The organism is Blastococcus sp. SYSU DS1024 (genome assembly GCF_054050795.1).
Window position 1 is genome coordinate 1 of the sequence record NZ_JBJHAA010000026.1, and the last position, 52464, is coordinate 52464.

The 52464-nt window shown below is 73.7% G+C and carries 48 protein-coding genes; 27 read left to right on the forward strand and 21 right to left on the reverse strand.

Annotation, left to right across the window (positions count from 1 at the left end):
- Positions 1-242: 242 nt before the first annotated feature.
- The gene (locus ACI79S_RS18305; protein WP_456594871.1) at positions 243-1169 is read right to left on the reverse strand and encodes a COX15/CtaA family protein; all 927 of its coding nucleotides are present in this window, start codon (positions 1167-1169) and stop codon (positions 243-245) included.
- Between the two features lie 173 nt (positions 1170-1342).
- On the opposite strand from ACI79S_RS18305, the gene ACI79S_RS18310 reads away from it, so the two are divergent.
- From ACI79S_RS18310 to ACI79S_RS18345, 8 genes are read left to right on the forward strand one after another with little or no spacing between them, the layout of a single operon-like run.
- Positions 1343-2167, forward strand: a complete 825-nt coding sequence (locus tag ACI79S_RS18310) for a helix-turn-helix transcriptional regulator (protein WP_456594872.1) — start codon at positions 1343-1345, stop codon at positions 2165-2167.
- A complete protein-coding gene (gene sufB / locus ACI79S_RS18315; protein WP_456594873.1) occupies positions 2164-3606 on the forward strand; it encodes a Fe-S cluster assembly protein SufB in 1443 nt (480 codons plus the stop codon). The genes ACI79S_RS18310 and sufB overlap by 4 nt, the downstream gene beginning before the upstream one ends.
- On the forward strand, positions 3606-4922 hold the full coding sequence (gene sufD, locus ACI79S_RS18320) for a Fe-S cluster assembly protein SufD (RefSeq protein WP_456594874.1): 1317 nt from the start codon (positions 3606-3608) through the stop codon (positions 4920-4922). Before sufB ends, sufD begins: the two co-directional genes overlap by 1 nt.
- Position 4923: 1 nt before the next feature.
- Positions 4924-5289, forward strand: coding sequence for a Rieske (2Fe-2S) protein (locus ACI79S_RS18325; RefSeq protein ID WP_456594875.1), 366 nt, complete (start codon positions 4924-4926; stop codon positions 5287-5289).
- 16 nt (positions 5290-5305) lie between these two features.
- The gene (gene sufC, locus ACI79S_RS18330) at positions 5306-6079 is read left to right on the forward strand and encodes a Fe-S cluster assembly ATPase SufC (RefSeq protein ID WP_456594876.1); all 774 of its coding nucleotides are present in this window, start codon (positions 5306-5308) and stop codon (positions 6077-6079) included.
- Complete coding sequence (locus ACI79S_RS18335) at positions 6076-7404, forward strand: cysteine desulfurase (RefSeq protein ID WP_456594877.1); 1329 nt, start codon at positions 6076-6078, stop codon at positions 7402-7404. Before sufC ends, ACI79S_RS18335 begins: the two co-directional genes overlap by 4 nt.
- Positions 7405-7878: a Fe-S cluster assembly sulfur transfer protein SufU gene (gene sufU / locus ACI79S_RS18340; protein ID WP_456590346.1), complete on the forward strand. Its 474-nt coding sequence runs from the start codon at positions 7405-7407 to the stop codon at positions 7876-7878.
- Positions 7875-8279, forward strand: a complete 405-nt coding sequence (locus ACI79S_RS18345; RefSeq protein ID WP_456594878.1) for a metal-sulfur cluster assembly factor — start codon at positions 7875-7877, stop codon at positions 8277-8279. The genes sufU and ACI79S_RS18345 overlap by 4 nt, the downstream gene beginning before the upstream one ends.
- A 55-nt stretch (positions 8280-8334) precedes the next feature.
- Here the strand turns inward: ACI79S_RS18345 and ACI79S_RS18350 are convergent, their stop codons facing one another.
- Together ACI79S_RS18350 and ACI79S_RS18355 are read right to left on the reverse strand one after the other, a co-directional pair.
- Positions 8335-10224 (reverse strand): SCO7613 C-terminal domain-containing membrane protein, encoded by a 1890-nt coding sequence (locus ACI79S_RS18350; RefSeq protein ID WP_456594879.1) that lies wholly within the window; start codon positions 10222-10224, stop codon positions 8335-8337.
- Positions 10225-10286: 62 nt separating this feature from the next.
- On the reverse strand, positions 10287-11342 hold the full coding sequence (locus ACI79S_RS18355) for a S1C family serine protease (protein WP_456594880.1): 1056 nt from the start codon (positions 11340-11342) through the stop codon (positions 10287-10289).
- A 157-nt stretch (positions 11343-11499) separates the two neighbouring features.
- Between ACI79S_RS18355 and ACI79S_RS18360 the strand changes: the two genes are divergently transcribed.
- From ACI79S_RS18360 to ACI79S_RS18380, 5 genes are all read left to right on the forward strand, one after another.
- Positions 11500-13101, forward strand: coding sequence for an ABC-F family ATP-binding cassette domain-containing protein (locus ACI79S_RS18360; protein ID WP_456594881.1), 1602 nt, complete (start codon positions 11500-11502; stop codon positions 13099-13101).
- Positions 13102-13337: 236 nt separating this feature from the next.
- On the forward strand, positions 13338-13568 hold the full coding sequence (locus tag ACI79S_RS18365) for a helix-turn-helix domain-containing protein (protein ID WP_269193646.1): 231 nt from the start codon (positions 13338-13340) through the stop codon (positions 13566-13568).
- 69 nt (positions 13569-13637) lie between these two features.
- Entirely contained in the window at positions 13638-14429 is a 792-nt protein-coding gene (locus tag ACI79S_RS18370) for an enoyl-CoA hydratase/isomerase family protein (RefSeq protein ID WP_456594882.1), read from the forward strand.
- A gap of 85 nt (positions 14430-14514) precedes the next feature.
- Positions 14515-16407: an ABC transporter ATP-binding protein gene (locus tag ACI79S_RS18375; protein ID WP_456594883.1), complete on the forward strand. Its 1893-nt coding sequence runs from the start codon at positions 14515-14517 to the stop codon at positions 16405-16407.
- Between the two features lie 255 nt (positions 16408-16662).
- Positions 16663-17127, forward strand: a complete 465-nt coding sequence (locus tag ACI79S_RS18380) for an SgcJ/EcaC family oxidoreductase (protein WP_456594884.1) — start codon at positions 16663-16665, stop codon at positions 17125-17127.
- A gap of 7 nt (positions 17128-17134) precedes the next feature.
- Here ACI79S_RS18380 and ACI79S_RS18385 read toward each other — a convergent pair whose 3' ends face one another.
- Positions 17135-17761: a DUF881 domain-containing protein gene (locus ACI79S_RS18385; RefSeq protein WP_456594885.1), complete on the reverse strand. Its 627-nt coding sequence runs from the start codon at positions 17759-17761 to the stop codon at positions 17135-17137.
- Positions 17762-18094: 333 nt separating this feature from the next.
- Positions 18095-18616, reverse strand: a complete 522-nt coding sequence (locus ACI79S_RS18390) for an Lrp/AsnC family transcriptional regulator (RefSeq protein WP_456594886.1) — start codon at positions 18614-18616, stop codon at positions 18095-18097.
- A gap of 166 nt (positions 18617-18782) precedes the next feature.
- Here ACI79S_RS18390 and hppD point away from each other — a divergent pair, with 166 nt between their 5' ends.
- Complete coding sequence (gene hppD, locus ACI79S_RS18395) at positions 18783-19988, forward strand: 4-hydroxyphenylpyruvate dioxygenase (RefSeq protein ID WP_456594887.1); 1206 nt, start codon at positions 18783-18785, stop codon at positions 19986-19988.
- A gap of 48 nt (positions 19989-20036) precedes the next feature.
- On the opposite strand, the gene ACI79S_RS18400 is transcribed toward hppD, so the two are convergent.
- Entirely contained in the window at positions 20037-20423 is a 387-nt protein-coding gene (locus ACI79S_RS18400) for a DUF2267 domain-containing protein (RefSeq protein WP_456594888.1), read from the reverse strand.
- 122 nt (positions 20424-20545) lie between these two features.
- Here ACI79S_RS18400 and ACI79S_RS18405 point away from each other — a divergent pair, with 122 nt between their 5' ends.
- Complete coding sequence (locus ACI79S_RS18405) at positions 20546-21685, forward strand: FUSC family protein (RefSeq protein WP_456594889.1); 1140 nt, start codon at positions 20546-20548, stop codon at positions 21683-21685.
- Positions 21686-21698: 13 nt separating this feature from the next.
- On the opposite strand, the gene ACI79S_RS18410 is transcribed toward ACI79S_RS18405, so the two are convergent.
- From ACI79S_RS18410 to ACI79S_RS18420, 3 genes are read right to left on the reverse strand one after another with little or no spacing between them, the layout of a single operon-like run.
- Positions 21699-22424 carry a sirohydrochlorin chelatase gene (locus tag ACI79S_RS18410; RefSeq protein ID WP_456594890.1) on the reverse strand — a complete coding sequence of 242 codons (726 nt, stop codon included), beginning with the start codon at positions 22422-22424 and terminating at the stop codon, positions 21699-21701.
- 58 nt (positions 22425-22482) lie between these two features.
- Complete coding sequence (locus ACI79S_RS18415; RefSeq protein ID WP_456594891.1) at positions 22483-23244, reverse strand: SDR family oxidoreductase; 762 nt, start codon at positions 23242-23244, stop codon at positions 22483-22485.
- Positions 23244-26102 (reverse strand): aconitate hydratase, encoded by a 2859-nt coding sequence (locus ACI79S_RS18420; protein WP_456594892.1) that lies wholly within the window; start codon positions 26100-26102, stop codon positions 23244-23246. The genes ACI79S_RS18415 and ACI79S_RS18420 overlap by 1 nt, the downstream gene beginning before the upstream one ends.
- 273 nt (positions 26103-26375) lie before the next feature.
- Here ACI79S_RS18420 and ACI79S_RS18425 point away from each other — a divergent pair, with 273 nt between their 5' ends.
- The 7 genes from ACI79S_RS18425 (at position 26376) to ACI79S_RS18455 (ending at position 34847) form a co-directional block, all read left to right on the forward strand.
- Positions 26376-27380 carry a phosphatase PAP2 family protein gene (locus ACI79S_RS18425; RefSeq protein ID WP_456594893.1) on the forward strand — a complete coding sequence of 335 codons (1005 nt, stop codon included), beginning with the start codon at positions 26376-26378 and terminating at the stop codon, positions 27378-27380.
- Complete coding sequence (locus ACI79S_RS18430; RefSeq protein ID WP_456594894.1) at positions 27377-28135, forward strand: SIR2 family NAD-dependent protein deacylase; 759 nt, start codon at positions 27377-27379, stop codon at positions 28133-28135. The genes ACI79S_RS18425 and ACI79S_RS18430 overlap by 4 nt, the downstream gene beginning before the upstream one ends.
- A gap of 180 nt (positions 28136-28315) precedes the next feature.
- Entirely contained in the window at positions 28316-29851 is a 1536-nt protein-coding gene (locus tag ACI79S_RS18435) for a long-chain-fatty-acid--CoA ligase (protein WP_456594895.1), read from the forward strand.
- Between the two features lie 145 nt (positions 29852-29996).
- Positions 29997-31313 (forward strand): NlpC/P60 family protein, encoded by a 1317-nt coding sequence (locus ACI79S_RS18440; RefSeq protein WP_456594896.1) that lies wholly within the window; start codon positions 29997-29999, stop codon positions 31311-31313.
- A gap of 302 nt (positions 31314-31615) precedes the next feature.
- Positions 31616-32878 carry an AAA family ATPase gene (locus tag ACI79S_RS18445; RefSeq protein ID WP_456594897.1) on the forward strand — a complete coding sequence of 421 codons (1263 nt, stop codon included), beginning with the start codon at positions 31616-31618 and terminating at the stop codon, positions 32876-32878.
- Positions 32875-33894, forward strand: coding sequence for a DUF58 domain-containing protein (locus ACI79S_RS18450; protein WP_456594898.1), 1020 nt, complete (start codon positions 32875-32877; stop codon positions 33892-33894). Before ACI79S_RS18445 ends, ACI79S_RS18450 begins: the two co-directional genes overlap by 4 nt.
- The gene (locus tag ACI79S_RS18455; protein ID WP_456594899.1) at positions 33891-34847 is read left to right on the forward strand and encodes a VWA domain-containing protein; all 957 of its coding nucleotides are present in this window, start codon (positions 33891-33893) and stop codon (positions 34845-34847) included. The genes ACI79S_RS18450 and ACI79S_RS18455 overlap by 4 nt, the downstream gene beginning before the upstream one ends.
- Positions 34848-34937: 90 nt before the next feature.
- On the opposite strand, the gene ACI79S_RS18460 is transcribed toward ACI79S_RS18455, so the two are convergent.
- Positions 34938-35909, reverse strand: a complete 972-nt coding sequence (locus ACI79S_RS18460) for a quinone oxidoreductase family protein (RefSeq protein WP_456594900.1) — start codon at positions 35907-35909, stop codon at positions 34938-34940.
- Positions 35910-36196: 287 nt separating this feature from the next.
- Here ACI79S_RS18460 and ACI79S_RS18465 point away from each other — a divergent pair, with 287 nt between their 5' ends.
- On the forward strand, positions 36197-37648 hold the full coding sequence (locus ACI79S_RS18465; protein ID WP_456594901.1) for a family 14 glycosylhydrolase: 1452 nt from the start codon (positions 36197-36199) through the stop codon (positions 37646-37648).
- 661 nt (positions 37649-38309) lie between these two features.
- Here the strand turns inward: ACI79S_RS18465 and ACI79S_RS18470 are convergent.
- Positions 38310-38741 (reverse strand): VOC family protein, encoded by a 432-nt coding sequence (locus ACI79S_RS18470; protein ID WP_456594902.1) that lies wholly within the window; start codon positions 38739-38741, stop codon positions 38310-38312.
- Between the two features lie 103 nt (positions 38742-38844).
- Here ACI79S_RS18470 and ACI79S_RS18475 point away from each other — a divergent pair, with 103 nt between their 5' ends.
- A complete protein-coding gene (locus ACI79S_RS18475) occupies positions 38845-39840 on the forward strand; it encodes a helix-turn-helix transcriptional regulator (RefSeq protein WP_456594903.1) in 996 nt (331 codons plus the stop codon).
- A 154-nt stretch (positions 39841-39994) separates the two neighbouring features.
- On the opposite strand, the gene ACI79S_RS18480 is transcribed toward ACI79S_RS18475, so the two are convergent.
- A complete protein-coding gene (locus ACI79S_RS18480; RefSeq protein ID WP_456594904.1) occupies positions 39995-40195 on the reverse strand; it encodes a type II toxin-antitoxin system RelE family toxin in 201 nt (66 codons plus the stop codon).
- Positions 40192-40467 (reverse strand): type II toxin-antitoxin system Phd/YefM family antitoxin, encoded by a 276-nt coding sequence (locus tag ACI79S_RS18485; RefSeq protein ID WP_456594905.1) that lies wholly within the window; start codon positions 40465-40467, stop codon positions 40192-40194. The genes ACI79S_RS18480 and ACI79S_RS18485 overlap by 4 nt, the downstream gene beginning before the upstream one ends.
- Positions 40468-41022: 555 nt before the next feature.
- Between ACI79S_RS18485 and ACI79S_RS18490 the strand changes: the two genes are divergently transcribed.
- The 3 genes from ACI79S_RS18490 to ACI79S_RS18500 all read left to right on the forward strand — a co-directional run bounded on the left by ACI79S_RS18490 (position 41023) and on the right by ACI79S_RS18500 (position 45130).
- Complete coding sequence (locus ACI79S_RS18490; RefSeq protein WP_456594906.1) at positions 41023-41850, forward strand: PaaX family transcriptional regulator; 828 nt, start codon at positions 41023-41025, stop codon at positions 41848-41850.
- Between the two features lie 105 nt (positions 41851-41955).
- Positions 41956-43353, forward strand: coding sequence for a hypothetical protein (locus tag ACI79S_RS18495; RefSeq protein WP_456594907.1), 1398 nt, complete (start codon positions 41956-41958; stop codon positions 43351-43353).
- 100 nt (positions 43354-43453) lie between these two features.
- The gene (locus ACI79S_RS18500; protein ID WP_456594908.1) at positions 43454-45130 is read left to right on the forward strand and encodes a CocE/NonD family hydrolase; all 1677 of its coding nucleotides are present in this window, start codon (positions 43454-43456) and stop codon (positions 45128-45130) included.
- 240 nt (positions 45131-45370) lie between these two features.
- On the opposite strand, the gene ACI79S_RS18505 is transcribed toward ACI79S_RS18500, so the two are convergent.
- From ACI79S_RS18505 to ACI79S_RS18540, 8 genes are all read right to left on the reverse strand, one after another.
- Positions 45371-46717, reverse strand: a complete 1347-nt coding sequence (locus ACI79S_RS18505; RefSeq protein WP_456594909.1) for a cytochrome P450 — start codon at positions 46715-46717, stop codon at positions 45371-45373.
- Positions 46714-47475: an alpha/beta fold hydrolase gene (locus ACI79S_RS18510; protein ID WP_456594910.1), complete on the reverse strand. Its 762-nt coding sequence runs from the start codon at positions 47473-47475 to the stop codon at positions 46714-46716. The genes ACI79S_RS18505 and ACI79S_RS18510 overlap by 4 nt, the downstream gene beginning before the upstream one ends.
- A gap of 173 nt (positions 47476-47648) precedes the next feature.
- The gene (locus ACI79S_RS18515) at positions 47649-48638 is read right to left on the reverse strand and encodes a heme-dependent oxidative N-demethylase family protein (RefSeq protein WP_456594911.1); all 990 of its coding nucleotides are present in this window, start codon (positions 48636-48638) and stop codon (positions 47649-47651) included.
- Positions 48635-49579, reverse strand: a complete 945-nt coding sequence (locus ACI79S_RS18520; protein ID WP_456594912.1) for a PDR/VanB family oxidoreductase — start codon at positions 49577-49579, stop codon at positions 48635-48637. Before ACI79S_RS18520 ends, ACI79S_RS18515 begins: the two co-directional genes overlap by 4 nt.
- Positions 49576-50121, reverse strand: coding sequence for a dimethylamine monooxygenase subunit DmmA family protein (locus ACI79S_RS18525; protein WP_456594913.1), 546 nt, complete (start codon positions 50119-50121; stop codon positions 49576-49578). The genes ACI79S_RS18520 and ACI79S_RS18525 overlap by 4 nt, the downstream gene beginning before the upstream one ends.
- The gene (locus ACI79S_RS18530) at positions 50118-51110 is read right to left on the reverse strand and encodes a heme-dependent oxidative N-demethylase family protein (protein WP_456594914.1); all 993 of its coding nucleotides are present in this window, start codon (positions 51108-51110) and stop codon (positions 50118-50120) included. Before ACI79S_RS18530 ends, ACI79S_RS18525 begins: the two co-directional genes overlap by 4 nt.
- Positions 51107-52093, reverse strand: a complete 987-nt coding sequence (locus ACI79S_RS18535) for a PDR/VanB family oxidoreductase (protein WP_456594915.1) — start codon at positions 52091-52093, stop codon at positions 51107-51109. Before ACI79S_RS18535 ends, ACI79S_RS18530 begins: the two co-directional genes overlap by 4 nt.
- Positions 52090-52464: dimethylamine monooxygenase subunit DmmA family protein (locus ACI79S_RS18540; RefSeq protein ID WP_456594916.1), on the reverse strand; the 375-nt coding region annotated here is incomplete at its 5' end. The genes ACI79S_RS18535 and ACI79S_RS18540, both read right to left, overlap by 4 nt.

Sequence of the window (52464 nt, forward strand, 5' to 3'; positions counted from 1 at the left end):
CCCCCCCCCCCCCCCCCCCCCGCCCCCCCCCCCCCCCCCCCCCCCCCCCCCCCCCCCCCCCCCCCCCCCCCCCCCCCCCCCCCCCCCCCCCCCCCCCCCGCCCCCCCCCCGCCCCCGGCGGGAGATCCGCGCCGCCCACGCCGCCCACGCCGCCCACGCCGCCGCCTCGGGCTCGACGATGTGCGCTGACGCCCCGTTCCGGGGGCCGTGGGACTCCGTGCCCGCGCACACGCTCCGGCGGGTCAGCGGGTGGCGACCGCCGGCTCGACGGGGGCGGTCAGCGGAGCCTCCGAGGCAGGGCCGCGGACGGACCACACCAGCCGGGCCGTGTAGGCGGTGATCAGCACCGCGCCCAGCATGTGCAGCAGCACCAGCACGATCGGCAGGTCGGTGAAGTACTGGACGTAGCCGATCACGCCCTGCGCGAGCTGGACGACCAGCAGGTCGCGGGCGGCCCGGCGCACCCGGCCGGGGGAGTCGGTCGTGTGCAGCGCGACGAGCAGCGCGACGGTGAGCCCGATGAGCAGGAACACGGCGTCGGCGTGCAGGTGGCTGACCAGCTCCGCGTCGAGCCCGGTGCGACCGGCCTCGGCATCGCCGCTGTGCGGCCCGCTGCCGGTGACCACCGTGCCCATGACCAGGACCAGCGCGGTGACCGCGGCGACGGCGCCGACGAGCAGCCGGAACGGGCGCCCGACCACCGGCTGCCCGACTCCCGGCTCGCGGGACCGCAGCCAGAGCACCGTGGTGAGCGCGACCAGCCCCATGGAGACGAGGAAGTGCGCGGCGACCGTCCACGGGTTCAGCCCGGTCAGCACGGTGATGCCGCCGACGACGCCCTGCGCCGGGATCCCCAGGAACGCGGCCACGGCCAGGGGGCGCAGGTCGCGGCGGGCCGACCGGAACACCACGACGACGAGCGCCACGGCCAGCACCGTCAGGACGAAGGTGAGCAGGCGGTTGCCGAACTCGACCACCCCGTGGATGCCCATCTCGGGCGTGGTGACGAAGCTGTCGTCGGTGCAGCGCGGCCAGGTCGGGCAACCGAGCCCGGATCCGGTGAGGCGGACGACCCCGCCCGTGAGGACGATCCCGCCGTTGGCCACGACGTTGGCGAACGCGACCCGCGAGATGGTCGTGGGCGAGAAGGAGGCGGGCAGCACCGGCACGCCCCGATACTAGTTGAAGGACCCCGCTGCCCCCCGCGCCTCGCGAGCTCGACGCGGGGCCCTGCAGCGGGGCCGCCCCAAGGGGCGTGAGGCTGGTCACGACCGCCGTCCCGGGGGCTGTTTCTTAGGTGGACCTTGCTTGCGGGCCCCCTGAAATAGGACACACTCGTGTTGTGGAATCCATCGCGGCGCACCCCCGGCCGTCGGCGCCCGCCGACGACGGGCGCACCCGCGACCGCGTGAGCCGGTTGCTGCTCGAGCACGGGCCGCAGACGGCGACCGAGCTCGCCGGCCGGCTCGGCGTCTCGCCGGCGGCCGTGCGCCGGCACCTCGATGCCCTGGTCGCCACCGGCCGGGTCGAGGAGCGCCAGGTGCGCGACGCCCACCGCGGCCGCGGGCGCCCGGCCCGCCGCTTCCACCTCACCGACGCCGGCCGCTCGGCCTACCCGCACGCCTACGACGACCTGGCGCTGACCGCGCTCCGGTACGTGGCCGGCATCGGCGGGGCGGACGCCGTCCGGGCGGTCGCCGAGCAGCAGCTCGCCGGCCTGGAGTCGCGGGCGTCGAGCGCGGTGGAGGCGGCCACGGACGGGAGCTCCGGCGCCCCGGCCGACCGCGCCCAGGCGCTCGCCGCCGCGCTGACGGCCGAGGGCTACGCTGCCACCGCCTCGGCGCTGTCCGGAGGTGGGCAGCTCTGCCAGCACCACTGCCCGGTGGCGCACGTCGCGGCGGAGTTCCCGCAGCTCTGCGAGGCCGAGACGGCGGTGATCGGCCGGCTGGTCGGCACGCACGTCCAGCGGCTGGCCACGATCGCCCACGGCGACGGGGTCTGCACCACCCACATCCCCGGGCCGATACGGCCGGGGTCCCAGCGTCCGGGGAACAGAACGGCCCCCGAACGCCCTGTACCAGGTGAGCGTGCAGCCGCGCGTCGCGCGCGCACCGCACCGTCCACCAGCTTGACCCCCACGAACGACCGGGAGAGGACGCCCGCATGACCAGCACCCAGCAGCCGGCGACGGCCACGCAGCTGACGCAGGACGAGCAGATCGAGCAGCTCGGCCGCTACGAGTACGGCTGGGCCGACGCCGACGTCGCCGGTGCGTCCGCGCGCCGGGGCATCGACGAGGACGTCGTCCGGGACATCTCGCGGCGCAAGAGCGAGCCCGAATGGATGCTCGAGCGGCGCCTGAAGGCCCTGAAGCTCTTCGAGCGCAAGCCCATGCCCGACTGGGGCTCGGACCTCTCCGGCATCGACTTCCAGAACATCAAGTACTTCGTGCGCTCCACCGAGGCGCAGGCCGCCACGTGGGAGGACCTGCCCGAGGACATCAAGAACACCTACGACAAGCTCGGCATCCCCGAGGCGGAGAAGCAGCGCCTCGTGTCCGGTGTCGCGGCGCAGTACGAGTCCGAGGTCGTCTACCACCAGATCCAGAAGGAGCTGGAGGACCAGGGCGTCCTCTTCCTCGACACCGACACGGCGCTGAAGGAGCACCCGGACCTCTTCCGGGAGTACTTCGGCTCGGTCATCCCGTCGGGCGACAACAAGTTCGCCGCGCTGAACACCGCCACGTGGTCGGGCGGCTCCTTCATCTACGTGCCGCCGGGCGTGCACGTCGAGATCCCGCTGCAGGCCTACTTCCGGATCAACACCGAGAACATGGGCCAGTTCGAGCGGACGTTGATCATCGTCGACGAGGGCGCCTACGTGCACTACGTCGAGGGCTGCACCGCGCCGATCTACAAGAGCGACTCGCTGCACTCCGCGGTCGTCGAGATCATCGTCAAGAAGAACGCGCGCTGCCGGTACACGACCATCCAGAACTGGTCGAACAACGTCTACAACCTGGTCACCAAGCGGGCCGTGGCCCACGAGGGCGCGACCATGGAGTGGGTCGACGGCAACCTCGGCTCCAAGGTGACGATGAAGTACCCGGCGGTCTGGATGACCGGCGAGCACGCCAAGGGCGAGGTCCTCTCGATCGCCTTCGCGGGCGAGGGCCAGCACCAGGACGCCGGCGCCAAGATGGTGCACGCCGCCCCGCACACCTCCTCGACCATCGTGTCGAAGTCGGTGGCCCGCGGCGGTGGCCGCACCTCCTACCGCGGCCTGGTCCAGGTCGACGAGGGCGCCTACGGCTCGAAGTCCACGGTGAAGTGCGACGCGCTGCTGGTCGACACCATCAGCCGGTCGGACACCTACCCCTACGTCGACGTCCGCGAGGACGACGTCGCCATGGGCCACGAGGCGACCGTCTCCCGGGTCAGCGAGGACCAGCTCTTCTACCTGATGAGCCGCGGCCTGTCCGAGGACGAGGCCATGGCGATGGTGGTGCGCGGCTTCGTCGAGCCGATCGCCCGCGAGCTGCCCATGGAGTACGCCCTCGAGCTCAACCGGCTCATCGAACTGCAGATGGAAGGTGCCGTCGGCTGATGACCAGCGACTCCACCAGCACGACCGATCTCACCACCCAGCCGGCGACCCTCGCCTCGGAGCTGTTCGCTCCGGGCGTGGGTGCGCAGGCGGGCCCGCCGACCACCCCGGCCGCCGACACCGGCAGCGCGGGGGAGGCGGCCCCGGGTGCGCACTCGCACGGTGGGCCCACCCCGACCGGCTCGCCGGCCGAGCGGTTCACCTCCACGGATCCGGACGCCTTCGGCGTGCCCACGGGCCGCGAGGAGACCTGGCGCTTCACCCCCATGAAGCGGATCAAGCCGCTGCTGGACGGCGCCGAGTCCGACGCGCACCTCACCTGGACCACCGACCTCCCCGAGGGTGTCGAGCTGACCAGCGTCGAGGCCGGCGACCCGCTGCTCAAGGGCCTGCCCGACCCGGTCGACCGGCTCGCCGCCCTGGCCCGCCAGCGCAGCGGCGGCGCCGCGGTCGTCCGCGTGGCCAAGGAGGCGCAGCTCGACCGCCCGGTCACCCTCGGCCTGGCCGGCACCGGATCCGACGACGTCGTGTGGGGCCAGCTGGTCGTCGAGGTCGGCGCGTTCGCCAAGGCGACGATCGTCCTCGACCACACCGGCCTGGGCCGCTACGCCGGGGGCGTCACCGTGCTGGTCGGCGACGGCGCGCAGGTCACCCTCGTGTCCGTGCAGGACTGGGCCCCGGGTGCGATCCACGGCGGTCAGTACGACGCCGTCGTCGGTCGGGACGCCACGTTCAAGCAGATCGTGGTGACCCTCGGCGGCGACCTCGTCCGCCTGGTCAGCAACGTGCAGTACGCGGGCCCCGGCGGCTCCGCGGAGCTGTTCGGCGTCTACTTCTCCGACGAGACGCAGCACCAGGAGCACCGCCTGTGGGTCGACCACGCGGTGCCCAACTGCACCAGCAACGTGCTCTACAAGGGCGCGCTGCAGGGTGAGGGTGCGCGCACGGTCTGGATCGGCGACGTCCGCATCCGCCCGTCGGCCACCGGCACCGAGACCTACGAGCTCAACCGGAACCTGGTGCTCACCGACGGCGCCCGCGCCGACTCGGTGCCCAACCTGGAGATCGAGACCGGCGAGATCGTCGGCGCCGGCCACGCCAGCGCCACCGGCCGGTTCGACGACGAGCAGCTGTTCTACCTCTGCTCGCGTGGCATCGACGCCGAGACCGCCCGCCGCCTGGTCGTGCGCGGCTTCTTCGCCGATGTCGTCCAGCACATCGGCGTGAACGAGCTGCAGGACCGGCTGATGGCCACCATCGACGCCCGTCTGGGTGCTCTGCCCGGCCTGGACGAGCAGCCGGTCGAGGTGGCCTGACATGGCCTTCGAGCGGATCTGCGCGTTGTCCGACGTCCCCGAGAACGGCTCCCTGCGGGTCGAGCTCTCCGACATCGACGTCGCCGTCGTCCGGTTCGAGGGTCAGGTCTACGCCCTGGAGGACCGGTGCTCGCACGCCGACGTCCCCCTGACCGACGGCGACGTCGAGACCTTCGACGGCGCCCCCACCATCGAGTGCTTCCTGCACGGGTCGTGCTTCGACCTGCGCACCGGTGAACCCACCAACCTGCCGGCCACCGAGCCGGTCGACGTCTACCCGGTCCGCGTGGAGGGAGAGGACGTGCTCGTCGACACGGAAAGTGACGCAGCGAGCGACGTCCGGAACCTCAGCGCGGCCGGTGAATGAAGGAGCGAGAAGACACGTGTCCGTTCTTGAGATCCGCGACCTGCACGTCAGCGTCGGTGAGGGTGACGACACCAAGGAGATCCTCCGCGGCGTCGACCTGACCGTCCGCTCCGGCGAGACCCACGCGATCATGGGCCCCAACGGGTCGGGCAAGTCCACCCTGGCCTACTCGATCGCCGGCCACCCCAAGTACACGATCACCGGGGGCACCGTCACCCTCGACGGCGAGGACGTCCTCGCCATGAGCGTCGACGAGCGCGCCCGCGCCGGCCTGTTCCTCGCCATGCAGTACCCGGTCGAGGTCCCCGGCGTCTCGGTGTCGAACTTCCTGCGCACCGCCGCCACCGCCATCAAGGGCGAGGCCCCCAAGCTGCGCACCTGGGTCAAGGACGTCAAGACCGAGATGTCCGGCCTGGAGATGGACCCGGCGTTCGCCGAGCGCAACGTCAACGAGGGGTTCTCCGGCGGTGAGAAGAAGCGCCACGAGATCCTGCAGATGCGGCTGCTCAAGCCGGCCATCGCGATCCTCGACGAGACCGACTCCGGGCTCGACGTCGACGCGCTGCGCGTGGTCTCCGAGGGCGTCAACCGCAGCCGCGAGGACGGCGACATCGGCGTCCTGCTGATCACGCACTACACGCGGATCCTGAAGTACATCAAGCCCGACTTCGTGCACGTGTTCGTCGCCGGCAAGGTCGTCGACGAGGGCGGCCCGGAGCTGGCGGCCAAGCTCGAGGACGAGGGTTACGCGTCCTACATCAAGGCGTCCGCGGAGGTCGTCCCGTCATGACCCAGACCGTCTCGCGTCCCGGAGCCGGGGCGCAGCAGGTGCCCCTGCCCCTGGACGTCGAGGCGATCCGGGCGGACTTCCCGATCCTGACGCGCACCGTGCGGGACGGGAAGCGACTGGTCTACCTCGACTCGGGGGCCACCTCGCAGAAGCCGCGCCAGGTGCTCGACGCCGAGCGCTGGTTCTACGAGAACGTCAACGCCGCGCCGCACCGGGGTGCCCACCAGCTCGCCGAGGAGGCCACCGGCGCCTACGAGGAGGCGCGGGCGAAGATCGGCGCGTTCATCGGTGCTCCGGAGAACGAGATCGTCTTCACCCGGAACACCACCGAGGCGATCAACCTGGTGGCCTACGCGCTCTCCAACGCCGCGACGGCCAAGGAGCCGGAGTTCCGCACCTACGCGGTCGGCCAGGGTGACGAGATCGTGGTCACCGAGATGGAGCACCACGCCAACCTCATCCCGTGGCAGCAGCTGTGCGAGCGCACCGGGGCGACCCTGCGCTGGCTCGGGCTGACCGACGACGGCCGGCTGGACCTCGCCGGCCTGGCGACCGTGGTCAACGAGCGCACCAAGCTCGTCGCGGTCACCCAGCAGTCGAACATCCTCGGCACGATCAACCCGATCGAGCAGATCGTCGCGCGGGCGCGCGAGGTCGGCGCGCTCGTGCTGGTCGACGGCGCCCAGTCGGTGCCGCACCAGCCGGTCGACGTCACCGCGATGGGCGCGGACTTCCTGGTGTTCTCCGGCCACAAGATGCTCGGGCCCACCGGCGTCGGCGTGCTGTGGGGCCGCTACGACGTGCTCGACAAGCTCCCGCCGTTCCTCACCGGCGGCTCGATGATCGAGGTCGTGCGGATGGAGGGCAGCACCTTCATGCCGCCGCCGCAGCGCTTCGAGGCCGGCGTGCCCATGACCGCCCAGGTGGTCGGGCTCGGTGCCGCCGTCGAGTACCTGCAGGCGCTCGGTATGGAGAAGGTCGAGGCGCACGAGAAGGCGCTCACCGGGTACGCGCTGGAGAAGCTCGCCGAGATCCCCGGGGTGACCGTGATCGGCCCGCCCGACACCGTCGCCCGCGGCGGGGCGATCTCCTTCACCGTCGAGGGCGTCCACCCCCACGACGTCGGCCAGGTGCTCGACGACCTCGGCATCGCCGTGCGCGTGGGGCACCACTGCGCCTGGCCCGTGGTGCGCCGCTACGGCGTCCCGGCCACCACCCGCGCCACCTTCTACGTGCACACGGGCTACGACGACGTCGACGCGCTGGCCGACGGCATCCGGGAAGCACAGCGCTTCTTCGGTGTTGTACCGGGCGAGGTGAGCTAGTTGCAGCTGGAGTCGATGTACCAGGAGATCATCCTGGACCACTACAAGAACCCCCATGGACGCGGTCTGCGCGACCCGTTCGACGCCGAGGTGCACCACGTCAACCCCACCTGCGGTGACGAGGTGACCCTGCGCGTGCGGCTCGACGGCGACACGGTGGCCGACGTGTCCTACGAGGGCATGGGCTGCTCGATCAGCCAGGCGTCGGTCTCGGCCATGTACGACCTCGTGGTCGGCAAGCGCGTGACGGAGGCGCTGGAGACCGGCGAGCACTTTATGACCCTGATGCAGGCCAAGGGCGACCCGGCCGTCGCCGAGAAGCTCGAGGACGAGCTGGAGGACGCCGTCGCGTTCGCCGGCGTCTCCAAGTACCCGGCGCGGATCAAGTGCGCGCTGATGAGCTGGATGGCACTGAAGGACGCCTCGGCGCGGGCGATGTCCGCGACCACGACCCCGGCTGGAGGCCAGGCATGAGCGAGAGCACCGAGAACGCCACACCCGCGACCGACGGGGCGCCCGGCGACCTGCCGGCCTACAAGTCGGCGCTGCTCGAGGACCTCGAGGAGGCGATGCGTGACGTCGTCGACCCCGAGCTCGGCGTCAACGTCGTCGACCTCGGCCTCGTCTACGGGCTCGACGTCGACGACAGCAACGGTGACTCCAGTGTCGCGATCATCGACATGACGCTGACCAGCGCGGCCTGCCCGCTGACCGACGTCATCGAGGACCAGGCGCGTCAGGCGCTCACCGGTGGCCCCGGCCCCGGGCTGGTCGACGACATCCGGATCAACTGGGTCTGGATGCCGCCGTGGGGCCCGGACAAGATCACCGACGACGGCCGCGAGCAGCTCCGCGCCCTCGGCTTCCGGGTGTAGCACGAGGCGCCCCCTCCCGCTGCGGCCGCGGCCCGGGGGAGGGGGCCTCCGCTCGTCATCTCAGGTCGGCGAGACGGGTCGCGAAGAACGGCACGGGGTGCCGTTCGCGCAGGGAACCCACCGCCAGCAGGAAGCTGCCCACGGCCAGGGCCACCCCCAGGGGCCAGGGCAGCGCCGGCACCGTGAGGCCGACCGCGACGGCGAGGGCGCTGCCGGCGCCGACGGTCAGCGGCGTGCGCACCCCGCGGCGGGCGCCGAGCACCATGAGCGCTGCCGCGGCGACGAGCACCCCGACCGCGCGCGACCCGTCCGGCGCGACCACGGCGATCGCCGTCGAGGGCACCGCGGCGACCAGGAGACCCGGGCCCCATGCCGGCCACGACCGGCCGTGGGCCAGCTGCGGTCCGGCCGCCAGCAGCAACCCGGCGGCCGCCGAGAGCGAGTACCACTCCACCGCGGACAGGTCCGCGGCCGCCGCGGCCACCCAGACCGCGGCGACCAGCTGCCCGGCCCCGACCCGCCAGGCGACCGGCGCGCGCCCCGGCGGCTCGTCCTCGGTCGGCGGGGCGTCCCCGGTCCCGGCCTGCAGGGTGCCCGCGGTGGCGGCGGCCGATCCGTCGGTGTGCATCCTGGCGTGCGGGCGCACCGGTTCCGGGCGCCGCCCGGTCCGCCAGGCCCACCACAGGGTGAACAGCCCCTGGGCGGCCAGGTGGGCGCCCAGGACCGGCCGGTCGCCGGCCGCCAGCGGCACGAGCACCGCCGCCAGCGCGCACACCGCGGCCACCCGGACCGTGGGCCGCCGGCTCTCGGCCGCCAGCCCCGCGCCGACCGTCATCGCCACCCCGTAGAGGGCGGTGAGCAGCACGGCGGCCACCGGCGCGGTCAGCGCATCGGCCGGCAGGGCCAGCAGCACCGAGCCGGCCGGGCACCCGACCGCGGTGGGCAGCGCGACCGGGCGGTCGTCCCGGCGGCGGGCGGCGACGAACGCGGTCGGCAGCGCGGTCAGCAGGAGCAGGACCGACAGTGCCGGCCACGCCTCCGCGGCCAGGAGGCGCAGCACGCACAGCGCCGCGGTGACGACGCCACCGGCGACCCCCGCGGGCAGCAGCAGGCCTCGCCGCCAGCCGTGCAGCGTGGCGGCGGCGAGGTTCGCGGTCACCACCCCGCCGTAGGCGGTGAGCGTGGTGGCGACGACACCCCACGAGGAGAACGCGCCGGCGACCGCCGCCCCGGCCACTGCACCGGCGACGACGGGAACCGCCCGGGGCGGCCCGAGGAGGCGCTCCAGCGGAGCGCGCAGCCGGGCGAGGAGCAGGCCGGCCGCGGCCCCGACGACCAGCGCCGCGGTCAGCCACTGCCGCGTCCCGGCGGCGGCCCAGACGTCGGTGGTCCCGGCGACCACGCCGACCAGCCACCAAGGGGCGGTGGTGACCAGCGCGATGCGCGCCACGGCGGGGCGGGCGGCGACCGTGGTCCACAGACCCACCAGCGCCACGGCGAGACAGGCGTCGGTGCGCGGGCCGTCGGCGAGGCCGTCGAGGGCCCCGAGCACGGCCAGTTGCAGCGTGGCCCAGGCCGCCACCGGCCAGGCCGCGGTGGACGGGGCGAGGAAGCGGAGCGCCAGGAACGCCGCCGTCAGCCCCCCGCCGACCGCGGTGGACGGCGCGAGGACGGCGCCGGCGGGTGCGAGAGCGGCCACCGACAGTCCCGCGGCAGCGGCCGCAAGGCTCTCCTCGGAGCTGCGCAGCCGCTCGCGGGCGGCGCGGACGGAGCCGGCGGCAGCAGCCGCGGCCAGCGCCAGCAGCAGCCCGCGCACCGCCCAGCCGCCGGAGGCCGAGGCCACCGCGGCACCGGCGGTCACCAGGACCACCGCCCCGACGCCCAGCAGCACCTGCGGGGGACGGGCGCGGTAGGGGAGCGGGGCCGTGCCGACCGGCCGCGTCATGCCCGCCTCCCTCCGCCCGGGTTCCGTTCCACCGTGGGGCTGTGCCCGTGCCGGGCACCCCGTCAACCCGCGGGTTGCCGCTCCGCCAGGGTCAGGGACACCGTCCCGGTCGAGCCGTCACCGCGCACCACGGACAGCTCGAGGGTGTCACCGGGGTCGTGGGTCCGGACGACGGAGACGAACTCCTCGGCGCCGCGCAGGGGTTCGCCGTCCACCTCGGTGAGCACGTCCCCGGGGCTCAGGCCGGCCGCGGCCGCCGGCCCGTCGGGAACGACCTCCGCGACGACCACGCCGCTGGTCCGCGGGGTGCCGAGCTGCTCGGCGATCCGCTCGGTGAGCGTGACCGGGACCAGGCCGGCGAAGGCGTGGCTCACGGTCCCGTCCTCGAGCAGCTGCTCCACCACGTCCACCACGGTCGCGGCAGGGATGGCGAACCCGAGCGCCACCGCGCCGGTGGAGGGCGGGAGGTAGGCCTCGTTGATGCCGACGACCTCGCCGTCGGCGTTGGCCAGAGCCCCACCGCTGCTCCCCGGGCTGATCGCCGCGTCGGTCTGGATCAGGTCGACCAGCGGCAGCTGGCCGCCGCTGGTCCCGGCGGGGATGTCGCGGTGGAGGCCGGAGATCACCCCGGTGGTGATCGTGTTCTCGAAGCCCAACGGGCTGCCGATCGCCACGGCCGGTTCGCCGGGCTCGGGCAGCTCCTCCTGGAACGTGGCGGCCGGCAGGTCGTCACGGTCGGCGCGGAGCACCGCCAGGTCGGAGACCGGGTCGGCGGCCAGCACGGTGGCCCGGCCGCGCCGGCCGTCGGCGAAGGCGATCTCCACCTCCTGCTGGTCGGCCACCACGTGGGCGTTGGTGACGATCAGCCCCTCGTCGCTGTAGACGACGCCGCTCCCCAGCCCGGGGCCGGAGAGGATCGTGACCACGCTGGCCTCGAGGGCCTCGACGACCCCGGTGGCGTCGGTGAGGGTGGTCTCCGGCCCGGAGCCGCCCCCCGTCCCCGGGTCGGCGCCGGTCGACGCGTCCTCCCCGCCACCGGTGCAGGCCGCCAGCGCGAGCAGCGTCGCCAGCAGGAACGCCGGCAGGGAGCGCGGGCGGGGTGGACGAGTAGCAGTCATGGAGGTCCCTGCGGGAGGGGCTGTCGTGTGCCCTGTCTCGGAACGGGGTGCGGGCGGGGTGCAGCAGCCCTTTCCCCGAACCTAGGCGCAACGCCCGGTCCCGACCACCGCAGCCGACGGGGGTGGGCCGCTGCACGGGGGTCCTACACTGGGAGCAGTGATCACGACGACGGGCCTGGAGCTGCGCGCCGGCGCCCGCATCCTCATCAGCGAGGCGAACCTGCGCGTGCAGCCCGGTGACCGCATCGGCCTGGTCGGGCGCAACGGTGCCGGCAAGACCACCACCCTCACCACCCTGGCCGGAGAGCGGCTGCCGCACGCCGGGAAGGTCGAGGTCAGCGGGGAGATCGGCTACCTGCCGCAGGACCCGCGCAGCGGTGATCTCGACATCACCGCCAGCGACCGCGTGCTCTCCGGCCGCGGGCTCGACGTCCTGCGCAACCAGATGGTGAAGGCGCAGGTCGCGATGGCGGAGCCGGCCGACGACGCCGAGCAGGACAAGGCCGTCCGGCGGTACGGGCGCCTCGAGGACCAGTTCGCCGCCCTGGGGGGCTACGCCGCGGAGAGCGATGCGGCGCGCATCTGCACCAACCTGGGCCTGCCCGACCGGGTGCTGGCCCAGCCGCTGCGGACCCTCTCCGGCGGTCAGCGCCGGCGCGTGGAGCTCGCCCGGATCCTCTTCTCCGACGCCGAGACGCTGCTGCTCGACGAGCCCACCAACCACCTCGACGGCGACTCGATCACCTGGCTCAAGGGCTTCCTCTCCAGCCACCGGGGTGGACTCATCGTCATCAGCCACGACGTCGAGCTGCTGGACGCCGTCGTCAACAAGGTGTGGCACCTCGACGCCAACCGGGCGACCGTCGACGTCTACAACCTCGGCTGGAAGCCCTACCTGGCCCAGCGGGAGACCGACGAGCGCCGGCGCAAGCAGGAGCGGGCCAACACCGAGCGGAAGATCGACACCCTCACCGCGCAGGCCGACAAGATGCGCGCCAAGGCGACGAAGGCGAAGGCCGCCAAGAGCATGGACAAGCGCGCCGAGCGGCTGGCCGCCGGCCTCGCGGACGTGCGGGTGCAGGACAAGGTCGCGAAGCTGCGCTTCCCGACCCCGGCGGCGTGCGGGAAGACGCCGCTCACCGCGGAGGGGCTGTCCAAGAGCTACGGCTCGCTGGAGATCTTCACCGACGTCGACCTCGCGGTGGACCGCGGAGCGCGCGTCGTCGTCCTGGGGCTCAACGGGGCGGGCAAGACCACGCTGCTGCGCATGCTGGCCGGTACCGAGGCGCCCGACACCGGCGAGGTCAAGGCCGGGCACGGGCTGCGCGTCGGGTACTACGCGCAGGAGCACGAGACCCTCGACATGGACCGGACGCTGCTGGAGAACATGCGCTCCTCGGCGCCGGACAGCACGGACACGGAGCTGCGCCGCATCCTCGGCGCGTTCCTGTTCTCGGGAGAGACGGTCGACCAGCGCACCGGCACGCTGTCCGGCGGCGAGCGGACCCGGCTGGCCATGGCGACGCTCGTCGTCTCCGGCGCGAACGTGCTGCTGCTCGACGAGCCGACCAACAACCTCGACCCGGCCAGCCGCGAGCAGGTGCTCGACGCGCTGCGCACGTACGCCGGCGCGATCGTGCTGGTCACCCACGACGAGGGCGCGGTCCGCGCGCTGGACCCCGACAAGGTGATCCTGCTGCCCGACGGTACCGAGGACAGCTGGAGCGAGGACTTCGCCGACCTGGTCGAGCTCGCCTAGCCGACCACGGCCGAGCCATGCGAACTCGTGGCCATCCGACGCTGATGACCACGACGTCGCATGATTCGTCCCGGGTTCCCGTTCACCTGGCCGACACCTGGGGTGTGGGTGATCATGGGGTGGCGGGAGCCGTGGTCGACGGGACGGCGGCACCACGGCGACAGCCAACACACGGGCCGCCGCGCGAGCCGGCACTGCCGGCGCCGGGAGACCGGTGGCCGACACGGAGGGGAGCCATGGCCGACACCAGCACGTCCGACCTCGGCAAGGGCAAGCGCATCACCGGCGGGGACCGGTCGACGCTCGCCGACGAGCTGCGCAAGCGGTACGACGAGGGCGAGAGCATCCGGTCGCTGGCCACCTCGACGAACCGGTCCTACGGGTTCGTGCACCGCCTGCTGTCGGAGTCCGGGGCCTCCTTGCGCAGCCGCGGTGGGGCCAACCGGAATAGTAAGAAGAGTGAGTGAGCTCGCGAACGAACCAGTAGGCACAGCACCGCGCGGTCCGCGCCCGACGAGCGTCGGCGGGGCGGGGGCGTGACCGCAGACGCCACCAGTCCTCCCGCCACGCCCGGCTGGGTGCGGACGAGCCGCGACGGTGTCGTCCTCACCGTCACCCTGGACCGCCCGGACCAGCTGAACGCGCAGACGCCGGCCACCTGGTCGGCGCTCGCCGACGTCGGTGCCGCGCTCGACGACGACGTGCGCGTCGTCGTCGTGCGCGGCTCGGGACGGGCCTTCTCGGCGGGCCTGGACCGCAGCATGTTCGACCCCGGCTCCACCACCGGCGGCGGGCTCGGTGAGCTCGTCCGGCTGCCGGTGGAGGAGGCGCAGGAGCGGATCCGGGCCTACCAGGCCGGATTCCGCTGGCTCCGCTCGCCGGGGATCGTCTCGGTCGCCGCGGTGCAGGGCCACGCCATCGGCGCCGGCGCCCAGCTCGCGCTCGCCTGCGACCTGCGGGTGTTCACCGACGACGCGCAGCTCCGGTTGCCCGAGGTGACCCTCGGCCTGGTCCCGGACCTGACCGGTACGAGCACGCTGGTGGAGCTCGTCGGCTACTCGCGCGCGCTGGAGCTGTGCCTGACCGGCCGGGCCGTGGCCGCCGCCGAGGCGCAGGCGATCGGCCTGGCCACGCTGGTGGTGCCACGGGCGGAGCTGGACGCCGCCGTCGCCGACCTGACCGCGGCCCTGGTGGCCCCGCCGGTGGGCGCCAGCCGGGCGACGGCCGCGCTGGTGCGGTCCGCCGTCCGCAACGACTTCGCCAGCCAGGACGCCGCCGAACGCGCCGCGCAGGTACAGCGGCTGCACGATCTGGCCGGCGGTCGCTGACGGTCTCCCAGGAACAAGCGCGGTCGCGCCCCGGTTGCAGGAGCCGCCGGGGCGCGACCGGCGGGCAGGGGGAGGTGCGGTGGACATGAGCAGCCCCATGACGTCGATGGCCGCCATGCGATCGTTCAAGCGCGACCCCTCGGTCACCGCCCGGCAGCTGCCGAAGGGCACTGTCCGGCGCATCATCGGCATCGCCCGGCCCTACCGGCGCGAGCTGACCCTCTTCCTGCTGCTGGTGGTCGGCTCGTCGGTCATCGGCGTCGTCACCCCGCTGCTGGCCGGCGACATCGTCAACCGGATCGCCGGGCTCGAGGGCACCGCCGGGGACATCGTCCGGATCGCGCTGGTCATCGCCGGCCTGGCGGTCGTCGACGCCGCCATCTCCCTGGGCACGCGCTGGTACTCCGCGCGCATCGGCGAGGGCGTCATCTACGACCTGCGCAGCCAGGTCTTCGAGCACGTCCAGCGGATGCCGGTCGCCTTCTTCACGCGCACCCAGACCGGCGCGCTGGTCAGCCGGCTGAACAACGACGTCGTCGGCGCGCAGCAGGCGTTCACCTCCACCTTGTCGGGCGTGGTCTCCAACGTCATCGGGCTGGTGCTCACCGCGGGCGTCATGCTGACGCTCTCGTGGCAGATCACGCTGCTGTCGCTGGTGCTCGTGCCGCTGTTCGTCCTGCCCGCGCGCCGCATCGGCCGCCGGCTGCAGGAGATCACCCGGGAGTCCTACGCGCTCAACGCCTCGATGAACGCCACCATGACCGAGCGCTTCAACGTCGCCGGCGCGCTGCTGGTGAAGCTGTTCGGCCGGCCGGCCGCCGAGGCCGAGTCGTTCCGCGGGCGGGCCGCCCGGGTCCGCGACATCGGCGTCCTGTCGGCGATGTACGGGCGCACCTTCTTCACCGCGCTGACGCTGGTGGCGGCGCTGGCGACCGCGCTGGTGTACGGCCTCGGCGGCTGGCTGGCGTTCACCGGCTCGCTGAGCGCGGGCGCGGTCGTCGCGCTGGCGCTGCTGCTGTCCCGGCTGTACGGGCCACTCACCGCGCTGGCCAACGTCCGGGTCGACGTGATGAGCGCGATGGTGAGCTTCGACCGGGTCTTCGAGGTGCTCGACCTCCCGCCGATGATCCGCGAGGCGCCGGACGCCGTCCCCGTGCCGGCCGAGGACCGCTCCATCGAGTTCGACCACGTCTCCTTCAGCTACCCGGCCGGCGCCGACGTCTCGCTGCCGTCGCTGGAGGAGGTGTCGCTGCCCGAGCACGGGGGGCCGGTCGACGTGCTCCACGACGTCTCCTTCCGCGTCGCCCCCGGCCAGCTGGTCGCCCTGGTCGGCCACTCGGGGGCCGGGAAGTCGACGATCGCCCACCTCGTCCCGCGGCTGTACGACGCGACGGGTGGCACCGTCCGCGTCGGCGGCGTGGACGTGCGGCGGGCGACGCTCTCCTCCCTGCGCGACGCGATCGGCGTCGTCAGCCAGGACGCGCACCTGTTCCACGACACCATCGGCGCCAACCTGCGCTACGCGCGGCCGGAGGCCACCGACGAGCAGCTGTGGGAGGCGCTCACCGGTGCCCGCATCGCTGACCTCGTGCGCTCGCTGCCCCAGGGGCTGGAGACGGTGGTCGGTGACCGCGGCTACCGGCTCTCGGGTGGGGAGAAGCAGCGGCTGGCCATCGCCCGCGTGCTGCTGAAGGCGCCCGGCATCGTGATCCTCGACGAGGCAACCGCACACCTGGACAGCGAGTCCGAGGCGGCGGTGCAGCACGCCCTCGACACCGCGTTGGCCGGCCGGACGTCGCTCGTCATCGCGCACCGGCTGTCGACGATCCGCAGCGCCGACCAGATCCTCGTCGTCGACGAGGGGCGGATCGTGGAATCGGGCACGCACCAGGAGCTGCTGGCCCGCGACGGCCGGTACGCCGACCTGCACCGCACCCAGTTCGCGCAGCAGGAGCCGCGGTCCGTCGTCGTCGGGTGACCCGATCCGGGCACCAGCGATCGCTCTGCGCGCATGGTTGCGCACACGTTGTGGTAGACGCTCGGGCGCGCGCCGATGGTGGCCGATCTGACGGCGTGCAACTGCGGCGAGCGTCGAACGGGAGTGGCTCCTGGACCACTAGCGTCACTCCTGTCCCAGGCGGCCGCAGCCCGGGACACGTGGCCGGGCTGGCGCGGCTACGCGGAACCACAGCAGGCGTCGGGACGTGCCGACGAACGCCAGCGAGGAGGAGACGTGACCGCAGCGCACCCGCAGGACGCCCAGATCCAGGCGCTCTACGCGGAGTTCATCGACGGCTGGAACCGGCGCAGCGGCGCGGCGGTGGCCGCCGGGTTCGCCGACGACGGCGACATCATCGGGTTCGACGGCAGCCACCACCGTGGCCGGCTGTCGATCGCGGCGGACCTGCGGCAGGTGTTCACCTCCCAGCAGACCCCCGCCTACGTGGCCGTCGTCCGCTCGGTCCGCCCGGTGGGCCAGGGGGTGGCGATGCTGACCGCCCACGCGGGCATGATCCCCGCCGGAGCCAGCGACCTCGATCCGGAGCTCAACGCCGTCCACACCATGATCGCCGTCGACGACGGGCGCGGCCGCTGGCGCATCTCGCTGTTCCAGGTCACCCCGGCGGCGTGGCCCCAGCACCCCGAGGCGCGGGAGGCGCTGACCGACGAGTTGCGGGGCCTGCTCATCCCGCAATGACCGCGGCTCACTCGACGGTGGCGTCCACGGAGACGAGATCGACCTGGTCGACCCGCGCCTTCCCGCCCGCGCGGGCGACGTCGGCGATCACCCCGCCGGACACCGAGAGGGCGACGTCCATCGCGGCCGGCGGTCCGATCGCGCGGAAGTCGTAGGGGGCGCTCAGCGGTTGCCCGTCGATGCGCAGGGCGCCGGGGGAGCCGGTCACCGCGCTGGACGCGACGACCCGCACGCCGTCGACCTGCAGCACCTCCGCCCCGGCGCCGCGGAGCTCCTGGATGGCTCCGAGGACCACCGAGGCCGGGACCGCGCCGCCAGGGTCCTGGATGGTCAGCCGCACCCCGGGACCGCGCGCCGGCAGGGTGCCCGCCAGCAGCCCGATGGCCTCCGCCCGCGACCGCGCCTCCTCGAGTGCGCTGCCGGACTCCTCCTGCCCGCTGCCCAGCTCCTCGAGGGTCTGCCGGGTCTCACCGATCTGCTGACGCAGCGTCGCCTCGCGGGCGCCGAGCTCGTCCAGGATGACCACGAGGTCGGCCTCCCGGCGCACGTCCTGCTCGCCGGGCTCCGCGGTGCTGCGGATCTGGACGGTGAGCGCGAAGCCGAGCGCGACGGCGAGGGCCGCGGTGGTCGCCACGGCGACCGGTCGGCTCCACGAGCGCGACGGGGCTGAACCTCGAGTAGAGGTCGAGGTGGCTGCGGCCCGGGCCCCGTCGTCCGTGGCCGCTGGCGGCGCTGCGTCGGCGGACTCGCTCTCCGGCGCCGGGCTCACCTCGGTGGACTCGCTCTCCGGCGCCGGGCTCATCGCGGCCCCGGCCTCGGACTCCGCCCCGGCCTCGGACTCCGCCCCGGCCTCGGCCTCCGCCCCGTTCTCCGCTCCGTGCTCGGCCGGGACGGGAGGTGTGCGGAGGGGGTCCGCGCCGGGCGGTGCGTCTCCCCGTTCGTCGCCGTCCATCGACCCCACAGTAGGTCAGCGGCGGGCCGGCTCGCGGTAGCTGGGCGAGCGCCCCGATCCCGGCGCCGCCTCGGAGCGCAGCAGCGGCAGGGTGCGCCAGGGCACCAGGCAGGTCAGCGCCACCACGCTCGTCGACCGGACGACCGAGGCCGAGCGGTTCAGCTGCACCAGGATCTCCTGCAGGGCCTCGTGGGAGGAGGCGGCCACGCGGCAGATCACGTCACCGCTGCCGGTGGTGGCGTGGGCCTCGAGGATCCCGGGGATCGCCTCGAGGTCCCGGTGCACCGCGTCGAGCGCCCCCTGCGCGATCTCGAGGGTCACGAAGGCCTGCACGCCGAACCCGGCGGCGGCCACGTCTACGTCGGGGCCGAAACCGGTGACCACGCCTGCTGCTTCCAGTCGCTGCAACCGGGCTGTGGCGGTGGCGCGCGCGACGCCCACGAGCCGGGCGATCTCCATCAGCCCGGCACGCGGGTGGTCGCGCAGCGCCTCCAGCAGCGCCACGTCGAGGGCGTCCAGGCTGCGGGGCGGGCTCATCGCACCTCCAGATGCTCGATTGCTGAGCAGTCTGCCCAGTTGGGGCAGTGAGATGCCAGCTGGAACGAGCAGGTGGATCAGCAGGAGGCGTCGATGTTGCGCACCCTGGCCCTGCGGGTGTCCTGTGACGGGGGACACGTCAGGCGAGGATGGAGTGGAGGTCGCGGTGACGCTCGAGCAGGCGCTCAACGACGAGGAACGGCTGGCGGGGCTGGATCTGCGCCAGCTGGAGCAGCTGGTGGGGCTGGTCCGGTACGACCCCTCGGGAGACCCCTTCCCGGTCAGCGGCTGGGACGGGTTGGTCTGGGTCGTGGGCAACGCGGTGCAGACGGCGCACTTCTTCCAGTCGGCGTTCGGCATGCGGCTGGTCGCCTACTCCGGCCCCGAGACCGGGAACCGGGACCACCACGCCTTCGTGCTGACCTCCGGGGCGGCGCGGTTCGTCGTCCAGGGGGCCTACGACCCGGCGAGCCCGCTGGCCGACCACCACCGCCTGCACGGCGACGGCATCGTGGACATCGCCCTCGCCGTCCCCGACGTCGACCGCTGCATCGCGCACGCCCGCGGGCAGGGGGCCACCGTGCTCGAGGAGCCGCACGACGTCAGCGACGAGCACGGCACGGTGCGGCTGGCGTCCATCGCCGCCTACGGCGACACCCGGCACACGCTGGTCGACCGGTCGCGCTACACCGGTCCCTACCTCCCCGGCTATGTCGCGCGGACATCGTCCTTCATCCCGCGCCCCGGCGCACCGAAGCGGCTGTTCCAGGCGGTCGACCACGTCGTCGGCAACGTGGAGCTCGGGGCGATGGACCGGTGGGTCGACTTCTACAACCGGGTCATGGGGTTCACGAACATGGCCGAGTTCATCGGCGAGGACATCGCCACCGACTACTCCGCGTTGATGAGCAAGGTGGTCGCCAACGGCAACCACCGGGTGAAGTTCCCGCTCAACGAGCCGGCGCTGGGCAAGAAGAAGTCGCAGATCGACGAGTACCTGGAGTTCTACCGCGGCCCCGGCGCCCAGCACGTCGCCCTGGCGACCAACGACATCCTGGCCACGGTCGACGCGATGACCGCCGAGGGCGTGGAGTTCCTGGCCACGCCGGACTCCTACTACGAGGACCCGGAGCTCCGCTCGCGTATCGGGACGGTGCGGGTGCCGATCGAGGAGCTGCAGCGCCGCGGCATCCTGGTCGACCGCGACGAGGACGGCTACCTGCTGCAGATCTTCACCAAGCCGACCGGTGACCGGCCCACGGTCTTCTTCGAGCTCATCGAGCGGCACGGCTCCCTGGGGTTCGGCAAGGGGAACTTCAAGGCGCTCTTCGAGGCGATCGAGCGGGAGCAGGAGCGGCGGGGCAACTTCTGAGACCGGCGGCCTGGCGACCCCGCGGCGGCGGGGTCGCCAGGCTCACGGTCAGGCGAGGTCCGGCTTGCCGAAGAGCTCGGCGTATCCCGGCTGGAGCTGGGTGAGGACCTGGTTGAGCTGGCCACCGGTGACGGCCTCGCCCACCGTCGTGAGGACGGCGCTCACGTCCCAGGTCGCGGTCTCCTCGGAGGCGCCGAGCGCCTGGGCGGCCCGGGAGAGGAACTGCTCGACGCCGATACCGGCGGCGGTCTCTCCCGCCTCGAGCAGCGCGGGCTGGAGCTCGAGCGGCAGCTGCGCGGCGAGGTCCTTGCTCTCGCCACCGACCAGCCGCTCGCCCAGCAGCCCGAGGACGATCGCGGTGATCCGCTGCGCCTCGTCGGCGCTCTCGTAGCCACCCCGTTCGCGGACCTTGGCGTAGAACTCGTGCGCCTTCATCACGGCCTCCTTCCGTTCGCGATCCTGCGTTCGAGGCCTACCCGCCCGCGGCGGGTGAACCACGTGGCCACGCAGTCGGGGTGGGGCGCCGTCGGCGCGGACCGGCGCGGGACCATGGCGGGATGACCGACTCGCGACGTGGCGGCGACGATGCCCGGGCCGGCCGCGGAGGACGGGTGCTCGCAGCCCTCGAGGAACGGCCGCGCACCGTGCTCGCGCTCAAGACCGGCGTGGCGGCCTCGCTGGCATGGGCCGTCGCCCAGCTCCTCCCCGGACCGGCCGCGGACTACCCGTTCTACGCGCCGCTGGGTGCCGTCGTCACCTCGTCGGTCACCCTGGTCGGTTCCGCCCGGGAATCGGCGCAGGTCCTGCTGGCCATCGTCGCCGGCGCGGTGCTGGGGGTGGCGGTGGGCCAGCTCGGCGTCCCGAACCTGGTGGCGATCGGACTGGTCGTGTGCCTCGGGACGATCCTCGGCGGCTGGCGGGTGCTCGGTGGGGCCAGCAGCTGGGTTCCGACGTCCGCGCTGTTCGTGCTCATCTTCGGCGGTGGGGACCCGCTGGGCTACGTCGTCGCCTACGCCGGCCTGGTCCTCCTGGGCGCGGTCATCGGGCTGGGCGTCACGGTCGCGGTTCCGCCGCTGACCCTGGCGCCCGCGCAGCGCGCTGTGGCGCAGCTGCGGGAGACGCTGATCGAGCAGCTGGAGGACCTGGCGGACGGTCTGCAGCAGGACCACCCGCCCTCGCGGCACGAGTGGCGGGACCGCATCCGCCGGATCGACCCGGTCCTGGACGGCATGCGTTCCGCGCTGCGCCAGGCCCACGAGGCCCGGTACGGCAACCCACGCCTGCGTCGCCGGCAGCAGGACGCCGACCGGCTCTACGCGCAGGCGCGCGCACTGGAGAGCCTGGCCTTCCTGGTGGAGGACCTGACCCAGCTCATCGCGGACACCGAGGTGGCCGAGCACCGGCGGGTGGCGCTCGGGCCGCACCTGCGCCCACCCGCCGCCGCGGCACTGGACCAGCTAGCGGCAGTGCTGCGCACCATCGACGGGCAGAGCGCGGACCCGGGGGCGACCCGACGGGGCTACGAGGAGCTGCACCGCCTCGCCGAACAGCTGCGCGAGGCGCGGACCAGGACCGACGACGACCTGTTCACCGCGAGCAGCGTGGTGGAGGGGATCCGCCGCTGCCTGGCCGCGGTCGTCCCCCAGGAGCTCGCCGAGGAGGAGGACCGGGGGCGGCCGGTCGAGGATCCCCGCTAGCCGAGCTGAGCAGTCAGGTCGGGGAAGCGACCGGCGGGTGCGTCGCCGAGTCGTAGCGGTCCAGCAGGACGGCGGCGATCCGCTCGTCGGGCAGCAGGGGAGCGGTGACGACGTCGGCCCCGGCGCCGCCCAGCTTGTCGTGGAAGTGCCCGGGAGCCAGCAGGTAGGAGGCGACGACGACGCGTCCGGCCCCGCCCTCGCGCGCAGCCGCCACCGCGACCGGGACCGGCGGCTGCGCGGCGGAGCCGTAGCCGGTCGTCACGGGCCCGGCCCAGGACGCCTGGAGCAGGGCGGCCGTGCGCTCGACGTCGGCCACCGACCGGGGATCGCTGGAGCCGGCGGCGGCCAGGACGACGGCGGTCGACGGGTCGGCCGGGTCGGCGCCCGACTCGACCAGCCGGGCGAACAGCACCTCGGCCAGCCGGGGGTCGGGCCCCAGCGGCCGGGCGGCGATCGCGGCGTCGTGGGCGGCGACCGCCCCGGCGATGTCGACGTGCACGTGGTACCCGCCGGACAGCAGCAGCGGGACGACGACGGCGGGGCGGCCGGTGGCCGAGAGCTCGGCGACCACGTCCACGACCGTCGGGGGCTGCACGTCGACGAACGCCGCCGTGGTGACCAGGCCGGGCCGCAGCCGGCGCGCGGCCAGGGCCAGCTCGGCGATCAGCCGCCGGCCGGTGGGATTGCGGGTGCCGTGGGCGCAGGCGACGAGGACGGGCTGCTGCGACTGTGCGCTCATCGGGGTGTCCTGACCGGGGATACCCCGATAGGCGCACAGTCGCGGTGGTCGGGTGCGATCACAGCGCGCGGGTGATGCCGCCGTCGACGGCGATCATCGTGCCGGTCAGGTAGGAGGCGGCGGGGGAGAGGGCGAACGCCGCCACCCGGCCGAACTCCTCCGGCCGCCCGACCCGGCGGAGGGGGATCGAGGCCTCGGTCCGGGCCCGCATGGCCTCCGGGTCGCCGGAGGCGGCCTCGATCTCGGTGATCCGGTCGGTGGCGATGGTCCCCGGCATGAGCCCGACGACGCGGATCCCCTTCGGCCCGAGCTCGTCGGCCAGCGCCTTCGCCGTCATGGCCAGGCCCGGCCGCAGGCCGTTCGAGATGGCCAGGTGCCCGATCGGCTGCCGGACCGAGGTGGAGAGGACGAAGACGATCGCCGCGCCGTCACCCAGGTGCGGGACCAGCGCCCTGACCAGCCGCAGCGGACCGAGGAGGACGTTCTCCACCCCGGCCCGCCAGTCGGCCTCCGCCGTCTCCAGCACCCGCCCCGGGGCCGGCCCGCCGACGGAGATCAGCGCGCCGTCGACGCGGCCGAGTCCCTGCCGGGCCTGCTCGACCAGCCGGCCGGCGGCCTCCGGATCGGCCAGGTCCGCCGCCGACCCGAATGCCGACGGGGCCCCGCCGAGCGACTCCACCGCGCGCCCGACGCCGTCCCGGGACCGGGAGCTGACCAGCACCCGGGCCCCGTCGTCGACGAGGGCCCGGGCGGTCGCGAACCCCAGCCCCCGGCTCGCGCCGGTGAGCAGGAATCCGCGACCGCCCAGGCCCAGGTCCATCAGGCGGCAGAGCCCCGCAGCGAGCGCAGGACGTACTGCATGATCCCGCCGTTGCGGTAGTAGTTCGCCTCACCGGGGGTGTCGATGCGGACGCGGGCGTCGAACTCCACGTCCCCCGCCTTCACCTTCACCGTGCGCGGGATCTCGCCGTCGTTGAGGGCGGTGATCCCGGTGATGGTGAACTCCTCGTCGCCGGTCAGGCCGAGCGACTCGCGGTTCTGGCCCTCGGGGAACTGCAGCGGCAGCACGCCCATGCCGATGAGGTTCGAGCGGTGGATCCGCTCGTAGCTCTCGGCGATGACGGCCTTGACGCCGAGCAGCGCGGTGCCCTTGGCGGCCCAGTCGCGCGACGAGCCCGAGCCGTACTCCTTGCCGGCCAGCACGACCAGCGGGATGCCGGCGTCGATGTAGGCGCGGGAGGCGTCGTAGATCGTCGTCGTCTCGCCGGTCAGGTGGTTCTTGGTGACGCCACCCTCGGTGCCCGGCACCAGCTGGTTGCGCAGCCGGATGTTGGCGAAGGTGCCGCGGATCATCACCTCGTGGTTCCCGCGGCGCGAGCCGTAGGAGTTGAAGTCGCGGCGGTCCACACCGTGCTCGCGCAGGTACTTCCCGGCGGGGCTGTCGGCCTTGATCGAACCGGCCGGCGAGATGTGGTCGGTGGTCACCGAGTCACCGAGCACCGCCAGGGTGCGCGCGCCGGCGATGTCCTCGACCGGGGCGGGCTCCGCCGGCATGCCGTCGAAGTACGGAGGACGCCGGACGTAGGTGCTGTCTTCGGCCCACTCGAAGGTGTCGCCGGTCGGGGTGGGCAGGTTCCGCCACTGCTCGGTGCCGGCGAAGACGTCCTCGTAGCTGCGGCCGAACTGCTCGGCGGACACCGCGTGGTCGATGACCCGCTGGACCTCCTGCGGGGACGGCCAGATGTCGCGCAGGAAGACGTCGTTGCCGTCGGCGTCGGTGCCCAGGGGGTCGTTGTTCAGGTCGACGTCCATGGACCCGGCCAGGGCGTAGGCGATGACCAGCGGCGGGGACGCCAGGTAGTTCATCTTGACGTCGGGGTTGATCCGGCCCTCGAAGTTCCGGTTGCCGGACAGGACCGAGACCACGGCGAGGTCGGCCTCGTTGACCGCCTGGCTCACCGGCTCGGGGAGCGGGCCGGAGTTGCCGATGCAGGTCGTGCAGCCGTAGCCGACCAGGTAGAAGCCCAGCTTCTCCAGGTACGGGGTGAGCTCGGCCTTCTCGTAGTAGTCCATGACGACCTTGGACCCGGGGGCCAGCGTCGTCTTCACCCACGGCTTGCTGGTCAGCCCGCGCTCGACGGCGTTCTTCGCCAGCAGCGCGGCGCCGATCATCACCTGCGGGTTCGAGGTGTTGGTGCACGAGGTGATCGCGGCGATCACGACGTGCCCGTGGTCGACGTAGGTCTCCGTGCCGTCCTCCATGACCACCCGGGTGGGCTTGGACGGGCGGTCCGGGACGCGGTCCGGGATGACCTGGTGGTTCGGCTTGCCGGCCTCCCCGTTGCCGTGCGCGAACGGGCTGACCGGGTCGGAGGCCGGGAAGGACTCGGCCGAGGCCTCGTCGGCCGCCGACTCGACGCCGTAGGGCTGCTCGTGACCGGGGACGCCGGGCTTGCGGTCCTCACCGCCCGTCTCGTCGTCGGCCACGTAGTCGGCCAGCGACGTGCGGAACGCCGGCTTCGCCTCGGTGATCGCCACGCGGTCCTGCGGGCGCTTGGGCCCGGCGATCGACGGGACGACGGTGGCGAGGTCCAGCTCGAGGTACTCCGAGAAGGCCGGCTCGCGCGACGGGTCGTGCCAGAGCCCCTGCTCCTTGGCGTAGGCCTCGACCAGCTTGACCTGCTCCTCGGAGCGGCCGGTCAGCTTCAGGTAGGTGATGGTCTCCTCGTCGATCGGGAACATCGCCGCGGTGGAGCCGAACTCCGGGCTCATGTTGCCGATCGTGGCGCGGTTGGCCAGCGGCACCGCCGAGACGCCCTCGCCGTAGAACTCGACGAACTTCCCGACCACGCCGTGCTCGCGCAGCATCTCGGTGATGGTGAGCACGAGGTCGGTCGCGGTGGCGCCGTCCGGGAGCTGACCGGAGAGCTTGAAGCCCACGACGCGCGGGATGAGCATCGAGACCGGCTGGCCGAGCATCGCGGCCTCGGCCTCGATGCCGCCGACGCCCCAGCCCAGCACGCCCAGGCCGTTGACCATCGTGGTGTGCGAGTCGGTGCCGACGCAGGTGTCGGGGTAGGCGACCACGCGGTCACCCTCGGGGCGCGGGAAGACCACCCGGGCCAGGTGCTCGATGTTGACCTGGTGGACGATGCCGGTGCCCGGGGGCACCACCTTGAAGTCGCTGAAGGCGCCCTGGCCCCAGCGCAGGAACTGGTAGCGCTCGCCGTTGCGCTCGTACTCGATCTCGACGTTGCGCTGGAACGAGTCCTCGGTGCCGAAGATGTCGGCGATCACCGAGTGGTCGATGACCAGCTCGGCCGGGGCGAGCGGGTTGATCTTCTGCGGGTCGCCGCCCAGCTCCGCCATCGCCTCGCGCATGGTGGCGAGGTCGACGATGCAGGGGACACCGGTGAAGTCCTGCATGACCACGCGGGCCGGGGTGAACTGGATCTCCTGGTCGGGCTCGGCCGACGGGTCCCAGTTGGCGATCGCCCGGATGTGGTCGGCGGTGATGTCCGCGCCGTCCTCGGTGCGCAGCAGGTTCTCGAGAAGGATCTTCAGGCTGAAGGGCAGCTTCTCGGCGCCCTCCACCGCGTCGAGCCGGTAGATGTCGTACTCGGTGCCGTCGACGGCGAGCGTCGCCCGGGCTCCGAAGCTGTCCTTGCTGGCTGCCACTGCTCTGCGCCTACCCCTCGTGGTTCATCGCGCTTCGTTGACCACCCCCCATCATCCCAGTTCGCGGCCGGGAGCACCGAGTCAGGCGACCCTTCCCTCACCCCGTGACCCGTGTCACGGTCGGTGGGGCGTGGTCGGACCGGTGCCGGGGGACGGTCGGATCGGCGTCCCTCCCGCCCGTGCCGCCGCAGCAGCCCCACCGAACGCGTGCGCGCGGCGTGCCGTTCGCGGCCGGCTGCTCGCGGCCCGTCCCCGCGGTTAGCGTCCCGCGCCATGACCGCGGTCGACCCGTCAGCACCCGCCCTCCCGGCGGCCCGGGCGGAGGTGCCGGTGACCGCGGTCGCCGGGGCCTCGGCCCGCGCCCGCCTGGTCGCCGCCCTCCTGTGGTCGGGCCTGCTGCTGGCGTTCGTGCTCACCTGCGCGGTGCGCGGCCTGCCGACCGACCGGGTGGTCCTCCTGGGCTGGGTGCTGGCCGGGCTGGGCGTCACCTCGGTCACGCAGGGCCGGCGCCGCCTGGTGCGGCTGCTGGTGGACTGGCTGCCGCTGGTGGCGGTGCTGCTCGCGTACGACGCGACGCGGGGGCTGGCCGACGGGCTCGGCATGCCGGTGCACGTCCGGGAGGTGGCCGACGCGGACCGCTGGCTGGCCGGCGGGGTGCTGCCCACCGTGTGGCTGCAGGAGCACGTCCAGGCCGACTGGTGGAAGGCCGTGGCGACGCTGGTCTACAGCAGCCACTTCGTCCTCACCCCCGTGGTCCTGGCGGTGCTGTGGCTGCGCGACCGCGAGCGCTGGGTGCGCTGCGCCAGCCTGGTCGTGGCGCTCTCCCTCGCCGGGCTCGTCACCTACGTGCTCTACCCCGCGGCCCCGCCCTGGCTGGCCGCGAAAGAGGGGGTGATCGAACCGGTCGAGCGGATCAGCAGCGCCGGCTGGGCCGTCCTCGGGCTGCCCCGCGCCGGGGTGCTGCTGGACACCAGCCAGGGGCAGGTCAACCTCGTCGCCGCGGTGCCCTCGTTGCACACCGCCTTCGCCGTCCTCATGTGCATCGTGCTGATGCCCGCTGCCCGGCGCGCCTGGCAGCGGGCCGGGCTGGTGGCCTACGCCGTGCTCATGCCGCTGGTCCTGGTGTGGTCGGGGGAGCACTACGTCGTCGACACGCTCCTCGGGGCCGCCTACGCCTGCGCCGTGGTGCTCCTCGCACCCCCGGCCGGGCGTCTCGTGCGGGCCGGCTCGCGGCGGGCAGCGGCCGCGGCGCGGGCGCCCCTACCGTGGCGGGTGTGACCGGCACCGTCCCCGACCCGCTCCCCGACTGGCTGGCCGACGCCGGCCGGGTCACCGTGCTCACCGGCGCGGGCATCTCCACCGACAGCGGCATCCCCGACTACCGCGGCCCGAACGGCGTCTGGACACGTGATCCGGACGCCGAGAAGCTGGTGACGCTGTCGTACTACGTGGCCGATCCCGACATCCGGCGCCGGGCCTGGCTGATGCGCCGGGACATGGGCGCGCTCGACGTGCGCCCGAACGCCGGGCACGCCGCGCTGGTCGACCTCGAGCGGCAGGGCCGGCTGCGCACCCTGGTCACCCAGAACGTCGACGGGCTGCACCAGGCGGCCGGCTCCGACCCCGCCCGGGTGGTGGAGATCCACGGCACCGTGCACGCGGTCGAGTGCCTGGGCTGCCGGGAACGCACGTCGATGCAGGAGGCGCTGGACCGGGTGGCCGCGGGGGAGCCCGATCCACCGTGCCGGTCGTGCGGCGGCATCCTGAAGTCGGCGACGATCAGCTTCGGGCAGCTGCTGGAGCCGGCGGTGGTGGACGCCGCGGTGGCGGCTGCCGCTGACTGCGACGTGTTCCTCGCGGTCGGCACCTCGCTGCAGGTGCACCCGGCGGCGGGGCTCGTCGACCTCGCCGTGCGGCACGGGGCCCGCGTGGTGGTGGTCAACGCGGAGCCCACGCCGTACGACGACATCGCCGATCTCGTCGTCCGCGAGCCGATCGGGACGGTGCTGCCGAGGCTGGTCGCGGCCGGCTGACGGCGTCCTCCCTCACCGCGGAGCGTCCTCCCTCACGGTCCGCGCCGAGGGAGGACGCTCCACGATCAGGTCCCCTGATCGTCGACGGCGACGGCTCGTCCTCACCCCTGCCGACCGATAGCGTGACGGGGACCACGTCTTCGGCCGGCCCGGTGCCGGCCCAGCACCTCGGGAGCCGGCATGCGCGTCCCCCTCACCAGTCGCGACTTCCTCGACCGGGCCGAGCTGGTCTACGGCGACCGCGTCGGCATCGTCGACGAGCCGGCGCAGCCCGCGCCGTCGCTGGGCGAGGTCTCCTACCGCGAGGTGGCCCGGCGGGGCCGCGCCCTGCAGGCCGGGCTCGACGCGCTGGGCATCGCGGAGGGGGAGCGGGTGGCGATCGTCAGCCACAACGCCGCCCGGCTGCTCGAGGTGCTGCTGGCGGTGCCGTCGTCGGGGCGCGTCGCCGTGCCGATCAACTTCCGGCTGCAGCCCGAGGAGGTCGAGTACATCGTCGGGCACTCCGGGGCGCGGGTGCTGCTGGTCGACCCGGAGCTGGAGACGTCGCTCAAGGGGGTGCGCGCCGAGCACCGGCTGGGGACGGGGGAGGAGTACGAGCAGCTGCTGCGCAACGACCGCGAGCCGCGGCCGTGGTCGGAGCCGGACGAGGACGCGACCGCGACGATCAACTACACGAGCGGGACGACGGCGCGGCCCAAGGGCGTGCAGATGACCCACCGCAACATCTGGGTCAACGCGGTCACCTTCGGCATGCACATGCAGATCAGCGACCGCGACGTCTACATGCACACCCTGCCGATGTTCCACTGCAACGGCTGGGGCCTGCCCTACGCCATGGCCGGGGTCGGCGCGCGCCAGGTGGTGCTGCGGAAGGTGGACGGCGCCGAGATCCTGCGCCGGGTGGAGCAGCACGGCGTCACGATCATGGCCGGGGCCCCGGCGGTCTGGAACGCCGTCCTGGAGGCCGCCGCCGACTGGGACGGGGAGATCCCGGGACGCGACCGGGTGCGGATCATCGTCGCCGGTGCGCCGCCGCCGTCGCGGACGATCGCCCGCGTCGAGGCCGAGCTCGGGTGGGAGTTCAACCAGATCTACGGCCTGACCGAGACCGCGCCCCTGCTCACCATCAACCGGCCGCGCGCCGAGTACGACGACCTGGACGCCGAGGAGCGCGCCAAGCGGCTGTCCCGCGCCGGCGTGCCGTCGATCGGGACCCGGATGGCGGTGAGCGACAGCGGTGAGGTGCTGGCGCGCAGCAACACCGTGCTGGCCGGTTACTGGGAGAACCCCGACGCCTCGGCGGAGGCGCTCGAGGGCGGCTGGTTCCACACCGGGGACGGCGGCAGCATCGACGACGAGGGCTACGTCATCATCTCCGACCGCAAGAAGGACGTGATCATCACCGGCGGTGAGAACGTCTCCTCGATCGAGGTGGAGGACGTCGTCTTCAGCCACCCGGCGGTCGCCGAGGTCGCCGTCATCGGGATCCCCGACGACAAGTGGGGCGAGATGGTGACGGCGATCGTGGTGCTGGCGGAGGGGGAGCAGGCCACCGAGGCCGACATCATCGCCCACTGCAAGGCCCGGCTCGCCGGGTACAAGGCTCCCAAGCGGGTGGAGTTCCGCGACGAGCTGGCCCGCACCGCCACCGGCAAGATCCAGAAGTTCAAGCTGCGCGAGGACTTCTGGGCGGGATCAGAGCGCAGGGTCAACTAGCCCGGCCCCCTCCGCCTCACCCGATCGGGACCCCCACCCTTCCGGGTGAGGCGCGTTCAACGACGTCCCCGTCCGCACCGACTTCCAGCACGGTGGCGCCCTTCCCGGGCGCCGGTCGTCGAGGTGCTGGAAGAGGTCGGGCAACGTGGACAGCGGTTACCGGAGCGGTACGGCGCGCCCCTGGGGGTCCCGCACGGCGCTGCGGGTGGTCGGGACGGCGCTCGCCGGCCTGGTCGTCCTCGGGCTCACGCCCGCGGTCGCGGAGGCGGCCCCCCGCCAGCCCAGCGACAGCCAGATCACCGCCGCGGAGGCCCGCGCGGACGCCGTCGCCGGCCGCATCGGCGAGCTCAGCGACCGGCTCGCGGGTGCGCAGGCGTCGGTGGATGCCGCCCGCGCGGAGTCGGCGTTCGCGCTCGACGAGTTCCAGGCGACCCAGGAGGCCTTCGAGGCGGCACGGGCGCACGCCGACGCCGCCGCCGCGGCCTCCGCGCAGGCCGCGGCCGAGCTGGGCGTGGCGCGGGACGACGTCGTCGCCTTCGCGCGGCGCAGCTACATGGAGGGCAGCACCTACTCCGGAGCGGCCGCGCTGGTCACGTCCGGCGACCCGGGGCAGCTGGTCGAGCGCGCGGCCCTGCTCGAGGCGGCCGGCACGCACCGGACCGACGTCCTCGGGCGGGTCACCGAGCTGAAGCTGACCGCCGACCGGACCGACGCCGTGGCGCGGACCGCGCTGGCCGAGGCGGACACGCTGCAGGCCGAGGCCGCGGCCACGCTCGAGGTCGCCCGCGCCGCGGAGATCTCGGCCCGGGCCCAGGCCGCCGCGCTCGCCACCGAGCAGCAGCAGCTCCAGGCGGAGCTGGGTGCTGCGCAGCAGGAGCTGCAGGAGCTGGTGGGGGCGCGGGCAGCCGCCGAGCGGACGGCGACCGTGGTCGCGGTGCCGGCACCCGCCCCCGCACCGGCTCCGCGACCCGCTCCGGCGCCGGAGCCCAGCGGCCCCCCCTCCGGTGGCGGCCGCCCGGTGAGCGCGCCCGCGCCCGTGGGCCCCGGCGACTCGTCGGCGGCGCAGCGGGCCATCGACGCCGCCATGGCCCAGCTCGGCCTCCCGTACGCCTGGGGCGGCGGTGGATCACGCGGCGCCGGCCCCGGCCAGGACCCCGACCTCGGCATCATCGGGTTCGACTGCAGCGGCCTCACCCAGTACGCCTATGCGCGGGCGGGCATCTCCATCCCGCGGAACAGCCGCGATCAGTACGCCGCCCTGCCCAAGGTCTCCAGCGACGACCTGCGCGCCGGCGACCTGGTGTTCTGGGGCACGGATCCGAGCAACCCCCGGTCGATCACCCACGTGGCCCTCTACCTGGGCGACGGCAGGGTGGTCCAGGCGCCCCAGAGCGGGGACGTGGTCAAGGTGTCGACCATGTGGTGGCGGAACTACGTCGGCGCGGTGCGGCCCAGCGCCTGAGGTCCGATCCGGCACCCGGCGGGACCCGTCACGGGGCAGGCCGGAGGGGCGGACGGAAAGGCGTCGGGCAGCCACGGGGGGAGCTGCCCGACGCACGGTCAGGCTAGCAGTCCGCGCGGTCGCCGGGCAGGGAGTTGCGCGCCCCTCCTGCGGCGGTGCGGAGGCGGCGTGCGGACGCTGTCGGCGTCCCGGCGGCACACCCTGCTGGTGTAGGACACTGGGCCGGGGCCGGGACGACACCGCGCCCCGTCGACGGCCTGCCCGAGTCGGGTGGTCGCGGCCCGGCACGACCAGGGAGCCACGTGTCCAGCGCTGCCAGCACACCGACCGAGAGCCTGCCCACCTCCGCGCAGGCGCCGGTGCCGCCCTCGATCGACGCCGCCCGCCTGGAGCGGGTGCTGTTCGAGATCAAGCGCGTCATCGTCGGGCAGGACCGGTTGGTGGAGCGGATGCTCGTCGCGCTGCTCGCACGGGGGCACGTGCTGCTCGAGGGCGTGCCCGGCGTCGCCAAGACCCTCGCCGTGGAGACGTTGGCGACCGTCGTGGGCGGCACCTTCTCCCGCCTGCAGTTCACCCCCGACCTGGTGCCGGCCGACATCATCGGCACCCGCATCTACAAGGCCGGTCAGGACACGTTCGACACCGAGCTCGGCCCGGTGTTCGCCAACTTCCTGCTCACCGACGAGATCAACCGCGCGCCGGCCAAGGTCCAGTCGGCGCTGCTGGAGGTCATGGCCGAGCGGCAGGTCTCCATCGGTGGCGTCACCCACCCGCTGCCCGACCCGTTCCTGGTGCTGGCGACGCAGAACCCGATCGAGAACGAGGGCGTCTACCCCCTGCCCGAGGCGCAGCGCGACCGCTTCCTCATGAAGGTGCTCGTCGACTACCCCAGCGCCGAGGAGGAGCGCGAGATCATCTACCGGATGGGCTCCCGGCCCCCGGTGCCGGAGACGGTGCTCGGCCCCGACGAGCTGCGCCGGCTGCAGCACACGGCCTCCGAGGTGTTCGTGCACCACGCCCTCGTCGACTACGTCGTCCGCCTGGTGGTGGCCACCCGGTCGCCGCGGGAGCACGGCATGGACGACGTCGCCACCTGGGTCTCCTACGGCGCGAGCCCGCGCGCCTCGCTCGGGCTCATCGCGGCCAGCCGGGCGCTCGCGCTGGTGCGCGGCCGGGACTACGTGCTCCCGCAGGACGTCCTCGACGTGACCGCCGACGTCCTCCGCCACCGCCTGGTGCTGTCCTACGACGCGCTGGCCGACGGCGTGCCGGCCGACCACATCGTCAAGCGGATCGTGCAGACGGTCCCGCTGCCGCAGGTGGCGCCCCGGCAGGGCGCGTCGGGTGGTGGGCCGGGCGTGCCGGGTGGGCCGTCGGTGCCGCCCGGCCCGGGCGGGCCCTTCTTCGGGCCGCCGCAGGGCATGCCGCAGGGGGCGCCGTGGGGCCAGCACGGCCCCCAGGCGCCCGGCGGTCCGCACTTCGGTCCGGGGCCGCAGGGCCCCGGTCAGCACGCGCCCGGTGACCACGGCGGCAACGGCACCGCGCCCGGGTCGCAGCGGACGTGATCGGCCGCCGTCGCCGGGAGGAGCCGCCGTCGGTCGCGCCCGAGCACCCGGGGCTGCTGCTGCACCCGGCGGCGCCCGGCTCGGGGAGCGGGGACGACGGGGCACCGCCCCGGTTCACCGACGGGCCGGCCGACGTGCTCCTGCGCCGGCTCGAGCTCACCGTCCGCCGCCGGCTCGACGGCCTGCTGCAGGGCGACCACCTGGGCCTGGTCCCCGGTTCGGGCAGCGAGGCCGGTGACTCCCGGACCTACCACCCCGGCGACGACGTGCGCCGCATGGACTGGCCGGTGACCGCCCGCACCCAGGTGGCGCACGTCCGGGAGACGATCGCCGACCGCGAGCTGGAGACCTGGGCGGTGGTCGACCTCTCGGCAAGCCTGGACTTCGGCACCGCGAACTGCCAGAAGCGCGACCTCGCGATCGCCGGGCTGGCCGCGGTCGGGCACCTCACGGTGCACGGCGGCAACCGGCTTGGCGCCGTCGTCACCACGGGGGAGCGGGTCGACCGGTACCCGGCCCTGGCCGGCCGGCTGGCCGCCGAGCGGCTGCTGCGGTCGGTGGTGGCCACCCCACGGGCGAGCAGCGGACGCCGCGGCGACCTCGCCGCGGCGCTGGAGACGCTGCGCCGACCGCAGCGCCGACGGGGCCTGGTCGTGGTGATCTCCGACTTCCTGGGCGACAGCGACTGGGAGCGCCCGCTGCGCGCGCTGGGCACCCGGCACGACCTGCTGGCCGTGGAGGTCCTCGACCCCCGCGAGCTCGAGCTGCCCGACGTGGGGCTGCTCACCGTCGTGGACCCCGAGACCGGTCAGACCCTCGAGGTGCCGACCGGCGACGCCGAGTTCCGCGCCCGGTACGCCGAGGGCGCCGCCGCCCAGCGGGCCGGCGTGGCCGCGGCGCTGCGCCGGGCCGGGGCCGGCCACCTGCAACTGCGGACCGACCGTGACTGGCTCATGGACGTCGTCCGCTTCGTCGCCGACCGCCGGCGTGCCGGCAGCGGAGGGGCCTCCCGATGACCTTCCAGTCACCGTGGTGGCTGCTGGCACTGCTCGCCGTCGCCGCGCTGGTGGCGCTCTACGTGGTGCTGCAGCTGCGACGCAAGGCGTACGCCGCCCGGTTCACCAACGTGGCGCTGCTGGGCTCGCTGGTGCCCCGGCGGCCCGGCTGGAAGCGGCACCTGGCGTTCGGGCTGGTCGCCCTGGGGCTGGCGACCCTCGTCGTCTCCCTCGCCGTGCCGAGCACCGAGGTGCGCGTGCCGCGGGAGCGGGCCACCGTGATCATGGCCGTCGACGTATCCCTGTCCATGGAGGCGGAGGACGTCGAGCCGACGCGGTTCCGGGCGATGCAGCGGGCGGCCACCGAGTTCGTCGACGTCCTGCCCGAGCGGATCAACCTCGGGCTCGTGACCTTCGCCGGTACGGCGACGACGGTGGTGCCGCCGACCACCGACCGGGGGCAGGTGGCCATCGCCATCGAGAACCTGGAGCTCGCCGAGGCGACGGCGATCGGCGAGGCGATCTTCACCTCGCTGGCGGCGATCCAGAACTTCCAGGCGTCCCTGGAGAGCGAGGGCCAGGAAACCCCACCGGCACGGATCGTGCTGCTGTCCGACGGCACCACGACCGTCGGCCGCGACGACACGCAGGCGATCGACGCCGCCCGCGCCGCGGGGGTCCCGGTCTCCACGATCGCCTTCGGCACCGACTACGGCACCCTGGACATCGACGGTGAGCGGGTGCCCGTCCCGGTGGACCGGGCGGCGCTGGAGCGGATCGCCGACGAGACGGGCGGCAGCTTCAGCGAGGCCGCCAGCGCCGCGGAGCTCGAGGAGGTCTACAACGACCTGGGCAGCCAGATCGGATACACCACCGAGCCGAAGGACATCAGCCCCTGGTTCGTGCGGGCCGGCGTCCTGGTGGTGCTGGTCGGCGCCGTCCTCAGCCTCTTCTGGACCAACCGCCTGGTCTGAACCTCACCGTGCAGCAGCCTTCCTCGCCGTCTGCAGCGAGGAAGACTGCTGCACCGCGAGGTCGAGCCGCCCCATCGGGGCTCGGCGCGGTCAGCGGGAGGGGTCGAGGACGAGCTTGCCGGTGGTGCGGCGCGCGAGCAGGTCCTGGTGCGCCTCGCGGACGGCGGACAGCGGGTAGCGCCCGCCGACGACGGGCTTCAGCGAACCGTCGGCCGTCATGGCCAGCAGGTCGGTCATCGCGGCGTCGAGCATCTGCGGGCGGGCCATGCAGTGCGCCAGCCAGAAGCCGATGACCGCGCGGCTCTTCTGCATCAGCGCGCCCGGGGGCACCACGGGCGTCTCCTGCCGGGCGGCCATGCCGTAGGTGACAAGCCGGCCGAAGGGCGCCAGGGCCGACAGCGAGCCGGTGAACACGTTGCCACCGGTCATCTCGAGCACGATGTCGACCGGCTTGCCGCCGTTGGCCTCGCGCAGCGCGCCGGTGAACTGCTTGGGGTCGTCGTCGGCGAGGGCCGGGTCGACGGTGGCGTGCGCACCGAGCTCCTCGGCGAGCTGCCGCTTCTCCGCGCTGGACGCGGTGGCGATCACCCGGCCGGCGCCCCACCGGCGGGCCAGCTGGACCGCGAGCGAGCCGACCCCTCCGGCGCCGGCGATGACGACGACGGACTCGCCCTCGGCCAGGTGGGCGCTGGTGCGCAGCAGGTGCCAGGCGGTCGTCCCCTGGAGGACCAGGGAGAGGGCCTGCTCGTCGCTGACGGCGTCGGGCACGGGCCAGGTGAGGACGTCGTTCGCCACGGCCTTCTCGGCGTAGCCGCCGCCGTCGAGCAGCCCGACCACCCGCTGCCCGCCGCCGACCGGGGTGCCGACGAACTCCGCCCCCGGGACCAGCGGCAGCTGCTGGGCGGCCAGGTAGGAGTTCTCGATCTGGTGGGTGTCGGCGAAGTTCACGCCGGCGGCGGAGACGTCGTAGAGCTTCTGCCCGAGGCCGGGCTGCGGCTCGGGGATGTCGACGACGTCCAGGACCTCGGGTCCGCCGAAGCGGGTGATCTGCACAGCTCGCATGGGGCGAGGCTAGGGCCCTGCGCGCTGGGCAGATCTCCCCGGGCTGGCGGGCGCCGCCTTGACGCGCGGTATCGCTGCAGCCAGCGGGCGAAGGTCGCCTGACCCACCCGATGTACGAACGTCGGCGTCGAGCGCCCGCGGATTCGAGGCTGAGCGAGGCCGATCCTGCGCGGGAGCGAGGTCGGCAGCCCGCTCAGGACCGCGAGTCGGGCAGGACACGCCGGGCGGACGAAGTTGAGCGGAGACTGAACCGCACCCCGGCGCGAGAGGCTGGCAGGGTGCTCAGCGTGAGACGCATCACAGTTTCGTTCGCCGTCCTGAGTCTGGTGCTGGCCGGCGCCAGCGGCGCCCAGGCCACTCCCGCGGACGGCCCGGTTCGTCCCGGGCCCGTGGCGCTGGACAACCCTGAGTTCACCGCCAACGTCATGGCACCGCTGAAGGTGACCGACTGGACGACGTTCGAAGCCGACCTCGAGACGGTGGCCGCCTATGGCGTGGACGCCGTCAGCGTCGACGTGTGGTGGGGCGACGTCGAGGGTGTGGCCGACAACCAGTTCGACTGGAGCTACTACGACCGGGTCTTCGACGTGATCACGTCCAAGGGCCTGGACCTCGCGCCGATCCTGTCGTTCCACCAGGCCGGCGGCAACGTCGGTGACGACTACACCAGCCTGCTTCCGTCGTGGCTGTGGGCCAAGTACGCCGACGTCACCTACCAGGGCGTCGAGCTCGGCCCGACGGGACTCCAGCACCAGAGCGAGCAGGGGAACCACAGCGCCGAGAGCGTGCAGGGCTGGGCTGATCAGCTGGTCATGGACGAGTACCGCGACTTCACCGAGGCGTTCGAGCAGCAGTACGGCGACGTCTATACCGACGAGGTGATCGAGGTGAACGTCTCTCTCGGCCCGTCCGGCGAGCTGAGGTACCCCTCCTACAACCAGCACGACGAGGGCACTGGCTACCCCACCCGGGGTGCACTGCAGGCCTACTCCCCGCTGGCCGTGCAGGACCTGCGCAGCCAGATGCTGCACCGGTACGGCTCCCTGGAAGCGATCAACGCGGCCTGGGGGACCGACCTCGTGTCGGTGCAGGAGATCAGTCCGCCGGAGGACGCCGACGCCTTCTTCGCCGACCTGGACTACCTGGACACGGAGTACGGCCGCGACTTCGTGGACTGGTACAACGGCTCGCTCGTCGAGCACGGCGAGCGCGTGCTGTGGTCGGTCATCGACTCCCTCGGTGAGGACTTCCCCGAGGCCGACATCGGCTACAAGGTGCCGGGGATCCACTGGTCGATGACCAGCCCTGCCCATCCCCGGGCAGCAGAGGTGACCACCGGTCTGATCCAGACCGGCACCGACCTCGACTCCTGGAAGACCGGGCACGGCTACCAGCGGGTCGTCGAGCTGGCCAACCGGTTCGACGGCGGACCACGCGAGGTGGTCATGCACTTCACCGCGCTGGAGATGGACGACGACCCGGGGGAGCCCGCCTACTCGCTGGCGCAGACGCTGGTCGGCTGGATCGGCGACTACGCCTACCGAGCCGGCGTCGAACTCAAGGGTGAGAACGCACTGGCCGGTGGAGTCGGCTCCGACGAGGGCTGGGACAACATCAACGAGGCTCTCGAGACGTGGGGCTACCTCGGGCTGACCGTGCTGCGGATCGGTGACGTGTCCTCGGGTGTCGGAGCCGGCCGGTATGCGGAGTTGATAGCGGCGTACAGCCCCGACATCTGAGCGAGCGGCGGCGGTGCCGCTGAGTGGAGCCAGCCGGTTCCTGTGGCTGGCGCGGAGAGCCGACCGCTGGCCGCCCGGCGGTGGGGTGGGCGCCTCAGTAGCCCAGGGCCGCCTCAGGTCAGCTGCGAGACGGTCGTTGGTGGGTGTCGGCGAAGTTTCACGCCGGCGGCGGAGACGTCGTAGAGCTTCTGCCGAGGGCCAGGCTGCGGCCCGGGGGTGTCGACGACGTCGAGGACCTCAGGGCCGCCGAGGCGGGTGATCTGCAGAGCACGTATGTCCTGTGAGGCCAGGGCCTGCTGCGATCGCGACTCCTTACGCGCGGCGAGCCGCCAGGTCAGCGGCCCGCTGGCGGAACCGCGCGGCGCTCTCCGGCCCGCCGACAGCCTCGGCCAGGCAGTCAAGATGGGCGACCATGGGGCCGAGCTGGCTGTACGCCGCCACGGCGGAGAGCTCGGGGCCGATCGGGCCTGCCTCGACGCCCTGACGAGCTGCTGCCCGCGGCTGACGGGCTGGCCGGCGCCGGGCGTGGACTGCTTCAGAGGTACGTGCCTCGAACAGCAGGTCACGCGGCGCAGGCGCGACCTCCTTGACAGCGGCAGGGAGCACGGCCGGCGCGGGTGGCCTTCGCGGGCGGGGAGGGCGGGCTCCCCGCCCGCCGGGGTCAGCCGTTGTACGGCGGGAGCACGTCCAGCACCCAGGTGACGCCGAAGCGGTCGGTCAGCATCCCGTACAGCGGCGCATAGCCGGCCGGGCCGAGGGCCGTGCGCACAGCAGCGCCCTGGGCCAGCCCGTTCCAGTACCGGGTGACCTCCTCGACGTCGGTGCCGCGGACCGACACGTAGACCGCGTCGGTGCCGGCGTCGTAGGCCCGCTTCGGCGGGACGTCGAACGTCATGACCGAGAAGCCGTTGGGTGCCTGGACCCCGCCCCACTTGAGCTGCTCGCCGACCGCGCCGTCGGCGGCGTCCTGCTCGTCGCCGCCCTGGGCGAAGGTGAACGCCATGACGTCGCCGCCGAACACCGAGGCGTAGAAGTCCAGGGCCTCGCGGGCCTGGCCGCGGAAGTTCAGGTGCGTGGTGGTGGTGATGCTCACGTCGGGCTCCTCGCTGGTCCCGCCACCCCGGTGGTGGCGATGAGGCGACCCTGTCAGCGGTAGAGGACAGGTTGTGGCCTCTACTTGCGGCATGCTGCGGACCATGAGCGAGAAGGGCGGGACGTCGTCCCGGCTGCTGACCCTGCTGTCCCTGCTCCAGGCGCGCCGCGACTGGCCGGGAGCCACCCTGGCCGAGCGGCTGGACGTCTCGCCGCGCACGGTGCGCCGGGACATCGACCGGCTCCGCGAGCTCGGATATCCCGTCCAGGCGTTCAAGGGGCCCGACGGCGGCTACCGCCTCGACGCCGGATCGCAGCTGCCGCCGCTGCTGTTCGACGACGAGCAGGCCGTCGCCCTCGCCGTGGCTCTCCAGCTGGCCACCGCCAGCGGCGCCGGGATCGGCGAGGCCGCCCACCGCGCCCTGGCCACCGTGCGGCAGGTCATGCCCGCCCGGCTCCGGCAGCGGATCGACGCCGTGCAGGTCACCGCCGTCCCGGGCGGGTCCGCCGTCGAGGTCGACCGGTCCGTGCTCATGGCGCTCACCGCCGCGATCCGCACCCGCGAGGTGCTGCGGATGGACTACGCCCCGGCGCCTCCGGCCGACGACGCCGGTGCAGAGCAGCCGTTGGTTCCGCCCCGGCGGGTGGAGCCGCACCACCTGGTGACCCGAGGCGGCCGCTGGTACCTGGTGGCCTGGGACCTGGACCGCGGCGACTGGCGCACCTTCCGCGCCGACCGCATCACCCCCCGCACACCGACCGGGCCGCGGTTCACGCCACGGCCGCTGCCCGGCGGTGACGTGGCCACCTTCCTCGACGCCACCTTCAAGGGCTCCCGCGGCGGTGTCGGCGCCTGGCCCTGCTCCGGCGTCGTCGAACTCGCGCTCCCCGCTGCCGAGGTGGCCCCCTTCGCCCACGACGGCGTGGTCGAGGCGCTGGCACCCGACCGCAGCCGGCTCACCCTCGGGGCCTGGTCGTGGATGGGTGTCGCCGCCGCCGTGGCCCGCTACGACGCCGACGTCCTGGCGGTGAGCCCACCGGAGCTGGCCGACGCCTTCCGCACGCTCGCTCGCCGCTTCGCGCAGCCCGCCGGCAGCTGAGCGCCGTCCACGGGGGTAAGGCCGAGCTCGAGGGACGACGTCGTGCTGCTGGATGCGCCGCCTCGGCGGGATCTGCCTGGTCAGCCGTAGACGTCGGCGCGGTGCGAGTTGCGTACGACTCTGACGAGGACCTCGTCGTCGTGGATGGAGTAGATCACGCGGTACTGCCTCTCCGTGCGGACCAGTAGCCCTCGAGTTCGAAACGCAGTGGCTTGCCGACGCGGTAGGGGTCCGAGGCGAGCGGCCCGTACAGGAAGTCGACGACCGCCACGGCCACCGGCTCGGGCAGGTCCCGCTCGATGGCCCGCTTGGCCGCTGCCGAGAGGACGACGGTGTAGGTGTGCGGTTCGGTCACCTGCGGCGGGCGGCGAGGGCGGCGCGCACGTCGGCTTCGTCGTAGACCTTGCCTGCGGCCATCTCTTCCTCGGCCCTCCTGATCTCCGTGCCGGCTCGGGGATCGGACAGCATCTCCAGGGTCTCCATCAGGGACTCGTAGTACTCCACAGCGAGGATGACGGCCACCGGGCTGCCGTTCCTCGTGACGGTGACGCGCTCGTGCGTACCGGCGACCTCGTCGATCACCTGACTGAAGTGCGCTTTGACCGCCGCCAGAGATCGAACCGACATGACCTCAATTCAGGTCAGCCAGCCAGTCGCGGTCAAGCAGTTCCGCAGGAGACCTCCAGGCGACTCGGCGCGGATGGAACCTCGCGGCAGCTGGATCGACCACGGTCGTGATCCAGCCACCTGCCGCTACGTGGAAGCTCCAGGTTCCCAGGCCGTCTTCGCCGATGGCTGTCTGCAACGCTCCGGCCCACGCCGCGTCGTCCGGTCCGATCGAGGATGTGCCCGGGCTTGGAGGTACACGGGTCGCCGGTGTCGCAGCGGACCCGAGAGGCGATGCCACGTCGTCGACCGTGGGTCTCGCAGGCTCCGCCTCGACTCTCGGATCCGCGGCACATGTGCGCGACGGCGAGCGCCGCGGACACCTCCCGGCTGCCCTGGCAGTGGGGGTGCGCCGCCGGCCCGCAGGACCTGCCGCCGTCCCTGCGCGTGCGAGCAGACGGGCTGCCGCGCCGGTGACGCATGATCGGTGGGACGACTGCCGGCGCGGGCAGGCGTCGGGGCGAACGCTCGCGGGGCGCGGTGATGTGGGGGCCGGCCCGGTCCAGGGGAGGGTGGATGACAGACCGTGCCGTCGAGGTGCGCTTCAAGCCGCAGGACCTCCTGCTGGCGTTGGGAGGCGCGCTGATCCTCGACCAGTACGAGGAGCCTCTTCCGACGAGGGTCTTCCTCGACGTGCTCGGGTCCCTGGGAGTCAGCGACGACGCCACCAGGTCGGTGCTGACCCGGCTCACCGAGCGGGGCCTGCTGACCCGCCACCAGGACGGGAGAGTGGTCAGCTACGGCCTGACCGACACGTCGCGGAGGCTGCTGCGGGAAGGGCGGGACCGGGTCACGGCGGCCGAGCCGTTCCACCAGGTGGGCAGTGACTGGACGCTGTTGAGCTTCTCCCTGCCGGAGGCGCAGCGGGACGTCCGGCACCGGTTGCGGTCCCGGCTGTCCTGGGCCGGCTTCGGCTGCCTGCGCGACGGGCTGTGGATCGCGCCGGGCCGCGTCGATCTCGAACGGATCATCGCCGTCGGGGCCGAGGTCGAGGGCATGCAGATCGACGGCTTCGTCGCATCTCCCACTGCCGGCACGGACGTCGCCCGATTCGTCTCGCGGGCGTGGGACCTCGATGCGCTGCGCCGGGAGCACGAGGAGTTCCTCCGCCGGTGGGGGCGGCCCCTTCCCCGGGACGGCGACCCGCTCGCACTGTTCACCCTCCTCGGCGCCCACTGGATCCGACTGCTCCGACTCGACCCGGTGCTGCCCGAGCGGTACCTGGGGGAGGACTGGCCCGCTCGCCGGTCGGCGAGCGCCTACCGGGCCGTCGCCGCATCCCTGGGGCCACAGGCGCAGGCGGCCTTCGCCGGCCTCGTGAAGGACGCGCGCGGTCGTCGATGATGCAGCAGCGTGGCCTGGCTCACAGAAACATTCGGCAATTCGTTGACGGTCGTCCGCCGAGCTCCTAGCGTCACCGGCATCCCCGGACCCGTCGTGAGGAAGCCGATGTCCCCTCGATCCCTCGTCACCGGCCTGACCTGCGCCCTGGCCATCTCGTTCGTCGCCGTCCCGTCCGCCGCGGCCGAGGAGCCTCCGGGCCCGCGGCACGTCGAGGGAACGGTCGACGACGGGGCCACCGCCTGGGTTGCCGATGTCCCCGCCCACTGGAACGGCACCGTGCTCCTGTACAGCCACGGCTACCGGCCCAGCTTCTTCCCCATCCCGCACACCGCCGAGAACGCTCCGGACGACGAGACGCGACAGGCCCTGCTGGACCGCGGGTACGCCCTGGTCGGCTCCTCCTACGAGCGCAGCGGCTGGACGCTGGACACCGCCGCCGAGGACCAGCTGCAGACCCTGGACGCGTTCCGCGCCGAAGTCGGGCAGCCGTCCCGCGTCCTCGCCGTCGGGACCTCCATGGGTGGTCTGGTGACCGGCCAGCTGGCCGAGCTCCCGGGCGCGCCGATCGACGGGGCGCTGCCCACCTGCGGGCTGATGCACGGCGGCGTCGACCTGCTGAACTACCAGCTCGACGGCGCCCACGCGATCGCCCAGCTGCTCGTGCCCGAGGGCACGGACGTCCAGCTGGCCGACTACGGGGGCGACCTGGCCGCCGTCAACGCCGCGGCCAGCACCCTCACCGACGCCGTCCTGGCCGCGCAGGACGACCCCGAGGGCCGGGCGCGGATCGCGCTCGCCGCCGCGCTGTACCACCTGCCCCGCTGGGCCGAGGGTCAGCCAGAACCGGATCCGCGGGACCACCAGGCGCAGGTCGACGCGCAGGTCGCCCAGTTCACCTCCGCGCTCGGGTTCACGTACCCGGCCCGGGTCGACATCGAGAACACGGTCGGCGGCAATCCGTCCTGGAACGCCGGCGTCGACTACCGGGCCCTGCTGGCGCACGCCGACGAGCGCAAGCAGGTCGAGGCGCTGTACCGCGCGGCCGGGCTCGACCTCCGCGCCGATCTCGACCGGCTCAGCGCGACGGCGTCGGTGACCGCCGACGAGGACGCGCTGCGGACCGCAAACGCCACGTCCGAGCTGACCGGGGACCTGCAGGTCCCGGTCCTGAGCCTGCACACCACGCACGACGTCCTGGCGCCGGTGCAGGTCCAGGAGGAGTACGCGGAGACCGTGCGGCAGGCCGGTGCGAGAGGCCTGCACCGCGAGGCCTTCGTGCACCGGCTGGGCCACTGCCAGTTCACCCCGGCGGAGCTGGTCGCCTCCGTCGAGGCCCTCGACGAGCGGGTCGCCACCGGTCACTGGGGATCCGCGGCCAACCCCCGGAGGCTGGACGCCGCGGCCGAGGAACTCGGCCTCGGCGCATCGGAGATTCTGCCGAACTACCGACCGGCCGAGTGGCTCGGTGACCGCGGCGGCCTGTTCGGCGGGCCGCGTTTCTGATCCCCCCGCAGGTCGGCACCGGGCCGGGCACGCCGCGTGCCCGGCCCGGTGCCGGTCAGCCGGCATTCCCCGGCACCGTCCAGTTCCCCGTGGAGGAAACGTGCTCAGCAGGCAGACCCGCCGCCTCGGCGTGATCGGCACCATCACCGGCGCGGTCGTGGCGGGGGCGCTGACCCCACCGGCAGCCGCTCACCCCACCCACCCGGCCCCGGCCGCCCAGCCCGACTGGTTCGGCTACGACCGGGCAGCCGCCTACGGCACCTACGTGGAACGGCTCCAGGTGCCGATGCGCGACGGTTTCGAGCTCGGGTGCACCATCGCGAGGCCCGCGGTCGGCGACGAGCCGGCGGCCGGGGAGTTCCCGGGGATCCTCCGGAGCTACACGCCGTACGGCCGGGCCGTGGAGGAGGCGGAGGGCGCGTTCGCCACGTACTTCAGCCAGCGGGGCTACAACGTGATGTCCTGCGACATCCGCGGCACCGGGATCTCCCCGGCGCCGGGCTTCGAGGCCCGGTGGCCGATCCAGGGCAGGGACGGCCACGATGCGGTGGAGTGGCTGGCCGAGCAGCCGTACTCCTCGGGCAAGGTGGGTGCCTCCGGCACGAGCTACGGCGGGCAGACGACCCTCGAGATCGCGGCCGAGCAACCGCCGCACCTGGCGGCGATCGCGCCCAACGTCTCGCCGATGCAGAACTACGAGGAGATCTTCTACCCGGGCGGCGCGCCGGCGCAGGCGGACTGGCTCTGGGTGGGCGCCCCCGACGTGGCGGACCCGGCCTTCGACCAGCGGCAGCTCGACGCCTTCGCGGCCCACCCCACCTACGACGAGTACTGGGACGTCCAGAACGTGGCCAACAAGCACGAGGAGATCGAGGTGCCGGTCCTGCTCACCGGCGGGTGGTTCGACGTCTTCCGGGCCGGGGCCATCGGCAACTACGAGGGCCTGCGCGACGCCGGGAACGACGACGTCCGGCTGGTCATGGGGCCCTGGACCCACGCGGACACCTGGGAGCAGGAGAGCGAGCCGCTGCCGATCGGCGCGACCCTCGCCTGGTTCGACCACTGGCTGCGCGATGACCCCGACGCCCCCCTCCCGGCAGCCCCGGTGACCAGCTACGAGGTCGAGGGAGCCGCCGGGGGTCGCTGGGTGGAGCTGGCCGACTGGCCGGCGGACGGGAAGGTCGAGGTACTGGCCCTCGGCACCGATCGGGAGCTGGACCGGCGGCCCGGCAAGCCGGGCACCCTGGATCTTCCGATCGACCCTGACGACGGCCCGGCCACCACCTGCTTGGTCGGGTGCCTGCGGCCGACGGATCCGGCAGCGGACAACGCGGTCGCGGACGAAGGACGGCTGACGTTCACGTCCGGCCCGTTGGCGCACGACGCGGTGCTGGCCGGGCAGGCCGAGGTCACCTTGGAGGCGACCCTGCCCGACAGCGACGGCAACCTGGTGGCCAAGGTGATGGACGTCGCCCCCGACGGCCGGGTCACCGAGGTCGCCGCCGGCTGGCTGCGGGCCGGCCACCGGTTCGGGCACGAGCAGAGCGTTCCCGTGACGCCGGGCGAGGAGACCACGTTCGTCATCGAGACCCAGCCGGCGCACTGGCGCTTCGCCGAAGGGCACCGCGTGCGGATCAGTCTCATGACCGGCGACGTCCCGCGGATCGCGCCGGACGGGTCCACCGGGACCATCGGCGTCGCCACCGGCGCCCGGGGCTCCGTGGCGGAGATCGAGTTCACCGACAAGGTCCGGTTCGGGAAGACGCCCGAGGCATAGACCGGTCCTGGTCGACCCGCGCGGCCCGCACCCCGTGGGGTGCGGGCCGCGCGCTGTGCGGTCAGCTACCCGGACAGCATCGACGGCGCGGCGCCTCAGCGGTGCCCGGCACGTCGACTGCGGGCCCTCGACCCGCAGGACACCGGGCGACGGTGTCCCGAGGAGGACGTCACCGCCCGAGATCAGCCGAAGCGCCTGTCCGAGCGCGGTTCCCGATCACGCAGTGGGGGTCAGGGCTGCTCAGGCGGCCACCCAGCGCACAGGCAGCCGCTTGACCCCGCGCTGGAAGCTCGACCGCAGCAGCGTGGGCGGAGCGGCCGGCTCCAGCACCTCGGTGCGGCGCAGCAGCTCACCGAACAGCGCCCGCATCTGCGCCCGCGCCAGCTGGCCGCCGAGGCAGAAGTGCGGCCCGTGCCCGAAGGAGAGGTGCGGGTTGGGCGCGCGGCGGACGTCGAACCGGTCGGCATCCGGGAAGACCGACTCGTCGCGGTTCGCCGAGGTGAACGAGACCACGACCTTGTCACCGGCCCGGATGCGGGTGCCGGCGAGCTCGACGTCCCGGGTCGCGGTGCGGCGGAAGACCATCACCGGGGTCCACCAGCGCAGCATCTCGTCGACCGCGCCGCTCAGCAGCGAGGGGTCCGCCCGGACGGCGGCCAGTTGTGCCGGGTGCTGCATCAGCGCGATCAGGCCCCCCGGCAGGCCGTTCCGCAGGGTCTCGTTGCCGGCGACCGCGAACAGCCAGAACATGTTCTCGAACTCCGCGTCGCTCACCCGGCCGCCGTCCTCGTCGACCTGCGCCAGCAAGATCGACATGACGTCGGAACCGGGCATCTCCCGCTTGTGCTCGGCGAGCAGGCGCGCGTAGGCGTAGAGGTCGGGCATGCCCGAGCGCGTCCGCGGATCGGGCATCGTCCCGTCGTCAGCGGGCGCCGGACGCAGGGCAAGCGCCTCGCGGGCCATGGCGGTTCCTCCGCTGCCGTCGAAGGCCGCCGACGAGGCGTAGTCGGCGTCCTGCCAGCCGATGACGCGGTTGGACCAGTCGAACATCAACCAGCGGTCCTCGGCCGGTACCCCCAGCACCTCGGCGAGGACGAGCAACGGCAGATCGGCGGCGACGTCCTTGGCGAAGTCGCAGGTCCCCTCGCCGGCGCCGGAGATCATGTCGTCGACCAGTCGCGCCGCCGTCGCCTCGATCGCGTCGGTCAGCGCCGCCACGGCCCGTGGGGTGAACGAGCGGGTCAGCAGCCGCCGCAGCCGCGTGTGGTCGGGCGGGTCCATGTTGAGCATCATCTGCCGGACCCACTCGAGGTCACGGGCGTCGCTGACCTGGGTGGCGCCGAGCCAGGAGGAGTAGGTCGCCGGGTCGCGCAGCACGCGTTCGACGTCGCCGTGCCGCAGGACCAGCCAGAACCCGGTGCCGGCCGGCTGGCCGTGCAGAGCGGGCTCGTCCACCCAGGCGACGGGCGCCTCGGCCCGCAGCCGACGCAGCAGCTCGAACGGCGGGCCGGTCTCGTAGGTGACCGGGTCGACCAGCGCCACCGTGTCCGCTGACCCGGCCGAGGGGCTCCACGCGGGGGAGCTCACGGGAGCCCGTCGAGGAACCGCTCGGCGCAGGTGAACAGCGCGACCGGCGTCTCGAACATGGAGTAGTGCCCCGCGTTGGGCAGCACCTCGAGGGCCGCGTTCGGGTACTGCTCGAGGAACGTCTGCTGCATGACGGGCGCGCCCAGGGCCGGGTCGTGCTCGCCGACCACGACCAGCACCGGGACGGGGTTGCCGCGCACCTCGGTGGAGAAGTCGGTGCGCGCCCACGCCTCGAGGTAGCCGCCGAAGGCCGCGACGTCGGACTGGTCGAGCGAATGCTGCACCATCCGGTCGACCCAGGTGGGGGAGAGCCGGTTGCCGGTGGTCAGGTCGATGATCGCGTACCGGCTGCCGCGATCCTCGGCCGCGCCGCTGAACAGCTGCCAGCCCTGGTCGTCGAACGGCACCCCGGTGGAGGGGACCGGGCTGATGCCGAGGAGGCCCTGCACGCGGTTCGGCGCGTCGGCCAGCACGCGCTGCATCGCGGTGCCGCCCATCGAATGCCCCATCACGACGAACTCCGACCAGCCCAGCTCATCGGCCGCGGCCAGGGCGTCGGCGGCGATCTCGGCGAGCGTGAAGGAACCGGTCTCCCCTCTGCGGGCGCCGTAGCCCCGGTAGTCGAGGAAGGCGGCGGAGTACCGGTCGCCGTCGAACAGCTCGGCGAACGGCCCCCACCCTGCGGCGGACCCGAACCAGCCGTGCAGAGCGAGGACGTGCCGAGGGCCGGTGCCGACGACGACGGGTCGGAGTGCCATGCCCGGCAGTGTGGCGAGCCGCCGGTGAGCAGGCAAGGGACCGCGGTCCGGTGCGGTGGGTCCTGCGCCAGGGCGTGGTCGGCGGAGTCCATGCCGGCGGTGGAGACGTCGTAGCGCTCCTGCCCGGGCGTGCGGCTGCGCCTCGGGGATGCCGGGACCGGCGCCAGGTGCAGCTAGGCCGCGACGGTGGGGTGGACGGCGTCGGTCAGCCAGGCCACGACCTCGTCGCGGTAGGGCGCGATGCCCTTGTACTCGGCGATGTCGGCCGGGAGTTCGGCGACGATCGCCGAGAGCTGCTCGCCCCAGCCCGGGACCGTGACGATCTCGGCCAACGGCGCCATGTACGTGCGGATGTTGAAGGTGAGCGTTCCCGTCAACGGCAGCCGGGTGAGGTGCTCGAGCTCGATGCGCAGCTGCAGCCGGCCGAAGTCGCCGTCCCGCACCAGCTGGGGGATGTCGGCGTCCCACTCCGGCTTGGCCTCCAGGCTGATGTCGCGCCGCGGTGAGCCGTGGGCGGAGAAGGTCCAGTTGACCCGGCGGTAGGTCTGGTCGGCCGTGATGCCCCGCATGAACCGGGTGGCGCGGCTGGTCACGCCGTCCTCGTTGAGCCGGGGCACGGGGCCGTGGATCTCGTCGAGGTGCATGCCGATGTCGAACTTGACCGACCACGCGGCGGCCCAGGTGACCAGCGCGGCGTCGAACCAGAGCCGGCCGCCGCGGTCGCTGACCATGAGGATGTCGTCGGGCACCTGGCAGCCGATCCAGGTGAGCGGGTCGGTCGGCAGCGTGGCGGCATCGCCCAGGACGAACGATTGCTCGATGCCGAGGAGGTCGTTGCGCCAGGAGAAGGCCCCGGACCCGAGGTCGGTCAGGTGCATGGCGTCCGGGCGGGCGGTCACGAGCTCCCGGAGCAGGTACAGGAGCATGTCCCAGCACGCCGGCTCCATGTGCGGGAGCACCTGCCGCCGCCCGGGGTCGCGGGCCAGCACGTCGCGGCGCAGCGCCATCTGCTCGGCGTAGTCGTCGCCCAGGTCGACGACGTGCTCGCCCCAGGACCCGGCGGGCGTATCCACGAGCCGGCGGGCGGGCTCGACGTTGACCGTGTACCGGAAGGACCGGTCGGCGGGGGCGAAGGGCCAGGGCAGCCGGGACAGATCGCTCACAGGTCCAGCTCCAGGTGGGTGTCGGCCGCCCGCGACACGCAGGCGAGCATGTGGGTCGAGGACTGCCGATCGGAGTCGTCGAGGACCAGGTCCCGGTGCTCCACGCGGCCGGCGGCCACGGGGACCAGGCACTGGCCGCAGACGCCCTGGCGGCACATGCTGGGAACGTCGACGCCGGCGCCGAGCACCGCGTCGAGCAGGCTGGTGCCGCTGGGCACCGGGAGCTCCCGGCCGGTGCGCCGCAGCCGGGCGGTGAACGGCCGGCCGGGGGAGAGCTCCGGGGCCTGGAAGTGCTCGAGGTGCACGCGGGCCGGTGGCCAGCCGGCCGCGCGCGCCGTCGCGGTGAACAGGTCCAGCACGGCGGTCGGGCCGCAGGCGTAGGCGTGCGTGCCCCAGGGCTGGACCGCCATGCGTTCGCGCAGCGCGCCGGCAAGGGCCACCCGGCCCTGCGCCTCCACGAGGTCCGGGCCGGCGAGCTCGCGGACCTCCTCGAGGTGGGCGGCCTCGCCCGGGCGGTATCCGTAGACGACCTCCACGGGGCGTCCCCACGCACGGGCGGCGGCCAGGTGCGACAGGATCGGCGTGACCCCGATGCCCGCCGCGACGAGGAACGCCTTCCGCGCGGCCAGCTCCGGCCGGAACGCCGACCGGGGCGGCTCCACCGGCAGCAGGTCACCGACCCGCAGGACGTCGTGCAGCCAGGCCGAGCCCCCGTCGTCCCCGGTACGGAGGACGGAGATCCGGTAGTCGCCCGGGGCGATCCCGGAGCCGGTGAGCGAGTACGCGTTGCGCGTGCCGCCGGCCGTCACGACCAGGTGGCTGCCGGGCGCGTACCCGGCCAGCGACCGGCCCTCCGGGTCGGTCAGCACGATGTGCCGCACCCGGTCGGTCACCGCCTCGATCCGCGTCACCCGCAGCAGCTGCGTGGCCGGGACGCTCATCCGGCCTCTCCGGCTGCCGTCACCGCGGAGGCCAGGTAGCTGCCCCGGTGCCCCGACGCGTGCTCGTGCACCTCGAGCCGCAGGCCGCACCCGGGGCAGTCGACCTCCGTGCCGGGAGCCACCGGGAGCCGCGCGGTGGTCTCGCAGTGGGCGCAGAACACCGGGATCGGCCCCCGGGCGAGGGCGAAGGCGGTGATCTCCTCGGGCAGCACCCCCATCCCGCGGGCCAGGGCGACCAGGGCGAGGACGTCGGCCTCGGGCCCGGCCACCAGCACCCGGTCGCCGACGTGCATCCCGCCGAGGCGGCGGGCGAGCGCGGGGCCCGACGACCCGTCCACGCCCGGGAGCCCCCAGCGCCGCACCGGCCGGCCGTGCTCCCGCGCCTCGGCCGCCCACCGGTCGACGACCTCCGCGGCCCGGCCGCCGACCTGCACGAGGAGGAACCCGCGGCCGGTGAGATCCAGCGAGGGTGGCTGCGCCGGCCACGAGGGGACGCTCGTGCAGCGTGGCCCGAGCTGCTCTCCCGTCAGGCCGGCGGTCATGCCGCACCGCGCAGCCAGGCGACGGCGGCGGAGCGGAAGCGGGTGAGGCCCTTGTAGTCGGCCATGTCCTCCGGCAGCTCCTCGAGGACGGCGGCGAAGCGGTCGCGCCACGCGGGCACCCGCGCCAGGTCCTCCAGCGGCAGCAGGTAGGTGCGGATGAGGAACAGCACCGCCCCGGAAGTGGGCAGCCGGACCAGGTGCTGGACCTCGACGCGCAGGTGCAGCCGGGAGCCGAGGTCCTGCTCGAGGACCAGACGCCGGTCGGGGCCCCACTCGGGATAGGTCTCGGTCGCGGTGTCCAGCCGCCGGCCGACGGTCATCGTCCAGTTCGTGCGGCGGTAGGCCTCCCCGGGCTGGAGCCGCATGAGGAACTGGTGGGCCCGGTCGATGACGCCCTCGGGGTGCACGCGGGGGACGGGCCCGTGGATCTCGGGGAAGCTCATGCCGACGTCGAAGCGCATCGACCAGTCCGCGGCCGCCGTGACGACGCCGGCGTCGGCCCACAGCGCTCCCTCGCGCTGGTCGAGGAGCACGAGGTCGTCCTGGACCTGCGGCGCGATGAACTCGAGCGGACCGGACGGCAGCGTCGCGTCGTCGCCGAAGGTGAAGTTCTGGTCGATGCCCAGCAGTTCGTTGCGCCAGCGCCAGCGGTCCCCGCCGAGGCGGTCGAGCGCGAACACCTCCGGGCGGGCCCGCTGCAGCTCGCCCATCACGTAGAGCATCGCGTCCCAGGCGGCCGGCCTCATGTGCGGCAGCTCCTGCAGCCGTGTGGGGTCCGCGGCCAGCAGGGCGGCGCACTCGGCGCTGTCGGAGGCGTAGTACTCGTCGACGTGCAGGACGTGCTCGCCCCAGCTGCCGGCGGCGGTCGGCCGTGGCGCGACCGCCGGCTCCACGTTGGCGCTGTACCGGTAGGTGTCGGTCAGGAAGGGGAAGGGGAACGAGGCGATGCGGGCGGGCAGGGCCCGGTCGCGGATGTCGGTGGCTGTCACAGGTCGAGCTCCAGGGTGGGGCCGGTGCTGCGGGAGACGCAGCACATGACGCTGTCGGCGGCGGCCTTCTCGGCCTCGCTGAGGAAGAGGTCACGGTGCAGGGGGGAGCCGGAGACGACGGGGACGCGGCACTCGCCGCAGATCCCCTGCCGGCACAGGTTGGGCACGGGGACACCGGCGTCCTCGAGGGCCTCCAGCAGGCTCACCCCGGACGGGACCCCGACCCGCCGTCCGGACCGCACGAGGGTCACCTCGAACGGATCGCCCGGGTCGAGCGCGGCGGCGGAGAAGCGCTCGGTGTGCACCCGCGCCTCCGGCCAGCCCAGCCGCTCCGCCGTCCCGAGGACCGTGTCGAGGAGGGCGGCCGGCCCGCAGGCGTAGAGATGGGTGCCGAGCGGGGCGGAGGCGAGCGCGGCCTCGATGCGGGCCACGAAGCCGGCCACGTCCGGGTGCTCCTCCAGGCGCGGGCCGCAGAGCTCGCGCAGCTCGTCCAGGTGCGCTCCAGCGCCCGGGCGGTAGCCGTAGAGCAGCGTGAAGTCCCGGTTCCAGCGGGCCGCGGCGCGGGCGTGCGAGAGCAGCGGCGTGATGCCGATGCCGCCGGCGACGAGCAGGTGGTGCCGCGCGGTGGCTACCGGGGCGAACGCGCTGCGCGGCCCGTCGGCCGCCACGACGTCCCCGGCCACGAGCTCGTGCACCCACCGCGAGCCCCCGGACCCGTCGGGGCAGAGCAGCACCGAGATCGAGTAGCGCTCCGGCGCGATCCCGGAGCCGGTCAGCGAGTAGGCGTTGCGCCGGTCGCCGCAGTGCAGCACCACGTGGCTCCCCGGGGGGAAGGCGGGCAGCGGTCCACCGTCGGCGGAGACGAGCTCGACCGACCGGATGCCGGCTGCCGCCGCCCGCACGCCGGCCACCCGGAGCCGGAGCGCGCCCCGGCCGGTGCGCGCCGGGGCGTCCGCGGGTGCGGGCGGGGAGATCGTCGTCATGCCGGCACCTCCACCGGCGCAGCGGGGGCGACGTCCTCGGCGTCCACCATGTACCCGAGGTAGGCGCCCAACCGCCGGGACACGTGGTGGTAGACGTGCAGCGTCCGCCCGCAGCCCCGGCAGACGCAGGTCGCGCCGAGGGCGGCGGGGGTCTCCGTCTCGTGCGCGCAGTGGGCGCAGTGGACCCGGCGGCGGGGAACCCCCGTCACGTGGGTCAGCACCTCGGCCGGGACCGCCCCCAGCCGGAGGGCCCGGGCGGGGGGGGGGGGGGGGGGGGGGGGGGGGGGGGGGGGGGGGGGGGGGGGGGGGGGGGGGGGGGGGGGGGGGGGGGGGGGGGGGGCGGGGGGGCGGCCCCAGCGGCGGCGCGCACC

Coding starts and splice junctions, on each gene's coding strand:
- sufB (WP_456594873.1), top strand. CDS start 2,164: ATGACCAGCACCCAGCAGCCGGCGACGGCCACGCAGCTGACGCAGGAC.
- sufD (WP_456594874.1), top strand. CDS start 3,606: ATGACCAGCGACTCCACCAGCACGACCGATCTCACCACCCAGCCGGCG.
- ACI79S_RS18325 (WP_456594875.1), top strand. CDS start 4,924: ATGGCCTTCGAGCGGATCTGCGCGTTGTCCGACGTCCCCGAGAACGGC.
- ACI79S_RS18335 (WP_456594877.1), top strand. CDS start 6,076: ATGACCCAGACCGTCTCGCGTCCCGGAGCCGGGGCGCAGCAGGTGCCC.
- ACI79S_RS18345 (WP_456594878.1), top strand. CDS start 7,875: ATGAGCGAGAGCACCGAGAACGCCACACCCGCGACCGACGGGGCGCCC.
- ACI79S_RS18350 (WP_456594879.1), bottom strand. CDS start 10,224: ATGACGCGGCCGGTCGGCACGGCCCCGCTCCCCTACCGCGCCCGTCCC.
- ACI79S_RS18355 (WP_456594880.1), bottom strand. CDS start 11,342: ATGACTGCTACTCGTCCACCCCGCCCGCGCTCCCTGCCGGCGTTCCTG.
- ACI79S_RS18365 (WP_269193646.1), top strand. CDS start 13,338: ATGGCCGACACCAGCACGTCCGACCTCGGCAAGGGCAAGCGCATCACC.
- ACI79S_RS18375 (WP_456594883.1), top strand. CDS start 14,515: ATGAGCAGCCCCATGACGTCGATGGCCGCCATGCGATCGTTCAAGCGC.
- ACI79S_RS18390 (WP_456594886.1), bottom strand. CDS start 18,616: ATGAGCCCGCCCCGCAGCCTGGACGCCCTCGACGTGGCGCTGCTGGAG.
- ACI79S_RS18400 (WP_456594888.1), bottom strand. CDS start 20,423: ATGAAGGCGCACGAGTTCTACGCCAAGGTCCGCGAACGGGGTGGCTAC.
- ACI79S_RS18405 (WP_456594889.1), top strand. CDS start 20,546: ATGACCGACTCGCGACGTGGCGGCGACGATGCCCGGGCCGGCCGCGGA.
- ACI79S_RS18410 (WP_456594890.1), bottom strand. CDS start 22,424: ATGAGCGCACAGTCGCAGCAGCCCGTCCTCGTCGCCTGCGCCCACGGC.
- ACI79S_RS18415 (WP_456594891.1), bottom strand. CDS start 23,244: ATGGACCTGGGCCTGGGCGGTCGCGGATTCCTGCTCACCGGCGCGAGC.
- ACI79S_RS18425 (WP_456594893.1), top strand. CDS start 26,376: ATGACCGCGGTCGACCCGTCAGCACCCGCCCTCCCGGCGGCCCGGGCG.
- ACI79S_RS18435 (WP_456594895.1), top strand. CDS start 28,316: ATGCGCGTCCCCCTCACCAGTCGCGACTTCCTCGACCGGGCCGAGCTG.
- ACI79S_RS18455 (WP_456594899.1), top strand. CDS start 33,891: ATGACCTTCCAGTCACCGTGGTGGCTGCTGGCACTGCTCGCCGTCGCC.
- ACI79S_RS18460 (WP_456594900.1), bottom strand. CDS start 35,909: ATGCGAGCTGTGCAGATCACCCGCTTCGGCGGACCCGAGGTCCTGGAC.
- ACI79S_RS18475 (WP_456594903.1), top strand. CDS start 38,845: ATGAGCGAGAAGGGCGGGACGTCGTCCCGGCTGCTGACCCTGCTGTCC.
- ACI79S_RS18485 (WP_456594905.1), bottom strand. CDS start 40,467: ATGTCGGTTCGATCTCTGGCGGCGGTCAAAGCGCACTTCAGTCAGGTG.
- ACI79S_RS18490 (WP_456594906.1), top strand. CDS start 41,023: ATGACAGACCGTGCCGTCGAGGTGCGCTTCAAGCCGCAGGACCTCCTG.
- ACI79S_RS18495 (WP_456594907.1), top strand. CDS start 41,956: ATGTCCCCTCGATCCCTCGTCACCGGCCTGACCTGCGCCCTGGCCATC.
- ACI79S_RS18510 (WP_456594910.1), bottom strand. CDS start 47,475: ATGGCACTCCGACCCGTCGTCGTCGGCACCGGCCCTCGGCACGTCCTC.
- ACI79S_RS18520 (WP_456594912.1), bottom strand. CDS start 49,579: ATGAGCGTCCCGGCCACGCAGCTGCTGCGGGTGACGCGGATCGAGGCG.
- ACI79S_RS18525 (WP_456594913.1), bottom strand. CDS start 50,121: ATGACCGCCGGCCTGACGGGAGAGCAGCTCGGGCCACGCTGCACGAGC.
- ACI79S_RS18535 (WP_456594915.1), bottom strand. CDS start 52,093: ATGACGACGATCTCCCCGCCCGCACCCGCGGACGCCCCGGCGCGCACC.